The sequence below is a fragment of the Pseudonocardia sp. genome, from assembly GCF_050246655.1.
Taxonomy (GTDB): domain Bacteria; phylum Actinomycetota; class Actinomycetes; order Mycobacteriales; family Pseudonocardiaceae; genus Pseudonocardia.
The window spans coordinates 1-56,351 of the sequence record NZ_JBFWVQ010000023.1 but is presented as its reverse complement, the minus strand read 5'-3'; the positions used below and the strand labels follow the sequence as shown (position 1 = coordinate 56,351).

Below are 56,351 nucleotides of genomic sequence, written 5' to 3'. Positions count from 1 at the left end.
CTCCAGGGGCCGGAACTGCCCGGTGCCGGCGGTGGCGAACGAGCAGTGGCTGTAGTCGCCGATGTTGCCCGCACCCGCCGCGGACAGGGCCTCGTGGACGGCGCTGATCGCGGGCCCGGTCGGGATGAAGGTGACGATCTTGTCCAGCGCAGGTTCGGGCGTGCCCACCAGCGGGCCCGTGACCTCCAGCCCGATCGCCCCGGCCAGCGCGTCCGAGACACCCGGGTCGGCGGCGTCCGCGTTCGTGTGCGCGGTGTAGAGCGCCGTCCCCGCCCGGACGAGGCGGTGCACGAGCGCACCCTTCGGGGTGTCGGCGCCGACCCCGTGCACCCCGCGCAGCAGCAGCGGGTGGTGGCTGAGCAGCAGCTGGGCGCCCGCTTCGATCGCCTCGTCGACGGTCTGGGGGACGGCGTCGACGGCGACGAGGACGGTCTCGACCGGCTCGGCCGGATCGCCGCAGACGAGCCCGACGGCGTCCCAGTCCGCGGCGAGCGCCGGAGGGTAGGCGACCTCGAGCGCGGCGATGACGTCGGCGACACGCGGGCTCACCGGGCCTCCCCCGTCGAGAACGACACTGCGCTGATCGACAAGCCCTCCGAGCCTGCTGAACGTCGTTCTCGACGGTCGAGGGCGGCCCCCAGAGCCGCGGCGAGTACGGCCACCTGCTCCGGGGCCCGCACCGCCACCCGGACGTGGTCCGGCCCCAGGCCGGGGAACGTCTCGCCGCGGCGGACGGCGATCCCCGCTCCCTGCAGCGCCGCACGCACCGGCGAACCCGATCCCGGTGGCAACCGCAGCAGGAGGAACGGCGCGACACCGGGCAGCACCGTCACCCCCGGAACGGCCGCGAGTGCCGCGGCCTGTGCGGCCCGCCACCGCTGCAGCCGGGTGGCCGCCGCGGCTCCCTCGGCCACCGCCGCCGGCGAGCAGCAGGCGGTGACGGCCTCCAGCGCGATGGTCGACACCGGCCAGTGCGGCCGCGGACGGGCCAGGCGGGCAAGCAGCTCCGGCGCCCCCAGGGCGTAGCCGGCGCGCAGCCCCGCCAGCGCCCACGTCTTGGTGAGGCTGCGGAACACGAGCAGCCCCGGGACGTCCGCCGCACCCGCGAGCGACCCGGGCTCGCCGGGCAGCGCGTCCGCGAACGCCTCGTCGACGAGCAGGACGCGGCCCGGACGGGCCAGCTCCCTCAGTGCCGTCGCCGGGTGCAACACACCGGTGGGGTTGGTCGGGTTGCCGATGACGACGAGGTCGGCCTCGTCCGGTACGGCCGCCGGGTCCAGCCGGTGGCCGTCCGCCTCGGCGGTGAGCACCCGCACCACCGGCACGTCACCGGTGCGCAGCGCCAGCTCGGGCTCGGTGAACCCCGGGTGCACGACGGCGGCCAGCCGCGGCCGCAGCGCGGGCAGCAACGCGAACCCCTCCGCGCTCCCGGCGAGGACCAGCACCTCGTCGCGGCGGCGGCCGTGGCGGTCGGCGACGGCGGCACGGGCACGCTCGTCGCGCGCTGCCGACGGGTAGCGGGCGAGGTCGTCGAGGGTCGTGGCGAGCCGCGCCCGCAGCCAGGCCGGGGGCGCCTCGCCCTGCACGTTCACCGCGAAGTCCAGCTGCCCGGGAGCCGCGTCGACGTCGCCGTGATGGCGCAGGTCGTGGGCCGGATCCCCACCCTCAGGGCAGGGCGATCCGCAGGAGGCCGTGGCGCCGCCCGTCGGGCCGTGCTCGCCGTCCGGTCGGGCCCCTCGTCGCTGGCCCGGGTGGTCGTGCCGCACACCGACGCCGCCGAGGTGCCCGTGATCCATGCGCAGAACCCTACGGTCCGCCCGGGAGCGGTACGGCAGGCCCGGCGCGGATAGGTAACACTTCCCTCATGGCTCCCCCGGCCGAACTTCATGTGTGCTTCGTCTGCACCGGCAACATCTGCCGGTCGCCGATCGCGGAGAAGGTCCTCGACGCCGAGCTGGTGCAGGCGGGTCTCGACGGCCGCGTGCGCGTGACCAGCGCCGGAACCGGCGGATGGCACGTCGGGAACCCTGCGGATCCCCGCACGGCGGCGCTGCTGCGCGCGCACGGCTACCCGGACACCCACACCGCCCGCCAGCTCGACGCCGAGCTGCTCGCGGCCGACCTCATCGTCGCGCTCGACAACGAGCACCGCCGGATCCTGCAGGGCAAGGTGCCGGAGCCCGAGCGGGTGCGGCTGCTGCGCTCGTTCGACCCGTCCGCGCCGCCGGGCGCGGACGTCCCGGACCCCTACTACGGCGCGGACGACGGGTTCGTCCTGGTGCTGGGGATGGTGCGCGCGGCGATGCCGGGGCTGGTGGCCTGGATCCGCGACGAGCTCGGCTGACGGGCGACGGCCCGTGCGGGTGCGGCGCTGCGCTGCGCACACCTCGCAGGGCAGACACACCCCTCGCAGAGGCTGCAGCTCTGCGAACCGCACCCAACCCCTGCGAAGCACCCGCGCAGGGCCTGCGCGGCGCATCGGATCCCTGCGACGACCCCGACCACGGCCTGCGAAGCGCACCCGAACCCCGCGACCACCCGGCCCACCTGCCGCGCGACGCACCCCACCCCGCCGCCCGCCCCGACCCCCGCGCCAGCCCCCACCCCGGCGCGGCCTCGCAGGGCGATCACACCTCTCGCAGACGCTGCAGCCCCTGCGAACCGCACCCGAACCCTGCGAAGCGCCCGCCCAGGGCCTGCGAAGTGCACCTGAGGCCTGCGAGGCGTATCGGAACCCTGCGAAGCACCCGCCCACAGCCTGCGAAGCACAGCCGAACCCTGCGACGACCCCCGCCACCCGGCGCAGCCGGGCCCGCCGGAGCGGTGACCCCCGACCCGGCGCAGCCGGGCCGCGCCCGGCCCCCACCCGAGCCCACCCGGTCACCCCTCGGCGAGGCCGTGCACCTGCCAGCCGAGGTCGGCGAACCCCGCCGCCGTGGCCACCTTCGCCGACCCGAGGTTCGCAGGGTCGTGCAGGTAGGTGGGTACCGCACCCTCGTCCAGGACGCGCCGCGCGGCCTGCGCGACGAGCCGCCGGGCGAGGCCCCTGCCCCGTGCCCTGTCGGTGGTGACGACGGCCAGCTCCCGGCCGTACGCGTCGTGGCGCTTGATCCCGACCCCGGCGAGGTGCTCGCCACTGCCGGGATCGCGGGCCACCAGCACCTCGCCACCGAAGGGGCGCAGCCACGCCGGCACGGAAGGGTCAGCGGCCGCGACCCACTCGCCCGCCTCAGGCAGAGGCGCGGGCGCGATGCTCCACCGGAACACCCCGCTGAACCAGCGCCCGGCGAGCCCGGCGGCAGCGGGGACGCCGCGGCGGTCGCCCGCCGCCAGCGCGGCCGCGACGGCCGCCTCGGTGCCCGGGGGCACCGACAGCACGCCCGACTCCGGGGACGAGACCCCGATCAGCGGGTACACCCGCCCGTCCCAGCCGGGCGCCACACGCGCCGCCGACCCCACGACCGTGAGCCCCGGCCCGTCGCCGGGCCAGCGCCCGAGCCATGCCGCGAGATGGGCGGTCAGACGGCCGCGGAGGCGGGCGTCGAGGTGGGCACTCCCGGGAGCCGGGGACCGGTCACCAGCCACGCAGGGGCATCCCCGAGCTGCCGTCGCGGTCAACCTTCACCCCGAGCACCTGGTGGAGCTGGATGTTGTTGCGCTCGAACCCGACGCGGCTCGCCGCCATGTAGAGCCGCCACACGCGCGCCCGGCCCTCGCCCACCTCGGCGACCGCGGCCTCCCAGTTGTCCTCGAGGTTCGATCCCCAGTCCCGCAGCGTCATCGCGTAGTGCTCGCGCAGGTTCTCCTCGTGGCGCACCTCGAAGCCGTGGTCGTTCATCACCGACACGAGGTGCCCGACGGTGTGCAGCTGGCCGTCCGGGAACACGTAGCGGTTGATGAACGGGTCGGTGCGGCGGCTGTGCGGCGTGTGCGGCTGCGTGATGCAGTGGTTGAGCAGCCGCCCGCCCTCCACCAGCCGCCCGGCCAGCGACGAGAAGTACCCCGGCAACGCCTCGGCGCCCAGGTGCTCGGTGAGCCCGATCGAGCTGATGGCGTCGAACTCGTGCTCGGGGGCGTCGCGGTAGTCGAGGTGTCGGACCTCGGCAAGGCCGTCCAGCCCGCGGCGGGTGATCTCGGCCTGCGCCCACTCGGCCTGGTTGCGCGACAGCGTGACGCCCAGCGCCTTCACCCCGTGCTCGGCCGCGGCGTGCATGACCATGCCGCCCCAGCCGCAGCCGACGTCGAGCAGCCGCATCCCCGACCGGAGCCCGAGCTTGTTCGTCACCAGCTCGAACTTGGTGGCCTGCGCCTCCTCGAGGGTGGCGTCCGCCGTCGGGTAGCAGGCGCAGGTGTAGGCCATCGACGGGCCCAGCACCCACCCGTAGAAGCGGTTCGAGACGTCGTAGTGGTGCGAGATCACCTTCGCGTCGCGCCGCTTCGAGTGCAGCCGCCCCGGTGGGCGGAACTCGAGCTCCGGCGGCGGCTGGTGGTGGCGCACCCACAGCGGCAGCATCCGCCGCGCGATCCGGACCTTCTCCGCCGTCGTCATCGGCGCCATCGTGAGCCCGGCGACCGCGACGAGCAGCGCGTGGAGGTCGCCCTCGACCTCCAGCTCTCCCGTCACGTACGCCCTGGCCATGCCGAGGGTGCCCGGTGCCGTCGCGAGGCGCGCCAGCGCTCGCGGCGAGACGATCCGTAGTGCGACCGACGCCGTGTCCGGTCCCGACTTGCTGCCGTCGTAGCCGATCACACGCACCGGGACGTCCGGCCCCAGCACGCTGCCGAGGATCTCCGCCACCCGCATGTCGTCACCGCCCCTGAGATAAGACGCGCGCCGCCCTGCGCTACGTACTGTCGTCACCTGTCGGGCTCCGGGACGGGCTCCGCTCCTCGCTCGCTGACGCTCACTGCGATGCTCACCCGCCCTTCGCCTCCGCACCCATGGTCGGCTCCGGGACGGACTCCGCTCCTCGCTCGCTGACGCTCACTGCGATGCTCACCCGCCCTTCGCCTCCGCACCCATGGTCGGCTCCGGGCCGGGCTCCGCTCCTCGCTCGCTGACGCTCACTGCGATGCTCACCCGCCCTTCGCCTCCGCCACCTTCCGATAGAGATCGGGAAGGACCCCCCGCGGGTCGTACCGCTCCTTGAGAGCACGGTAGGCCGTCCCGTTGTAGCGTCGCCAGAACTCGTCCTCGCTGTAGTGCACGGTCGAGTACAGCGACTTGTGCCCGCCCAGCTGCGCGACGAGCTGCTCGACGCGCCGGTTGTGCGCGTCGGGCCGCCCCGGTTCCTGCGGCACGGCGGACCAGAACCCGGCATTGACGTAGAGCTCGCCGGGGGTCATCGGGTAGAGCGGCCACGACCGGGCGGGGCCGATGACCGCTCCGCTGCCGTCGCGCGGTTCCCGCAGCTTCAGCGGGCACAGCCAGACCGGCGCGATGCCCACGTCGGTGTGGAACGCCTCCAGGAACTCGGGCAACCGCGCGACCGGGATCTCGACGTCCTGCACCACCGGCTCCTCCGGCGGGAGGCCGCCGAGCCTGCGCAGCCGGTCGCTCACGCCCTGGCGGCGGTCCCACGCGACGAGCCTGCGGTAGACGTCCGAGCGCCGCCACCGCCGCGGCCACAGCGCCCGCACCACGGGCTGCTGCACGCCGAAGGCGCGCGAGCACCAGAACCAGTCCGTGTCCCAGCGCCAGATGTAGTCGCGGACGGTCAGGTGGTCCACCGCGCGCCGCCGCAGCGAGCGGTAGAACACCTGCTGCCCGGTGTAGTCGCTGACGGGCGTGAGGGGCTCGTCGACGAACTCACCCAGCGTCAGGTAGTGCTCGCCCGCGGAGAAGACGACGCCGTCCACGAAGTCGTACGGCCCGGCGCACGCCTCGACGATCGCCGCGGTGACGTCCGCGGCGGTGTCGTGGCGGCGGTGGGTGAGCCGGACGTAGGGCTTCACCGGCTGCAGGTCGATCACCAGCCGCAGTGCGTAGCCGAGGGTGCCGTACGAGTTGGGGAACCCGGCGTAGAGGTCGGCGTGCTCGCCGTCCGGGGTGGCCGTGACGACGTCGCCGCCCCCGGTCAGCACGTCCATCTCCCGGACGGACTCGTGCGGCAGCCCGTGCCGGAACGAGCTGGACTCGATCCCCAGACCGGTAACCGCCCCACCGAGCGTGATGGTCTTGAGCTGCGGGACGACCAGCGGCATCAGCCCGTGCGGGAGCGTGGCGTCCACGAGGTCCTCGTAGGTGGTCATCCCCTGCACGACGGCGGTGCGGGTCACCGGATCGACCTCGAGGACCCCGGTCAGCCCGCTCGTGTCCAGCTCGACCGCCGGGGTGCGGCCGAAGCGGAAGAGGTTCGACGAGGGCTTGCGCAGCCGAACGGAGCTCCCGGGCGGGACGGCCCGGTAGCCCGCCACCAGCGCCTCGACCGCGGCGGCATGCGCGGCGTGGGAGGTGATCGACGCGGTCACCGAAGCGACGGTAGTTCGCGGATCGCCGTCTGGAAAGGCGTATGGGATCAGGTCGTTCCGGGCTCGGTACGGGACCCGGCGGCGGCGCCGTCGGAGTGATCGTCGAGGCGGGTCCACGTGGTGTGGCGGGCCCGGCGCCCGGTGACGACGCCGAGGTACCCGCCGGGCGCGGTCTCGAAGCGCACCTGCGGCGCCCCGGTCACCAGATCGACCACCGCACGGACGGCGCGCTGCGGGGCGATGACGTCGTCACGCCCGGCGACGACGAGCACCGGCACGTTCACCCCGGCCAGCGGGATCGCGCGCCCGCTGAGCACGAGGCGCCCGTCCGCGAGGTCGTTGTTGCGCAGCAGCGGGGCCACGAGCGGCACGGCCGAGACGTCGACGGGGCTGCCGATCGCGGTGACGGTGCGCACCGGCAGTGGCGCCCTGCCGTCCACGGCGGCGGCGACGGCGAGCAGGCAGAAGATCCCGGCGAGCGACCAGCCGACGAGGTGCACGTCGGCGCTGCGCACCATGTTACCGGCTGGTATGTGACACTTCTCGCATGGAGCGCGACATCTTCGACGCCGAGCACGACGCCTTCCGCGATCTCGCCCGCACGTTCGTCGCCAAGGAGATCACCCCCTTCCACGAGCAGTGGGAGGTCGACGGTCAGGTGAGCCGCGAGGTGTGGCTGGCCGCGGGCCGGGCCGGGCTGCTCGGCACGGACGTGCCCGAGGAGTACGGCGGCGGCGGGGTCGACGACTTCCGCTACAACGCCGTGCTCGTCGAGGAGCTGGTGACGGCCGGGGCGAGCGGCGTGGGCTTCCCGCTGCAGAACGACGTCGTCGCGCCCTACCTGCTGCGGCTGGCCACGCCGGAGCAGAAGCGGCGGTGGCTGCCGGGGTTCTGCTCCGGGGAGATCATCACCGCGATCGCGATGACGGAGCCCGGCGCCGGGTCGGACCTGCAGGGCGTCCAGACCACGGCCCGCCGCGACGGGGACGGGTGGATCCTCAACGGGTCGAAGACGTTCATCACCAACGGCATCCTCGCCGACCTGGTCATCGCCGTGGCGCGCACGGACCCGGACGCGGGCAGCCGCGGGTTCAGCCTGCTCGTCGTCGAGCGCGGGATGGCGGGGTTCGCGCGCGGCAGGCGCCTGGCCAAGGTGGGACTCAAGGCGCAGGACACCGCCGAGCTGTCGTTCACCGACGTGCGGGTGCCCGGGGAGAACGTGCTCGGCGAGATCGGCCTGGGACTCCCCTACCTCATGCAGAACCTCGCCCAGGAGCGGCTCTCGATCGCGGTCGGTGCGGCGGCGGGGGCGGCGCGGGCCGTCGAGCTCACGCTGGACTACGTCCGGCAGCGCTCCGCGTTCGGCCGCCCGATCGGGGCGTTCCAGAACACCCGTTTCGAGCTCGCGGAGATGGACACCGAGGTCGGCGTCACCCGGTGTTTCGTGGACCGCTGCCTGGCGGCGCACGTCGCGGGCACGCTCTCGGGTACCGATGCCGCGAAGGCCAAGTGGTGGGCCACAGACGTGCAGAAGCGCGTGGTGGACCGGTGCGTCCAGTTGCACGGCGGCTACGGCTACATGCTCGAGTACCCGATCGCCCGGGCGTTCGTGGACTCGCGCGTGCAGTCGATCTACGGCGGCACGAACGAGATCATGAAGGAAATCATCGGCCGCAGCCTCCTCGGTTGACGGGCGGTGAACACGGTAGAAACCGGGGGTGGCTTTCCGACTGACTCCCCATGAACGCGGCTTCTACCCGCTGTTCACCCGCGCCGCCGAGAACATCGCCTCCGCCGCCGACCTGCTCGCCAAGCTCGTCGCCGCGGAGCCCGCGGCGCGGATCGCGCTGGCCCGCCAGGTCAAGGAGTCGGAGAACGCGGGCGACACCCTGACCCACGAGATCATGGTCAAGCTGAACTCGACGTTCGTCACCCCGTTCGACCGCGAGGACATCTACCGCCTCGCGTCCTCGCTCGACGACGTGCTCGACCTCATCGAGGAGGCCGCGGACCGCATCGTGCTCTACCGCCTCGGTGCACTCCCGCCCGGCGTGGCCGAGCAGGTGTCGGTGCTCCAGCAGGCAGCCGGCGCGACCGCCGAGGCGATGCCGCGCCTGGAGAAGCCCACGAAGCTGCAGGAGTACTGGATCCACGTCAACTCGCTTGAGGACGACGCCGACGCCGTCTACCGCTCCCTGCTCGGCGACCTGCTCGCCCCGCCGGACGACGCCGCGCCCACCGACATCCTCGACGTCCTCAAGCTCAAGGAGGTCGTCGAGACCCTCGAGGAGGCCGCGGACGCGTTCGAGACCGTCGCCAACACCGTCGAGAGCATCGCGGTGAAGGAAGCCTGAGGTGGAGCTCATCGCGGTGATCACCGTGATCCTCGTCGCGCTCGGGTTCGACTACACCAACGGCTTCCACGACGCCGCCAACGCCATCGCCACCTCGGTGTCCACGCGCGCGCTCGCCCCGCGCACCGCGCTCGTGATGGCGGCCGTGCTCAACCTGGCCGGGGCGTTCCTCGGCACCGAGGTGGCGCAGACCGTGGGCAGCGGCATCATCGAGGCCCCGAGCGGGCTGCCCGGCCTCACGATCGTGCTCGCCGCGCTGATCGGCGCGATCGTGTGGAACCTGGTCACCTGGTGGTTCGGGATGCCCTCGTCCTCGTCGCACGCGCTGATCGGCGGCCTGGTGGGCGCGGCGCTCGCGTCGGCGGGCACCGTGAAGTGGGACGGGGTCGTGTCGAAGGTCATCATCCCCATGGTGCTCTCGCCGGTCGTCGGGTTCCTGCTCGCGGGGATGCTCATGACCGCGGTCCTGTGGCTCTTCCGGCACGGGCACCCCACCCGGCTCGGCCGCGGCTTCCGCCACGCCCAGACGGTCTCGGCCGCCGCGATGGCGCTCGGCCACGGCCTGCAGGACGCCCAGAAGACGATGGGCGTCATCGTGCTGGCCCTGGTCGTGGGCGGGTTCCACCAGGGCACGGACATCCCGTGGTGGGTCATCGTGCTCGCCGCGGGGGCGCTGTCCCTCGGGACGTACGCCGGCGGCTGGCGGATCATGCGCACGCTCGGGCGCCGGATCATCGACCTGGACCCGCCGCGCGGGTTCACCGCCGAGTCCACGGCCTCCGCGGTGCTCTACACCACCGCGTTCGTCTTCGCCGCACCCATCTCGACCACCCAGACGATCACGTCGTCGATCCTCGGCGTGGGTGCCACGAAGCGGGCCTCCGCGGTGCGGTGGGGGGTGGCCGGCAACATCGTCGTCGCGTGGGTGCTCACCATCCCGATGGCGGCCACCGTGGCGGCGCTCGCGTGGCTGCTGCTGCACAGCCTCACCGCGTGAGGGCCCCCGCGCAGGCACGATCCACCGCGTCCACCGCCGTCAGGGTGCGCGACGGATCGAGCCGCACCGGGTCCATGAGCGTCGCACCCGGTGCGACCGCGGCCCGGCCCTGCGCGTCGAGGTCGCCGATCGCGGCGGCGACCTCGGCCATCGCGGCGCGCAGATCGGGATCCACGGCCCCCGGGTGGAGGTAGAACTCCCACGTCGTGGCCAGCGCCAGCGCGACGCGTACCGGTGGTACCGGCATGCCCGCGTAGACGTCCGCCTCGTGGCGCACCAGCGGGGACGTGGCGGCGTGGTGCTCGCAGGCGGCCCCGTCCGAGGGGGCCGCGGCGGACGCCGGATCGCCGCCGCATCCCGCGAGCAGCATCAGCGCGACCGGCGATACCAGCAGGGCCGCGAGCCGCAGCCTCACGCGACCACGCTCGCCACGACCCGCGCCCGCTCCACCTCGACGTCGAAGTCCGCGGGCGGGTAGCGCGGGTCCAGGTCGACGAGGACCTCGTGCAGCAGCGTCGCGATCGCCCAGTTCCGGTACCACTTGCGGTCCGCCGGGATCACGTACCAGGGGGCGGCGTCGGTGTCGGTCCGGCGCAGGGCCTCGGCGTAGGCCTCGCGGTACGCAGGCCACTTCGCGCGCACGTCGACGTCACCGGGGTGGTACTTCCAGTGCTTGGTGGGGTCGTCCAGGCGGGCCAGCAGGCGCTCCTGCTGCTCGCCCGGGGAGATGTGCAGCATGCACTTGACCACGGTGACGCCTGCCGCGGTGAGCTCGGCCTCGAACGCCACCAGCTCCTCGTAGCGCGGACGCCACACGTTCTCCGGCACCAGGGCGTCCACCCGCACGACCAGCACGTCCTCGTAGTGGGAGCGGTCGAACACGCCGATGTACCCGGCCCGGGGGACGGCGCGGCGGATCCGCGCCAGGTAGTGCTCGGCGCGCTCGGCCTCGGTGGGCTTCTTGAACGACGTGATCGCCAGGCCCTGCGGGTTCACGAGGCCGGCGACGTGCTCGACGACGCCGCCCTTGCCGGAGGTGTCCATGCCCTGCAGCACCAGCAGGACGGAACGCGAGCCCTCGGCGTAGAGCCGCTCCTGCAGCCCCGCCAGCCGCGGCCCCAGCTCGGCCAGCTCCTCGCCCGCCGCGCCGCGGTCCTTCGGCCCCACCGGCTGATCCCGTGGATCGACCCCGGCGGGGCCCGCGGCGGTGACCCGGAAGGCGGCACGAACGGACCTGCTCATGATCTGCGAGCGTAGTCCGCGCACGGTCTGTCGCCCCGTGCTGGGATGGCCGCATGGACCGCCTGCTGCCCGTCCCCGCCGCGCTCGACGACGCGGCCGCTGACGCCCTCGCCGCGCAGTACGCCTACCCCGCCGGGCTCACCGCACCGTACGTGCGGGTCAACTTCGTCTCCAGCGTGGACGGCGCCGTGACCGTGGACGGGCGCTCCGGTGGCCTCGGCTCCGCAGCGGACCGGCGGGTGTTCGGGGTCCTGCGCGAGCTGTGCGACGTCGTCCTGGTCGGCGCGGGGACCGCGCGGGCCGAGGACTACCGCGGGGCCCGCAAGCCCGGCCGGGGGCGCGACACGCCCCCGCCCATCGCGGTCGTCACCGGCTCGGCGGGGGTGAACCCGAAGAGCCGCCTGCTCACCGACACCGCGGTCCCCCCGATCGTGCTCACCCTGCGCACCGCCCCCGCCACGCGGCTGGAGGCGCTCGCCGACGCGGGCGCGGAGGTCGTCCCCCTGGACCGGCTCACCCCGGACGCGCTGCTCGCCGAGCTGGGCCGCCGCGGCCTGTACCGGGTGCTCTGCGAGGGTGGCCCGACGCTGCACGGCCAGCTGCATGCCGCCGACGCCGTCGACGAGCTGTGCCTCACCCTCTCCCCGCTGCTCGCCGGGGGCGACAGCGGCCGGATCGCGCACGGGCCGGCAGGCGCGACGCCGCGGCCGATGACCCTCGTGCACGCGCTGCACGAGGACGGGACGCTGCTGCTGCGGTACGCGCGCGCCGCCGGGCGGTGATCGCCGTGCCCGTGACCTGAGGTGCACCGGTACACGTCAGGTCACGGAAACGGTGATCACCGCTCCCCTGACCCGGGCCATACCGGGGACCGGGCAGAGTGGCCGCCGATGCGCCCGGCACGTCGACCCCTCGCCCGGGCGGCGACGACGTTCGTCGCCGTCCTGCTGGCGTGCGCTGTCGGTGCTGGCGGCACCGCCTGCACGGTGGGCCCGTCCGAGCGGCCACCGGTCGCGGTGCGCGGCGACGGGATCGCGGTACCCCTGCCGCCCGCGGTTCCCATCCCGGCGCCCGGTGCGCCGACCCTGCCGGTGCCCGACCCGCAGCAACCGGTCGCCGAGTTCCTGGACTGCACCGACGAGGTCCTCGCCGTCGCCGGGATCCCCGTGCCCACGGACCGCGCCCTGCGCGCGGACTGCACCGAGCTGACGGTGCCCTCGGATCCTGAGCAGCCCCAGCTCGGCCGCACCCGGGTCGGCCTCGTCCGCGTCGGGCTCGCCGACGCTCCCGAGGATCGCCCACCGCTGCTCGTCCTGGGCGACAGCGCCACGGACCCGTCGGCGGGCCATGCGGTCACCGTGGCCGCACAGGTGCCGCTGCCGGTGCTGCAGGCGTTCACCCTCGTCGGGCTGGACCGCCGCGGCGTCGGGTCGGACGCCCTGGACTGCGCCTCCGCCGACGCGCGCGCCGCGCTCGTCGACGCCGACGCCATCGACGAGGCTTCCCTCGCCGAGCTGCTCGAACAGGCCCGCCAGGTCGTCCAGGACTGCCACGTGCTGCTCTCCGGGGGCGCCAGCGGCTTCCGCTCCGCCAGCACCGCGTCCGACATCGCCGAGGTCCGTGCGGCCCTCGGGGTGCAACGGCTGTCCGCGGTCGGTGTGGGCGACGGGGCAGGCGCGCTCGCCCGCTGGGCCGCGAGCGATCCCGCCGCCGTCGGCAGGCTGGTGCTCGACGGTCCCCAGGACCCGACCCTCGACGAACCCGCCCGTTCCGAGGCGCGCGCGAAGGCCGCCGAGGCCACGTTCGACGCGTTCGCCCTCGCCTGCACGTCGGCTCCCGGGTGCCCGCTCGGCGTGAGCCCGCGCGCCACCGTGACCGCGTTGGTCGAACGCCTGCGCACCGCGGAGCTCCGGGCGCCCGACCTGCGTGTACTCACCGCGGGTGGGACGCTCACCGCCGTCATGGCCGGGCTGTCCGAGCCGCGGACCTGGCCCACCCTCGCCGCCGCGCTCGGTGCCGCGAACGCGGGCGACGCCGTGCCGCTTCTGGACCTCCTCGACCCGGTCGCGGGCCTCGGCGGACGCTTCGACGCCACCCTCGCCACGGCCTGCAACGACGCGGGCCGCCGCCTCGCCCCGGGCGAGATCGCCACGCTCGCCGACGGGTGGCGGCAGGACTATCCGCTGTTCGGCACGACGCTGGCGCTGCGGCTGCTCGCCTGCGGGCCGTGGCCCACCGTCGCCGATCCCCCGGCCGTGCCGGTCGGACCGCTGCCGCCGGTGCTGGTGCTCGGCACCGTCCACGACCCGCGTGGCCCGGCCGAGGGGTCGCGACGCGTCGCCGAGACGCTGCCCTCGGGCCGCTTCCTGTCGTGGCAGGGATCCGGTACCGGCGCCTGGCCGCGCACCCCGTGCGTCAACGACGCCGTCGGGCGCCTGCTCGTGGACGGCGTGGCGCCGGAGGGGGGCCTGGAGCACAGCCTGCTGTGCCCCCCGTGACGTGCCCCCCGTGATGTGCCCGCCGTCAGACCGTCTTGCCGAGCGTGTCGGCCCGCGACCTGCTGGGCTGCACCCGCTTGGGCTCGCCCTTCATCTTCGGATACTCCGGGGGGTAGGGCAGGTCGCCGCGCCCGTCCGCGTCGTACCACTCGAGCACCGTCTCCAGGCCGCACACCGCGTCGTCCAACCCCGCGTGCGCGTCCCCGTGCCCGTCGAGCAGGCCCGGCACCGTGCGGACGTCGAAGTCCTCGGGCTCGACGTCGGGCAGCGCCTCCCAGGTCACGGGCATCGAGACGGTGGCCCGGGGCCGTCCGCGCACGGACCACGCGGAGGCGATCGTGCGGTCGCGAGCCGCCTGGTTGTAGTCGAGGAACACGCGTTCGCCGCGCTCCTCCTTCCACCACGCGACGGTGGCCCGCTCGGGGATCCGGTCCGCGACCCGGCGCCCGATCGCGATCACCGCGTGCCGGACGTCGACGAACGACCACTCCGGACGGATCCGGACGGCCACGTGGATGCCGCGGCCCCCGGACGTCTTGGGCCATCCGACGAGCCCGGCCTCGTCCAGCACCTCGCGCAGCACCCCGGCCACCGCCACGGCGTCGGTGAACCCGGTGCCGGGCTGCGGGTCGAGATCGATGCGCAGCTCGTCGGGATGGTCGGTGTCGGCGCGGCGCACCGGCCAGGGGTGGAAGTCGAAGGTGCCGAGGTTGGCCGCCCACACCACCGTCGCCGGTTCGGTCGGGCAGAACGAGTCGGCGGTACGTCCGCTGGGGAACGTCACCCGGGCCGTCTCGGCGTACGGCGGCGCACCTTTGGGCATCCGCTTGACGTAGAACGCCTCGCCGGCTACGCCGTCCGGGTAGCGTTTGAGGTTCGTCGGGCGCAGGTGCAGCACACGTTCCAGGACGTCCGCGACACGCACGTAGTAGCCCACGACCTCGCGTTTCGTGATCCCGCGCTCCGGAAAGTAGATCTTGTCGGGGCTGGTCAGCCGCACCTCACGGTCCCCGTGCGGACCGGGAACGGTGAGCAGTTCGACCTCGGCGCGCGCCACGCCCGCGCACGCTACCGGCTACCCTGCCCGCATGCGCGACCCCGACGCGAACCGGCCCCCGTGGCCGCGCGCCGTGCCGCCGCGCTCCCCGCAGTTCGACGACGAGCTGCTCGGCCTCGACCCGGACGACCCGGAGGCCCAGGCGTTCGCCGCCCACCTGGACCGCATGCAGCGCCAGGGGCCTGCGTTCACCGTCGAGGGCTACCTGGACGGGGTGCGGGACTTCGCGGAGTCCGCCAACCGCGCCGAGGGCGGCAGGCGCCTTGCCGCGGTCGTCCTCGTGCTGTTGCTGCTCACGGTCGTCGCGTACCTCATGGGCGATGCCCTGCTGTTCGTCCTCACCGCGTGGCTGTAATGAGCCCGTTCGGAAGGATCATGGACCGGCTGCGGGGTCGCACGCATAGTCTGGCGGGCATGGATCCGGTCACCGACAGCCAGCCCAAGGTCGTCAAGTCCGACGAGGAGTGGCGGGCCCAGCTCACCCCCGCCGAGTACCAGGTGCTGCGCCGGGCCGGCACCGAGCGGCCCTTCACCGGCGAGTACACGGACAACAAGCAGGTGGGCGTCTACTCCTGCCGCGCCTGCGGGACGGAGCTGTTCCGCAGCGACGCCAAGTTCGAGTCGCACTGCGGGTGGCCGTCGTTCTTCACCCCGCTCGCGGGCGACGCCGTGATCGAGCGCGCCGACACCACGCTGGGCATGCGCCGCGTCGAGGTGCTGTGCGCGAACTGCCACAGCCACCTGGGGCACGTCTTCGAGGGCGAGGGCTACGCGACGCCGACGGACCTGCGGTACTGCATCAACTCGGTCTCGCTGCGGTTCGAACCCGCCGAGTAGGAGCTACGGCAGCGTCGCGACGAGGTCGGCCACCTCCACGCGGGGTCCGGTGAAGAACGGCACCTCCTCGCGGACGTGGCGACGGGCCTCGGTGGCCCGCAGGTCGCGCATGAGGTCGACGATCCGGTGCAGCTCGTCGGCCTCGAACGCGAGGATCCACTCGTAGTCGCCGAGCGCGAACGCCGCCACCGTGTTCGCCCGCACGTCCGGGTAGCCCCGGGCGGCCTTGCCGTGCTCGGCGAGGATCGTGCGGCGTTCCTCGTCCGGCAGCAGGTACCAGTCGTAGGAGCGCACGAAGGGGTAGACACACACGTAGCGGCGCGGCTCCTCCCCCGCCAGGAACGCGGGGATGTGGCTCTTGTTGAACTCGGCGGGCCGGTGCAGCGCCACCTGGCTCCAGACGGGCGTACTGGCCCGCCCGAGCGCCGTCTCCCGCCGCAGGTCGGCGTACGCGGCCTGCACGGCCTCGACGGTCTCCGCGTGCCACCAGATCAGGTAGTCCGCGTCGGCGCGCATCCCCGCCAGGTCGTACACGCCGCGGACGACCACACCCTTGCCGGCGAGCGCCTCCACGAACGCGGCCGCCTCCTGGGCGGGTGCGGAGCGCTCGTCACCGAGCCGCCCGGGCCCGACGCGGAACACCGACCACATCGTGTAGCGGATCGTGTCGTTCAGGGCGGCGTAGTCCAGGCGGGCCATGCCACCATGCTGCCATCCCGCCGCGCCCGCGCCGGTACCCCTCCACCGGCGTGGGCGCGGCGACCCGCGGTCAGGACCCTGTCACGCCTCTTCGGCCATCGCGAGGATGTCGTCGCGCGACATCGTGCCGACGAGGTCGGGGTGCACCTGCTGCACGTGCTCCTCGACCCGCCCGACGAGCGTGTCGTCGTCGCTCGCGTCCACGGTCGACCCGCACTCGCAGTGGATCACCTTGGCCATGAGAGTCCCCCTCCGCCCGCGTCTGCACCGCTGCAACGCGGCGGCCAGAATAGGGACGCCGCCCTGTCCGGACCTTGCGAAGACATTGGGGTGCCCTGGTGCAGTTCAACCCGACCGACCGGGTCTACCTCTGCGGGCGCCTCGTCGTCCTGCTCGGCGGGGAGCGCCTGGAGGGACGGTTGCCGGGGCGGCAGGGGCAGATCGTGTTCGCCGCCCTCGCCCGCCACCGCGGCCGGGGCCTCTCCCGCGAGGAGCTCGCCCGCGCGCTGTGGGGTGACGCGCCGCCGGACGCCGCGGACTCGGCCCTCTCCGCGCTGCTCTCCCGGCTGCGCCGGGCCGTCGGTCCGCACCGGCTCGACGGCCGCGCCCACCTTCGGCTGGACCTGCCGCGCGACACCTGGATCGACCTCGACGCCGCCGACGACGCCCTGCACCGCGCCGAGTCCGCCGTCGCGCGCGGGGCGTTCGCCGAGGCGTGGTCGCCGGCGCGGGTCGCGGTGCACGTGGCGGCACGGGGGTTCCTGACGGGGGCGGCGGGTCGCTGGGTGGAACGCGAACGCGGCACGGTGGCGCGCATGCGCCTGCGCGCGCTGGAGGTCTACGCCGAGGCGTGCCTGGCGCTGCGCGGCACCGAGCTCGCGACGGCCGAGCGGGCCGCGCGGACGCTGGTCGACCTCGCGCCCTACCGGGAGAGCGGGCACCGGCTGCTCATGCGCGCCCTGGTCGCCCGCGGCAACCCGGCGGAGGCGCTGATGGCCTACGAGGAGCTGCGCCGGCTGCTGCGCACCGACCTCGGCGTCGGGCCCGGGGTGGTCACACGGCGGCTGCACGCGGAGATCCTCACGGGGCGGTGACCCCGCCGGCCGCGGCCGTTGTGGTGAGCGAGTGCGCCACCCGCTGGGCGGCCCGCCGTGCCGTCCCGACACAGGCGGGCACCCCCACGCCGTGCAGCGCCGCCCCCGCGACCGCGATCCCGTCGGGGAGGCCGTCCTCGACGGCCCGCACGCGATCCAGGTGTCCCGACGCGTACTGCGGCAGCCCGCCGCCCCAGCGCTGCACGACCACGTCCACGGGCGCGGCCGTGATCCCGGCGAGCTCGACGAGGTCGGCACGGGCGCGGGCGACGAGCGTGGCGTCGTCGGCCTGCAGGGTCGCGACCTCCCCGAACCGGCCGAGGGAGGCCCGGATCCGCAGGATCCCGTCCGCGGTCGCGAGATGCGCCCACTTGCGGCACGAGTGCGTCACGGCCTTCACCGACAGCCGCTCGTCCGACGCCACGAGGATCCCCGAGGTGGTGGGGAGCGTCGCGGCGTCCGCCGCCCGGTAGGCCAGCGCCACCACCGCGGACGACGCCAGCTCGATCGTGCCGGCCGCGCACGCGGCGCCGGGAGCGACGACGGTGAGCAGCCGCGCCGCCGCCGGGGCGGGCACCGCCAGTACGACCGCGTCCACGTCCAGCGCCTCGGGCGCGGTCGTGGGACCGAGGGTGAGCCGCCAGCCGGTCGCGGTACGGGCGAGCTCGCGGACCGTGGTGCCGAGCCGGATCTCCGCCGCACACGCCGCGGTGAGCGCGTCCACCAGCTCGCGGTAGCCGCCGGGGAAGGCGCCGAACACGGGCTGCGGCGACGGCGCCCCGCCTGCCGGCGAGACCACCCCTGCCGAGGCCGTCCGAGCGGCGCGTTCGTCCAGCTGGACGGGCTGTTCGCCGGCGGGGGCCTGCGAGGAGGCGTGCTGGGCCGCCAGGACGGAGTCGACCGCCGCGGTCAGCGACGACGCCCCCGCGTCCAGCGCGAGGGCGAGCTGCGGGATCGTGGCGCGCAACCCCAGCGCGTCCACCCGGCCCGCGTAGACGCCCCCGAGCAGCGGGTCGGCGAGGCGGTCGACCGGCTGGTCGCCCAGGCGGGAGCGCAGCAGGGTCCCCAGCACGACGTCCTCGCCCGCTCCCCAGCGCAGCGGCCGGTGCCGCTCCGCGACGATGCGGGCGAGCCCGACGGGGCTCAGCACCTCGTCGAGCCGGGCCGCGGAACCCGGCACGCCCATCAGGGTGGCGGTCGGCAACGCCGCGGTGCGCCCGCCCGCCCGGACGGTCGGGGCGGCGGCCGTCGGGTGCACGAAGCCGAGCCCGAGCTCCGCGGCGAGCTCGGTCAGCTCCGGGCGGCGCACGAGGAAGGCCTCGGCACCGACGTCGAACGGCCTGCCGGCGAGCTCCACGGTGCGCAGCACACCGCCGAGCCGATCCGCGCGCTCGAGCAGCGTGATCCGGGCATCGGGCAGCAACGTGCGCAGCCGGTGGGCGGCCGAGAGGCCGGAGATCCCACCGCCGACGACGGCGATACGGGCGTTCACGGCTCCAGGCTGTGCACGAGCTCGACGACCCGGGTGATCACGTCCGGGTCCGTGTCCGGCAGCACGCCGTGGCCGAGGTTGAACACGTGGCCGGGAGCCGCGCGCCCCTCGGCGACGATGCGGCACACCTCGTCCTCGATCGACGCGACGTCCGCGAACAGGACGGCCGGATCGAGGTTGCCCTGCACGGGATGGCGGCGGCCGGTGCGACGGGCCGCCTCGTCCAGCGGGACCCGCCAGTCCACTCCGATGACGTCCGTGCCGGCCTCGGCCATCGCGCCGAGCAGCTCGCCGGTGCCGACGCCGAAGTGGATGCGGGGCACGCCGGCGTCCGCCATCGCGGTGAGCACGCGCGCGGAGTGCGGGAACACGTACCGGCGGTAGTCCCGCTCGGAGAGCGCCCCGGCCCAGGAGTCGAAGAGCTGCACGGCGTCCACGCCGGCGTCGACCTGGGCCTGCAGGAAGGTGATCGTGATGCCGGCCAGCCGGTCCAGCAGGGCGTGCCAGACGTCCGGAGCCGTGCGCATGAGCGCCTTCGTGCGCTCGTGGTTGCGGCTGGGACCGCCCTCGACCAGGTAGGACGCCAGCGTGAACGGCGCGCCCGCGAACCCGATCAGCGGCGTGTCGCCCAGCTCGCGCAGCAGCAGCCCGATCGCGTCGGTGACGCGGGCGACCTGCTCGACCCGCAGCTCGGGCAGCCGCGCCACGTCCTCGGCGCTGCGCACCGGGCGGCTCACCACCGGCCCGGTGCCGGCGACGATGTCCACGCCCACCCCCGCGGCGTGCAGCGGGACGACGATGTCGGAGAACAGGATCGCGGCGTCCACGCCGTGGCGGCGCACCGGCTGCATCGTGATCTCGCAGATCAGCTCGGGCGTGACGCAGGCCTGGAGCATGCCCGTGTCGGCGCGCAGCGCCCGGTACTCCGGCAGCGACCTCCCGGCCTGGCGCATGAGCCAGATCGGGATCCGGGACGGCCGCCTGCCCGCGGCGGCGGCGAGGAACGGAGCGTCGCGCAGGTCGCGGCGGGTGGGCGGAAGCACGGTGGTGGCCATCTCGCCGTCCAGTGTCCCATGCCGCACGGCGGCGGGCCCCGGCGGGCGACCCCCGCCGGAGTGGTCCTCGGCGCGCCTGGCCTGGCGATCCGGCGGCGCGACCTAGAGTCCCGGCTCGTGTCCGAGCCGGGTGGGAGGGAGAGCGGGTCCGTCCCGTCGGAGTTCCGGCGCGCGGTGGAGTCGCTGGAGTCGGTACGCCCGCGCCCGGAGCTGCGGATCACGGCCGTCGACGCCCCGCCCCGGCTGGCCCGGTACACGTGGGCCTTCGGGGTCGAGGCGGACGCGCTCGCGGTGCGCCCGGGCGAGGCCCTGGACGACCTCGACGAGCCCGACACCTCCGGGCGGCTGATCCTCCTGCACGACCCGGCGGGCCGGGAGGCGTGGCAGGGCACGTTCCGGCTCGTGTGCTTCGTCCAGGCCCGGCTGGAACCCGAGCAGCTCGGCGACGAGCTCTTCCCGGTGGTCGGGTGGTCCTGGCTCACCGAGGCCCTGGAGCTGCACGGCGCCTCCCATACGGCACTCGGCGGAACGGTCACGCAGACATCTTCGGTCCGTTTCGGCGAAACACGTAACGCCGGACGGCCCAATCACGATGACGACGTCGAACTGCGTGCGTCGTGGACACCAGCGGGTTGCGACCTCCGCTCCCACGCCGAGGCGTTCTGCTCGCTGGTCGCCAGCGCGGCGGGACTGCCGCCGGCGGGGACGGTTCCGTTGATGGAGCGATCTGCGCAGTGACGAGGGAGAACGCTCCCCGTGACCGCCCTCGTCACCCGAACAGGCGCCATGATCCTCTGAACCGCTGTAACTTTCACCCGGGCAAGTTCGATTCGATACACGACGTTAGACCGCTTGGGGGGTACCCTTTCCTCCACGACACCTCCTCGGGCGGCCGGACGTCACAACCCGGCTCTCGAGGATCTGGGTGCCGGTCGGGGGGCAACGACCGACTCCAGGGAGGTACTGGAAGATGGTGGTAGTGAGCCAGGGCGCACCCGTGCGTGGTCCGACAGGCGGAACCGCACATGCGCCCGGGATGATCCCGCACCCGCGGGAGGAGCTCTTCTCCGTGCTCGTCGTCGACGATCACCCGCTGCTGCGGGAGGCGATCGCCGGGCGGATGCGGGGCATGGGCGCCGGAACGGTCTACGAGGCCGCGTCCGTCGCGGAGGCACGGGCCAGGGCGCATGCCAACGGTCCCTGCGACCTCGCGATCCTGGACCTCGGCCTACCCGACGGGAGCGGTCTGGACCTGGTGACGGAACTGCGCTCGATGGGCTGGTCGCGCCTGGTGGTGCTGGCCTCGTCGGACGACCCGTACGCGGTCCGTTCGGCGTTCCAGGCCGGTGCGCAGGCCTACCTGCTGAAGTCGGCCTCACCCGCCGTGGTGACCGACGGCGTGAAGCGCGTCCTGGACGGCGGCGTCTACGCCGACCCGACGGTGGCGCCGCTGCTCGCCACGGGTACCCGCGTCCCCGGCACGGACAACACGCCGCGTGAGCTCTCCGGCCGCGAGGTCGAGGTGCTCCAGCTGGTGGCCGACGGGCAGTCCAACAAGGAGATCGGCGAGGCGTTGAGCCTGTCCGCGCTGACCGTGAAGAGCCACCTGTCCCGGATCGGGCGCAAGCTCGGCACCGGCGACCGCGCGCAGATGGTGGCGCTCGCGATGCGTGCCGGGGTCATCCGCTGAGCGGACCTTCACGACCCGCACCGGAGGCCCCGTCTGCTCCGGGTGCGGCATCCCCCGTACGACCCTTGTTGAGGCCGACCGATGGGCTCCCCACCGTAGTCGTCGACCGGGCCGGTCTCGACACCGTGGCCGCCGCGTTCGCGGGCGGCCACGGGCCCGTGGCGGTGGACGCCGAGCGGGCATCGGGTTTCCGCTACTCCCAACGTGCCTACCTGGTGCAGCTGCGCCGGGCGGGCGCCGGGACGGCGCTGGTGGACCCGGTCCCGCTCGGGGGCGATCTGTCCGCCTTGGCCACGGCACTGGCCGGGCCGGAGTGGGTGCTGCATGCGGCGTCGCAGGACCTGCCCTGCCTGGCCGAGGTGGGCCTCGCACCCGGGACGCTGTTCGACACCGAGCTGGCCGGGCGCCTCGCGGGGTTCCCGCGGGTCGGGCTCGGCCCGCTCGTCGAGCAGCTCCTCGGGTTGCGGCTGGAGAAGGGGCACGGTGCGGCGGACTGGTCGCGCCGTCCCCTTCCCGAGGACTGGCTCGTCTACGCCGCCCTGGACGTCGAGGTGCTCGTCGAGCTGCGTGACGTGCTCGCGGGCGTCCTGGCCGAACAGGGGAAGCTGGAGTGGGCCCGCCAGGAGTTCGACGTGGTCCGCACCGCGGGCCCGCCCGCACCCCGGGCCGAGCCGTGGCGGCGCACGTCGGGCATCCACAGGGTGCGCAAGCCGCGCCCGCTCGCGGCCGTCCGCGCGCTGTGGGAGGCCCGCAACTCCCTCGCCGCCGAGCGCGACATCGCGCCCGGTCGGGTGCTCCCCGACGCCGCCATCGTCGAGGCCGCGGTCGCCACGCCCGCCACGCCGGAGGCCCTCGCGGCCATGCCGACGTTCCGCGGGCGGGCCCAGCGGCGGCTCACCCGCTACTGGTTCGACGCGCTCGCCGCGTCGTACGCGCTCGACAACGCCGACCTGCCGCGGGCCACGCCGCCCAGCGACGGGCCGCCACCGGTCGCACGCTGGGCGGACCGCAACCCGGACGCCGCGGCCCGCCTCGCCGCCGCCCGCGCCGCGGTCGCGACGGTGAGCGAGCAGTGGAACATCCCCGTGGAGAACCTGCTCCTTCCGGACCTGCTGCGCAGGCTGTGCTGGTCGCCGCCCGCGGACGGCGACGTCCTCGGCTACCTGCGGGCCGGCGGGGCCCGGGCGTGGCAGATCGAGCTCCTCGGCGAGCTGCTGGAGAAGGCGGCCGAGGCGCGCGCCTGACCGGGTGCCCCCGTCGAGAACGACGTTACGCTGATCAACAACCCCTGTTGATCAGCACAGTGTCGTTCTCGACGGGGGCCCGGCACGGTCAGCCGGGTGGCGTCGGCGGCCGGTCCGCGTCGTAGAGCCACTCGCGCGCCACGCCGTCGAGATCCTCACCGGAGATCCGCTCGGCGAGCGCGAGGAAGTCCTCGACCGTGCCGTTGGCGCCGCGGCGCTCCGTCGGCCACGCGCGCAGGATCGCGAAGAAGTCCTCGTCGCCCACCGCGGTGCGGATGGCCTGCACGGCCATCCCTCCGCGGACGTAGACGGCGCCGTCGAAGAGGTCCTCCATCCCGGGATCACCCGGCGGGACCGCCCAGAAGTCGTCACCCGCCGGTCGCACGTCGTAGATCTCGCGCGCGACGTCGACCGCCGGGGTGCCGCCCGTGCGCTCGTCGTAGAGCCACTCCGCGTACGTGGCGAACCCCTCGTTGAGCCAGATGTCGCGCCACCGCGCGATCGCGACGCTGTCGCCGAACCACTGGTGCGCGAGCTCGTGGACGACGACGGAGCCGCCCTCGCTGCTGTCGAGGAAGCTCTCGGCGTAGACGGGCCGGGTCTGGTTCTCCAGGGCGAAGCCCTCGGTCGGCGCCGCGACCCCGCCGAGCTGACCGAACGGGTACGGCCCGAAGATCTCCGCGAGGTTCTCCACGACCTCCGGCGTGCGGGCCAGCAGGGAGATCACCCGCCGCGACGCGTCCGCGGGGTAGGCCGCCACGTACGGGCCGAGGGGCGTGTCGCGCCGGTCCAGCTCGTACTGGCCGATCACGACGAACGCGAGGTAGGGCGCCATCGGCTCGTCGGCCCGCCAGCGCCACCGGTCCCGGCCGTCGGGGGTGGGCTCCGGCCCGCCGAGCAGCGCTCCGTTGGAGATCGCCTCGACGCCCTCCGGCACCGACACGCTGACGGCGACGGTGGCCTTGTCCGAGGGATGGTCGTTGGCCGGGAACCACCACGACGCCCCCTCCGGCTGGCCCACGCCTGCCGCGCCGTCCGAGGCCCGCGTCCACGGCGCCGCGACGCCGCCGGGGGACGGGATCTCCGAGGGCACCCCGCCGTAGGTGACGACGACCTGCATCGTCGCCCCCTTCGCGACCGGGACGGCCGGGGTGATGTGCAGCTCCCCGTCGCCCTGGGTGAACGCGGCGGGCGCCCCGTCGACCTCGACAGCGGACGCGGGCAGTCGCAGGTCCAGGCTGAAGCCGCGCAACGCCTCCGTCGCGACCGCGCTGACGGTGGTGCGGCCGTCGAGCCGGTCCGTGCGGGGCGCGTAGGTGAGGTCGATGTCGTAGCCGAGGACGTCGTAGCCCGCGTTGCCCGCCCGCGGGTAGTACGGGTCCCCGAGACCGTCCGCGGCCACGACCGGATCGGCGGGAACGTCCTCACCCGGCCCCTCGCCGGTCGTGGGTGCAGGCCGCGGGGCGACGAGCGCCGCCACGACGACGGCACCGCCCACCAGCAGCAGCACGAGCGTGGCGACCAGGATCGAGCGGCGCATCAGTCGGGTCCTCCCCCGGGCAGTCGGACGGTGACGGCGAGGCCGCCTCCGGGCACGGGCTCGGCGCGCACGCGTCCACCGTGTGCGGACACGATCGCGCGGACGATCGACAGGCCCAGACCCGACCCCGGAACCTGGCCCGTGCGCTCCACCGGGCCGCGGCGGAACGGGTCGAACAGCTCGTCGACGGTGTCGGCGGAGATCTCCGGCCCGCTGGAGGCCACGCACAGCTCCGCGGCGCCGTCCGCGACGCCCGTCCACACCTCCACCCAGCCCGACGCGACGTTGTGGCGGACCCCGTTCTCCAGCAGGTTCGCCGCCACGCGCTCCAGCAGCACCGCGTCGCCGCGGACGGGGGCGGGCGCGAGGTGCTCGTGCAAGCGCAGCCCGCGCCGCGCGGCCTCGGCCTCCGCGACCGCCAGTGCCGGGGCGACGGCCTGCGCGAGATCGACGGGGTCGCGCGCCACGGCGTCCAGGGCCTCGGTGCGCGCCAGCAGGAGCAGGCCCGCCACCAGGTCGTCGGCGCGCCGGGTCGCGTCGCGCAGGACCTCGGCCATGCGGCGCAGCTCGGCGGGGTCGGCGTCCGGGTCGGCGAGCGTGACGTCCACCTCGGTGCGCATCACCGCGAGGGGGGTGCGCAGCTCGTGACCGGCGTTCGCGACGAACCGGCGCTGCGCGTCGAACGCGGCCTGCAGCCGGTCCAGCATCGCGTCGAACCCGGCGGCGAGCTCGGCGACCTCGCCCCGGGCCGCCCACGTCGCGGGCAGCCCGATGCGGGTGTCCAGCGACTCCGCCGACAGCCGCCGCGCGGTGGCGGTGACCTCCCGGAGCGGCCCCAGCACCCGCCCCACGAGCCACCACGACAGGAGCGCCGCCGCGATCACCACGAGCGGAAAGGCGATCAGGCCCACCCGCAGCACCTCGCCCCGCGCTGCGGCCCCGACGGCCTCGCTGACCTGCTCCGCGGGCAGCTCCTCGCCCCCCACGCGCACCGTCGCACCCGGCGGCAGGGCAGGGACCGCCCGCGCGACCCCGTCCACCAGCAGCCAGCCCAGCCACAGGAGCAGCGCGCTCACGCCGGCCACGAGCGCCGTGCTGAGCACGGTGAGCCGGGGGCGCAGGCCGGTCGGCCGCACGGGAGGGTCTCCGCTCCGACGGCCCGGGTCAGCCCGCCGCCGGCACCCGGTAGCCCGAGCCGACGACCGTCTCGACCACCGCCGGGTCCCCGAGCTTCTTGCGCAGCGTCATGACGGTGACCCGCACCGTCGTCGTGAACGGGTCCGCGTTCTCGTCCCACACCCGTTCCAGCAGCTCCTCGCTGCTCACCACGGCCCCGCCCGCGCCCATCAGCACCTCCAGCACGCCGAACTCCTTGCGCGTCAGCTCGACCGGCCGGTTGTTGCGGTGCACGGTGCGCCGCGCCGGGTCCAGCGACACGTCCCCCGCCACCAGCAGCGGCGGGACGGCGGGGGTGGCGCGCCGCGCCAGCGCCCGGCAGCGGGCCACCAGCTCGGGGAAGTCGAAGGGCTTGGCGAGGTAGTCGTCGGCCCCGCGGGACAGGCCGTCCACCTTGTCGGCGAGGGTGCCGCTCGCGGTGAGCATCAGCACCCGGGTGGTGGCGCCGGAGTTGACGATCTCGGAGCACAGCCGGTCCCCCGGCATGCCCGGCAGGTCGCGGTCCAGCACCACCACGTCGTAGCGGGTGACGGAGACCTTCTCGTGGCCGGTGTCGCCGTCGTAGGCGACGTCCACGGCCATCCCCGCCCGGCGCAGCCCGCGGGCGACCGCGTCCGCGAGGGGCCGCTCGTCCTCGACGATCAGCACGCGCATCAGCCGTTCTGCTCCCCCGTGTCGGCCTCGACGGTGTCGGCGGGGTCGTCGGCGGGGTCGTGCGTGGCGACCGCAGACCCGTCCGCGGGGTCGTGCGCGCCGTCGTTCGATGGCTCGCCCTCCGCAACCACCCCGGGCAGCGCCGCGGCCCACTCGGTGACGCGGCGGGCCACGTCCTGCACGGTGAGCCCGACGGCGGCGAGCACGTCCTGGCGCGACCCGTGCTCCAGGAACTCCTGCGGCAGCGCCAGGTCGCGCTGGGCCACGTCGCACTCGGCGCGACGCAGCACGTCCGCCAGCGCCGAACCGAACCCGCCGTGGCGTCCGGCGTCCGCGACGGTGACGACGAGATCGTGCGCCCGCGCCATCGCGACGAGCACCTCCGGCACCGGCAGCACCCACCGCGGGTCGACCACCGTGACCCCGATGCCCTGCGCCGCGAGCCGCCCGGCCGCGGCGACCCCGAGCTCGCCGAACGCGCCGACGCACACCAGCAGCACCCGCGGACGCTCGTCCGCGGCGGGCTCGTGCAGCACGTCCACACCGTCGACCCGGCGGACCGCCGGCACCGACTCGATCACCGCGCCCTTCGGGAAGCGGACGGCGGTGGGCCCGTCGGCCACCTCGACGGCCTCGTTCAGCTCCTCCCGCAGCGTCCCCGCGTCGCGGGGCGCCGCCACCCGGATGCCCGGGACCACCCCGAGGATCGAGAGGTCCCACATGCCGTTGTGCGAGGGCCCGTCGTTGCCGGTGACCCCGGACCGGTCCAGCACCAGGGTGACGGCCTGGCGGTGCAGCGCCACGTCCATCAGCAGCTGGTCGAACGCCCGGTTGAGGAACGTCGAGTACACCGCGACCACGGGGTGCATCCCGCCGCGGGCGAGCCCCGCGGCACTGGTGAGCGCATGCTGCTCGGCGATGCCGACGTCGATGCAGCGTTGCGGGAAGGCCTTCTGGAACGGGGCGAGGCCGGTGGGGCCGAGCATCGCCGCGGTGATCGCGACGACGTCCGGACGCCGCCCGCCGAGCGCCACCATCTCCTCGGCGAACACCGACGTCCAGCCGACCGTCTTCGGGCCGGTGGGGCGCCCGGTCGCCGGGTCGAACGCGGGCGGGCTGTGCATCTGCTCGGCCTCGTCGTTCTCCGCGGGCGGGTAGCCGCGGCCCTTCTGCGTGACGGCGTGCACGATCACGGGCCCTTCGAAGCCCTTGGCCCGCCGCAGTGCCGCCTCGACGGCCGCGACGTCGTGCCCGTCGACCGGTCCGAAGTACTTGATCCCGAGATCGGCGAACAGCTCCTGCGGCGTGAGCGCGTCCTTGATCCCGGCCTTGAGCGCGTGCAGGCCGGCATAGATCGGCCGCCCGACGACCGGGGTGCGGTTCAGCGTGACCTTGCCGGCCTCGAGCACCCGCTCGTAGCCGGGCTGCAGCCGCAGCGCCGAGAGCCGCTCGGCCAGGCCGCCGATCGTGGGGCAGTAGGAGCGGCCGTTGTCGTTGACGACGACCACGACGTCGCGGTCCTTGGCCGCGGCGATGTTGTTGAGCGCCTCCCACGCCATGCCGCCGGTAAGCGCGCCGTCCCCGATCACGGCGACGACGTGGCGGTCCTGCCCGGTCAGCGCGTAGGCGCGGGCGATGCCGTCTGCCCAGGACAGCGACGTGGACGCGTGGCTGTTCTCCACGTGGTCGTGCTCGCTCTCGGCCCGGCTGGGGTAGCCCGAGAGGCCGCCGGTCTTCTTCAGCTGCTCCCAGCCGTCCTGGCGGCCGGTGAGGAGCTTGTGGACGTAGGCCTGGTGGCCGGTGTCCCAGATCAGGGTGTCCTGCGGGGAGTCGAACACCCGGTGCAGGGCGATCGTCAGCTCGACGACGCCGAGGTTCGGGCCGAGGTGGCCGCCCGTGCGGGCGACGGACGTGACGAGCATCCGCCGGATCTCCGCGGCCAGCTCGGCGAGCTGACGCGGTCCGAGCCGCCGCAGGTCGGCCGGGCCCCGGATGGTGCCCAACACGTCCCCCGTGCCGACCGGTCCCTGCCCGAGCTCCGTCACCTGGCCGAGTCTACGGACACCGGCCCGGGCGAGGCCGGGCTACGGGGTGGCGCGGCGGGCGGTCGGGATGTGCGACGGCTGGGTCGCCGGGTGGGTCCGCGGGAGCATCGTCGGGAGGGTCGAGGCCATCCGCACCCGGTTGCGGCCGTCGCGCTTCGCGGCGTAGACGGCGGTGTCCGCGGCCGCGATCAGCTGCTGGACGCTGCCGCCCTCGTCGGGGTAGAGCGCGCCACCGACCGACACCGTGAGGTGGCGGATGGAGCACGGCCCGTCCGGCGTGGCGACCGAGATCATGAGGGACGCGATGCGGCGACGGATGCGTTCGGCGATCGCCGCGACGTCGGCGTTCGCGTCCCCGCCGTGCGGCAGGTCCGGCAGCAGGACGACGAACTCCTCGCCGCCGAAGCGGCCCACGAGGTCGTGGTCGCGCACCTCCGCGCGCAGCGCGGCGCCGACGGCCGCCAGCACGTCGTCGCCCGCGAGGTGGCCGTAGACGTCGTTGACGGCCTTGAAGTGGTCGAGGTCGAGCACCAGCACGCCTGCCGCGAAGCCGCCGCGCTCGCAGCGGCGCAGCTCCCGCACGGCGAGCGCGTGCCAGGCGGCCGCGGTGCGCAGGCCCGTCTTGCCGTCCGTGCGCACGGCCTCCTCGAGCTGGCGGACGAGCACCGCCCGGTGCAGCACCAGGAGCGGCGGGAGCACGAGCACGACGAGCCACGGGTTGGCCGTGAGGGCGACGGCCGTGAGCGCGCCGAGGCAGAGCGTGGCGATCTCGAGCGCGTTGTCGTCCCAGTGCCCGAGCACGTCCGACAGCCGCGCGTGGGCGCCGGCGAGGGCGATCGCCGCGGCCACGAGCGCGATGTTGGCGACGGCGTAGGCGAAGACCGCCACGCCGAGGGCGGCGAGGCCGTGGGCGTTGGCCGGGAAGCCCGCCAGCCCGCCGGCCGCGCCCACGACGGCCTGGGCGGCGAAGGCGGCCAGCACGACGGTGGCGGTCGTGTAGACATGCCGGTAGAGGGGCACGCGCGACGGCTTCCACACCCGCAGCCACAGGTGCACGTAGACCACGATCACGACGACCGCGGGCAGCACGCCCGGCAGCATCACGGCGGCGGCGAACGTCCAGACCGAACTGAGGTCGAAGTAGGTGGTGTCGGCGACCCTGCGGCGGATGCGCTCGATGCCCGTCGCCACCTCGACGTGCACGACGCTCAGGAGGACCAGGCAGGCGGCGAGCAGGACGTCCCGTGCCGTGACGGGACCGGCGGTGGCGGAGCCCGCGGCGGCGACGGCCACGACGAGTCCGACGGCGACCGTCTCGACGACCAGGACCAGGGCGAGGAGCCTGCGAGGCAGCTGCCACAGCGCCCACCTGGCGCCCGGCACGAGCCGGAGTGCGGCCTCGTCCACCTCGAAGCCCCTTCCGCCTGATCGGGGGACCGTGTCGAGGCTAGTAATGTCGTGCACCGCTGTCAGCCGTCGCGTGATCATCCGAGCGGGTGGAGTTGCGACATCAACTATCACTCTGTGTGCATGACATACGCGTCGTTTGTTCGGTCCACCTCCCCCGATCGCGCGGAGCGCCAGGCCAGCGCAGTGTTGCATCCGTTCTTGCAGACCGACCGCGGACCGGCCGGGTCGGGGACGCGCGGCAGCAGCGGCTAGTCCGGGACGTGCGCGCCGTGCCCGGCGGCACGCAGCGCCGCCCGCAGCGCGTCGCGGTGGCCGTCCTGCTCGGCGGCGTCGACGCTGCGCGCCGCGGTGGCGAAGTCGAAGGCGCTCATCTTCCAGGCCGGGAACACGTGCACGTGCAGGTGCGGCACCTCGAACCCGGCGACCATCAGCCCGACGCGCGGCGGGTCCCACACCTCTTTCACCGCCCGGCCGACGACGTGGGCGACGCCGGTGAGATGTGCCACGAGCGCGGGGTCCGCGTCGACCCAGTGGTCGACCTCGGCGCGCGGCACCACCAGCGTGTGTCCGGGCCCGAGGGGGTTGATCGACAGGAAGGCGACGGCGGTGTCGTCGGTCCACACGAACCGACCCGGGATCTCGCCGTCGATGATCTTGGTGAACAGCGTGGGCACGGCGGCGACCCTAGCCCGCGGGACCGGCGCAGGTCAGCCCCGGCCGCCGCCGGGGCCGACCGCGGGACCGGGTGGGCCGGCGGGGCACGCGGTAGCGTTGCCCGCTCCGACCGACTCCTGGAGGACCCCATGCCGCCCTGGCCCGGGCACGCCTACCCGCTCGGCGCCACCTACGACGGCGCCGGAACCAACTTCGCGATCTTCTCCGAGGCCGCCGAGCGCGTCGAGCTGTGCCTGTTCGACTCTGCCGACGGCACCGGCGCGGAGGAACGGATCGCGCTCACCGAGGTCGACGGCTTCGTCTGGCACGGCTACCTCGCCGGCATCGAGCCCGGCCAGCGCTACGGCTACCGCGTGCACGGGCCCTACGACCCGGCCGCGGGGCTGCGCTGCAACCCGCACAAGCTGCTGATCGACCCGTACGCGAAGGCACTGGACGGCCCCGTGCGCTGGGACGAGGCGGTGTTCGGCTACCCGTTCGCCGATCCCGAGGTGCGCAGCGACGCGGACTCCGCACCCTTCGTGCCGAAGTCCGTGGTGGTGAACCCCTTCTTCGACTGGGGCTTCGACCGCGCCCCGAAGACGCCCTACCACGAGTCGGTGATCTACGAGGCCCACGTCAAGGGCCTCACGATCACCCACCCGGAGATCCCGGCGAAGCTGCGTGGCACCTACACCGGCCTCGCCCACCCGGTGATGATCGAGCACTTCCAGGCCCTCGGCGTCACCGCCGTCGAGCTGATGCCGGTGCACGAGTTCGTCGTGGACCACCACCTGCAGGACAAGGGCCTCACCAACTACTGGGGCTACAACACCATCGCGTTCCTCGCCCCGCACCACGCCTACGCCGTGCCCGGCGCCCGTCCCGGCGCGCAGGTGCAGGAGTTCAAGGCGATGGTGCGGGCGCTGCACGAAGCGGGCATCGAGGTGATCCTCGACGTCGTCTACAACCACACGGCTGAGGGCAGCGACCGCGGGCCCACCCTGTCCATGCGGGGCATCGACAACCACGCCTACTACCGGCTCGTGGACGACGACCCGCGCTACTACATGGACTACACCGGCACCGGGAACTCGCTCAACGTCCGCAACCCCCACACCCTGCAGCTGATCATGGACTCGCTGCGGTACTGGGTCACCGAGATGCACGTGGACGGGTTCCGCTTCGACCTCGCCGCCACCCTCGCCCGCGAGTTCTACGACGTGGACCGGCTGGCGGCGTTCTTCGACATCGTCCAGCAGGACCCGGTGATCAGCCAGGCCAAGCTCATCGCCGAGCCGTGGGACGTCGGCCCCGGCGGCTACCAGGTCGGGAACTTCCCGCCCCTGTGGACGGAGTGGAACGGCAAGTACCGCGACACCGTCCGCGACTTCTGGCGCGGCGAGCCCGGCACCCTCGGCGAGTTCGCCTCCCGGCTCACCGGCTCGTCGGACCTCTACCAGCACGACGGCCGCCGCCCGTACGCGTCGATCAACTTCGTCACCGCGCACGACGGCTTCACCCTCGCCGATCTCGTCTCCTACAACGACAAGCACAACGACGCCAACGGCGAGGACGGCCGGGACGGCGAGAGCCACAACCGCTCCTGGAACTGCGGGGTGGAGGGCCCCACCGACGACGAGGCCGTGCTGGCGCTGCGGTCCCGCCAGCAGCGCAACTTCCTCGCCACGCTGCTGGTGAGCCAGGGCGTGCCGATGCTCGCCCACGGCGACGAGCTGGGCCGCACCCAGCACGGCAACAACAACGTCTACTGCCAGGACAACGAGACCGCCTGGGTGGACTGGACGTTCGCGGAGAAGCACTCCGACCTGGTCGAGTTCACCGGCGGGCTCGCGGCGCTGCGGGCCGCCCACCCGGCGTTCCGGCGCCGCCGGTTCTTCGCCGGTCGCCCGATCGGGCGTCGCCGCGGCGTGCTCGCCGACATCGCATGGTTCACCCCGTCCGGTGAGGAGATGACCGAGCAGGACTGGGACTCCGGGTTCGGCAAGTGCGTCACCGTGTTCCTGAACGGGGACGGCCTCTCGGACGTGGACGCGCGCGGCGAGCGGGTCGTCGACGACTCGTTCCTGCTGGTGTTCAACGCCCACTACGAGGACATCGACGTCACGCTGCCGCCGCAGGACTACGGCAGCAGCTGGGCCGTCGTCGTGGACACGGCGGCCGGCCACATCGTCGTGCTGTCGAACGCGCCGGGGATCATCGCCGCCGATCCCCCGACCGTGGCCGGGGGATCGGTGCACCGGGTGACGGCGCGGTCGCTGCTGGTCCTGCAGCGCGAGCCGTGACGCCGGCCCCTGGTCAGCCGGTCAGCTCTCGCAGCTGATCCGGGTGTCGGCGCGGTTGCGCGACGGGCAGCGGTCCGTGCCGGGGCCGCCGTCGAGGACGGTCGGGAAGTGGAAGCTGTTGTTCGCGAGGTTGTCGTTGCCCGCCTCGCCGCGCACCGTGGTGTTCGGCGCGGTGACGGCCGCGGCGTCGTTGCCGGCGCCGAGTCGCACGTCGTAGCGCACCTGCGAGCCGGCGGGCGCGCCGAGCCCGATGGTGTCGTCGAAGTCGCCGGCGTTCACGACGACCTGGGTGATGCCGGTCTTGGCGCAGCGCGCCTGACCGGTGCCGTTCTCGTTGGCGCAGCCCGACCCGGCCACGGGGCGGATGCCCCCGCCCGTGACGTCGCGGATGAAGATGCTGGTCGCGTCCTCGGAGATCCGGTAGGTGTTCTGCGACCCCGGCGACGCGGTGACGACGAGGATGTTCCCGGACTTCGTGACGGTGCTCGGGCCGATCGCGAACGCCGGGGAGGCGGTCGCGGCGAGCGCGCCGGTGGCCGCGGCGGCGAGGACGACGGCGGTCAGGGCGCGGCGGGCGAGGGGGAACATCGGGGCCTCCGGAGGGGTCTGTGGGGCTGTGGGGGCTGTTGGGGGCTGTCGGGGATGTCGACGGGCGGGACACCACGGCCGTTCGACGCCCGGGCCTTACGGACCCGTGACGCCCGCCCGTCGCCTCGCTAGGGCCGCGCCTCGAACACCCGGTTGAACGGGGTCTCGGTCGCGCGCCGGAAGCGGCCGAACCCGGCCTCGGCGAGCAGCTCGCGCCAGGTCGCCTCGGGCACCTGGTTGCCCAGCGCCTGGCCGCCCTGCGCCAGAGCCGCCGGCGTGCAGATGAACGGCGAGGCCGAGTAGAAGATCCGGCCGACCGGGTTGACGTTGTCCGCGAGCGACTCCCCCGCCATCGGCTCGACGATCATCCACGTGCCGTCGGGGGCCAGGCGCTCGCGGATGTGGCGGGCCGCGCCGACCGGGTCGCCCATGTCGTGCAGGGCGTCGAAGACGCAGACCAGGCCGTAGCCGTTCCCGCCGGGTGCCGCGGGCAGGTCGGCGGCGCCCGCGACCTCGAACCGCACCCGGTCGGCGAGCCCGGCCTCCGCGGCACGCTTGCGCGCCTGCGCGATCGACGCCTCGTGGTAGTCGTAGCCGATCACCATCGAGCGCGGGTACGCCTGCGCGAGCAGGATCGTCGAGGCCCCGTGGCCGCAGCCGACGTCGGCGACGTCGGCGCCGTCGGTGAGGACGCGGTCCACGCCGTCGAGCGCGGGGATCCAGCTGGTCACGAGGTTGGCGGCGTAGCCGGGGCGGAAGAGGCGCTCGGTGCCGTCGAACAGGTCGGGGTGGTGCTCGTGCCAGCCGAACCCCGTCCCGGAGCGGAACCGGCGCCCGACCTCCTCCTCGTCCTTCCACAGCGCGGCCGCGATGGTCATCGCGCCGACCAGGCAGCCGGGATCCGAGTCGTCGGCGAGCAGGATCGTCTGCTCCGGGTCGAGCCAGTAGGTGCCGGCCTCGGGGTCGCCGCAGCAGTACCCCGACACGTACTGCGCGCGGCACCACTCCTCCACCAGCCGCGGGTCGCAGCCGGTCGCGGCGGCCAGCCCCGCGCCGTCCACGGGGCCGTGTTCGGCGAGGGCGCGGTAGAGGCCGAGCCGGTCGCCCAGGACGACGGTGGCGGCGTGCAGCGCCGCGCCGAAGTCGACGGCGAACTGGCCGGTGAGCTGCTCGAGACGAGCGGTGTCGACGGTCATGGGTGCTCCTAGAGTCGGGGATGCGAAACGCCCGGCAGCGTGCGCGGGCGCGCCTGCAGAAGCGCTGCAGCTGGGGCGCAGTCGGCTGCAGGGGATCTGCAAGCGCGGGCGAGCACCCTGTGCCCATGACCGCACCCACCGCCGCACCCACCGCCCCACTCACCAGCACCGTCGACCGCTTCCTCGACGCCGTCGCCGCGGGCGCCGTGACCGCGGACCTCTACGCCGACGACGTCGTGCTCGACGCCGTCGTCCCCGACTGGCGCTTCGCCGTCGCCGGCCCGGCCGCCGTCGCTGCCGAGTACGCCCGCTGGTTCGCCGACCCCGCCCGGATCGAGGAGCTGCGCAGGCTGCGCACCGCGACCGGGGAGGTCGTCGAGTACACGCTCTGCTGGACCGAGCAGGGCGTCCCGCACGCCGCCCGGCACGTGCACGTCCTCGACCTCGGTGCGGACGGGCGGATCGTGGCGGACCACGTGTGGTGCGGCGGCCGCTGGCCCGCCGCGCTGCTTGCCGAGATGGAGGGTGAGCGAGCATCGACCGAGCGCCAGCGAGGGAGGAGCGGAACGAGCCCAGAATCGAGCATCGACACAGAGATGGAGGCCGCCCGCGATGCTCACTGACGTGATCGAGACGGTCGCACTCACGCCCCGCCCGGTGGCCTCCTCCGTGGCGGAGCTGCTCGCCGACGCCACGGCGCGGGAGCCGTTCTTCGTCTCCGACTCCAAGTCCGGCTCGGCGTTCGAGCGCGTCGTCATCGGCGGCGAGCCGCACGTCGTCAAGTACGTGCACGTGGACCGGGACTGGACGATGCGGTTCAACGGCGACGTCGGCTGCCACCCGGTGCAGGTGTGGGCGGCCGGGCTGATGGACGCCCTGCCGGAGCGGATCGACCACGCCACCGTCGGCGTCGCGGCCGGTCTGGGCCGCAACGGCTGGGGCGGGGCGATCCTCATGCGCGACGTCGCGAGCGAGCTCGTCCCGCCCGGCGACGAGCCGCTGACCGCCGCGGCCCACGCGACCTACCTCGACGACCTCGCGGCGCTCTCCGCCCGGATGCTGGGCTGGCGCGACGACGTCGGGCTGGTGCCGCTCACGGCCCGTTGGGGCTGGTTCAGCGACGCCTCCCTCGCGGTGGAGCGAGAGCGCGGCTGGCCCGACGCCGTCCCCCAGATCGCGGCGAAGGGCTGGGCCGAGTTCGCGGACCGCGCGCCGCGGGCCGTGCGCGAGGTCGTCAACGCGCTGCGCCGAGACCTCTCGCCGCTGGTCACGGCCGTGTCCGCGACCCCGATGACGTTCGTGCACGGGGACTGGAAGCTGGGCAACGTCGGCACGGCGCGCGACGGCCGCACGATCCTCATCGACTGGACCTACCCCGGCGAGGCGCCGCCCTGCTACGAGCTGGGCTGGTACCTGGCGCTCAACAGCGCGCGGCTGCCGGGCTCCAAGGAGGACGCGATCACCGGGTTCGAGGCCGCGCTGCGCCGCCACGGCGTGGACACCACGTCCTGGTACGCGACCCAGTCGGCGCTCTGCCTGCTCGGGACGCTGGTGATCTTCGGCTGGGAGAAGGGGCTGGGTGGCGACGCCGAGCTCGGCTGGTGGTGCGACCGGGCGCTGGAGGGTGCCGCCCGGCTCTGAGCGGTGATCGCCGTTTCCGTGACCTGGCGTGCACCCGTGCAGCCCATGTCACGCAACCGGTGATCACCGCTCGTCAGCGCCTGCCGAGGGCGGCGAACCGGGCCGCGACGGCACGCTGCAGCGACTCGGCATCCGGCCCGGCGACGGCCACCAGAGCCGCCGCCCGCCGGTCGGCCAGTGCCCACCACCGCGGCTCGCCCAGCGCGGCCGCGGCCTCCGCCGTCACCCACCAGGCCTCCAGCCCGGCCACCCGGTCGAGCGCGGCCAGCGCGGCCGCGACGGCATCCCGGTCGACCGGGGCGCCCTGCGCCGCCCGCGCCCGCGCCACGACGACCGCGGCCAGTGCCCGGTAGCGCGCCGCCCCCCGGCCCGTCGCGTCGGTCAGCACCCCGGCAGCGGCCTCCTCGGCCGCGACGGCGTCCCCTCCTGCCAACGCGAGGCGCGCGGTGAGCAGCACGAACCGGTGGCGCTGCCGCCACGCCATCGAGCCCTGCCAGTCCGCGATCCAGCCCAGCCGGTCCAGCTCGGCGGCCGCACCGTCGAGGTCGCCCGCGCCGAGCCGGCCGTCGACGAGGTCGAGCCCGCCCGCCCCGCGCGGCTCGTCACGGGTCGGGCCCGGCGCCAGTGCCACCGCGACCGCGTTGCAGTCCCGCGCCCGGTCCTCCCGACCCAGCCCGCGCAGCAGCCACCCCCGCAGGTTGGCCGCGATCCCGACGAACCGGGCGAGCTGCTCGCCCTGCCCCTCGATGAGCGCGTCGAACCGGTCGACGACGGCGAGCGCGGCAGCGGGCTCGCCACGCAGCCCGTGGGCGTACGCGGCCGCGAACAGGACGTGCCCGGCGGCGAACGGGTGGTCGAGGTCGTCGATCAGCGTCCGCTCGGCGAGCGCCAACGCCTCGTCGGCGCGGCCCTGGTGGCCACGCAGCGACGCGAGCCAGGCCCGCGCCAGGCCGCGAACGGGCGCCGGCCCGGTGTCGGCGGCGGCGGTGAGCAGGCCGTCCGCCGCGGCGAGGTCGCCGCGGGTGTGGCGCAGCCTGCCGATGAGCAGCGCGCAGCTCGCCCGGATCACGGCCCCGTCGGCTCCGTCGGCTCCGTCGGCGCGCTCCCTGCCGGCCTCGGCGAAGCGCAGCGCGGCGCCGTAGTCGCGGCGGTAGTAGGCGATCCAGCCGGCCAGCTCCAGGTCCGCCGCCCAGGTCCGGGCCACGAGCGCGCGCTCGGCGTCCGCGGCCGCAGCCGGCAGGTCCAGGCGCAGCAGCAGGACCCGGGCCCGCGCAGCCCGCGCCGCCGGGCCGTCGGCGAGGTTCACGGCGGCGTCGCAGTGGGCGAGTGCGCTGGTCAGGTCGTGGCGGGCGACGGCGAGCGCGGCGGCCGCGATCAGCGCGTCCGCTGCCCGCTCGGTGTCCCCGCCGAGCCGGGCGTGGTGGGCCACGGCCAGCGGGTCCGCGCCCGGCCGTCCGGCCAGCAGGCGGGCCGCCTCGCGGTGGGTGAACGCCCGCCGGGCCGCCGTGGTGGAGTCGGCGAGCGCCTCCCGGACGAGGTCGTGGGCGAAGGCCGGCACGGCGCCGTGGTCGTCGACGAGCCCGGCGGCTGCCCCCTCCTCCAGGTGCGTGAGCAGCTCGCGCACCCCGAGGCCGAGGACCGCGGCGAGCAGGTCGACGTCGATGTCCCGGCCGAGGACGGCCGCGACCCGCAGCGTGGTCGCGGCCGGGCCGAGCGCGGTGGCGCGCGCGTCGACCGAGGCCCGGATGGTGTCGGGCAGGTCGTCCGGGTCGGCGGCGGCGAGCGCCGAGAGGAACAGCGGGTTGCCGCCGCTGCGGGCGTGCAGCCCGGCGGCCCGCTCGGCCCCGACCAGCTCCGCGACCGCGGGCGCGTCCAGCGGCCCCAGCTCCAGCCCGCCCGGTCCGGTGGCCGCTCCCCGGTGGGTGGTCACCACGAGCAGCCGCGAGCCGCGCCGGACCGCGAACCCGAGCCAGGCCTCGGTGGCCGGGTCCGCCCGGGCGACGTCGTCCACGACCAGGACGACGGGGCGCGTCCCGCCGGCCCGGGCGAGCACCCGCAGGAGCGCCGCGAACAGCAGCGCCTGGCCGGTCGCGGGGTTCGCGAACGCGGCCGGGGAGGCGCCCGCGCCCGCCGGGAGCGGGTCCGCCGAGGCCAGCAGCGGCCCGACGAGGGCGGCGTCGGTGCCGAGGATCTCGGCGGATGACCCGGCGGTCCCCGCCGCGCCACCCACCGCGCCGCCGCCATCACGCAGGTGGGCGTCGAGCGCATCCAGCACCGGCTGCAGCGGCAGCATCACCCCGGGCTCCGCGCACCGCCCGACCAACACCGTCGCCCGGTCCCCGAGGCCCGCCGCCCACCGGGTGACCAGGGCGGTCTTGCCGATCCCGGCCTCGCCGACCACCTCGACCAGCCCGGCCCCACCGTGCGTGACCGCGACCAGCCGGGCGTCCAGGTCGGCGAGCTCCGCAGCCCGGCCGACGAACCGCACCGGGCCGGCCGGCCGGGTCTGCGGCACCGGCGCGGCCGGCTCACCTCGCAGGATCTCCTCGTGCAGCCGCCGGGTCTCCTCGGCCGGATCGGCGCCGAGGTCCTCGGCCAGCCGCGACCGGGCGCGCTCGTAGGCGGCCAGCGCCGCCCCCGGCCGGCCGGCCGCGACCTGCGCGCGCAGCAGGACACGCAGCGCCACCTCGTCGTACGGGTCGGCGTCCAGCACGGCCTGTGCCCCGGCGACGGCGTCCGCCGGATCACCCATCGCCAGCGCCGCCCGCGCGGCCAGGAGCCGTGCGCGGGCGACCTGACGTGCCACCGCCACCCGGTCCGCCACGGCCCACGGGGCATCCGGCTCGTCCGCGAGCAGGTCGCCGCGCACCAGCGCCAGCGCCGCCCGCGCCGCCGCCCGCGCCGCGGCCGGACGTCCCGTGGCCAGCCGCTCCTGCGCCTCGGCGACCCGCTCGTCCAGCTCGGTGACGTCCAGCCAGTCCGTGTGCAGCGACCAGCCCCCGTCGTCGCGGCCGAGCCGGTCCGGCCCGAACACCGCCCGCAGCCTGCTGACCAGCACCCCGACCTGCTCCAGCGGCCGTGCGGGCGGCTCGTCGCCCCAGAGCGCCTCGACCACCCGGCCGGCCGGCACGGGCGCGCCGCGGCCCAGCGCGAGCACCTTCACCAGGGTGCGTGCCTTCCGGCTGCCGATCTCGGTCGGGCGCAGGCCCTCGACCTCCAGGCCGCCCAGCAGTCGCGTCCGCATGTCCTCCTCCCGGCCCGGATCCTCGCAGGGCCGCCGCCCGGCGGACAGGGCGGTCACTCGCGGAGATCACCGTGGACACGCCGCACACGCACCGTCACCGGCGCGGGGCGGTCCACTACGGTGCGCCCGTCCCGCCCAGCCGGTGGGGTCGGGGGGCGCGAGTCGGGGCCGTCATCGACACCCGGAGCCCGGTCCGGCCCGGCTTCGAGACGCCCCGAGGAGCCTGCCCGAGTGAACGTCGCTTCGATCCGCGGCCTGGATCTGGTCCGGCTAGCGTGGACCCGGATCCGCTCCTGGAGCGCCCGGACCAGCTCGGCCGCGAGGAGGCACCTGGTGAACCCCGCCCCGCCGGGCCCGTCCGGCATCCCCTCGTCCACCTACCGGGTGCAGCTGTCGGGGGACACGACGTTCGACGACGCCGCGGCGCTCGTCCCGTACCTGGACGCGCTCGGGGCCGGCGCGCTGTACGCCTCGCCGATGCTCGAGTCCGGCGCGGGCTCCAACCACGGCTACGACGTCGTCGACCCGACGACGGTCTCCGCCGAGCGCGGCGGGGACGCCGGCAGGCGCCGGATGGTCGCCGCGGTACGCGCGGCCGGCATGACGATGCTCGCCGACATCGTCCCCAACCACGTCGGCGTGGACGTCCCCGCGGCCAACCCGTGGTGGTGGGACGTCCTGCGGTACGGGCGCGCCTCCCGCTACGCCGGGCACTTCGACGTGGACTGGGCCGCCGGGCCGATCCTGCTGCCGATCCTCAGCGCCGACGAGGAGGCTGACGAGGAGAAGGCGCTCGCCGAGCTGACGCTGTCCGGTGACGAGCTGCGCTACTACGAGCGCGCGTTCCCCGTCGCCCCCGGCACCGGCGGGGGTACGCCCCGGGAGGTGCACGAGCGCCAGCACTATCGGCTCGTGTCCTGGAAGCGGGGCGCCGCCGAGCTCACCTACCGCCGCTTCTTCGACGTCTCGACGCTCGCCGCCGTGCGGGTGGAGGACCCGCGGGTGTTCGCCGACACCCACCGGGAGATCCTGCGCTGGGTCGCGGCAGGCGAGGTGGACGGCCTGCGCGTCGACCACCCGGACGGCCTGTCCGACCCGGGGGCGTACGTGCGGCGGCTGCGCGAAGTGCTCGGCCCGGACCGCTGGCTGCTCGTGGAGAAGATCCTGGGTGTCGGCGAGGAGCTGCCCGCGTCCTGGCCGGTGGACGGCACGTCGGGCTACGAGGCGCTGCGCGAGATCGGCGGACTGTTCGTCGACCCGGACGGGGCGGGCCTGCTGACCCAGCTCGCAGCGGAGCACACGGGACGCAAGGAGTCGGCGCACGCCGCGGAGTACGCGGGACGCCGGGAGGTGGCGGGGACGATCCTCGCCGCGGAGGTACGGCGGATCGCGGCGCTCGCCCCATCGCCGGAGCGGGCCGGCCCCGACCCCGCCGCGGACCCGCCCCCGGCGGAGGAGGACGTCCGCGACGCCGTCGCCGAGCTGCTCTGCGGCTTCCCCGTGTACCGCAGCTACCTGCCCGAGGGCCGCGCGGCGCTCGACACCGCGGTGTCCGCCGCCCGCTGCCGCCGTCCCGATCTCGCGGACGTCCTCGCCGCGATCCACGCGGCGATGCTCGCCGATCCCCGGGGCGAGCTGGCCACCCGCGTGCAGCAGACCTCGGGCATGGTCATGGCGAAGGGTGTCGAGGACACCGCCTTCTACCGCTGGAACCGGTTCGTCGCGCTGAACGAGGTCGGCGGCGACCCGGCCCGCTTCGGGGTCTCCCCCGCCGAGTTCCACCAGGCCCAGGCGGTGCGTGCCGAGTCATGGCCCGCGACGATGACGACGCTGTCCACCCACGACACCAAGCGCTCCGAGGACGTCCGCGCCCGCCTCGCGGTGCTCGCGGAGGTCCCGGGCGAGTGGGCGCGGCTGCTGCGCCGGTGGGCGGCGCGCCACCCGCTGCCCGACCGCTCGCTGGAGCTCCTGGCCTGGCAGAACCTCGTCGGGGCGTGGCCGATCCCGGCCGACCGGATGGCCGCCTACCTGACCAAGGCCGCCAAGGAGGCCAAGCTCGTCACCAGCCACGTCGACGCCGTCGCGGAGGTGGACGAGGCGATCGCGGCCTGGCCGGCAGAGGTGCTCGGCGACGCGGAGCTCGTGGCGGAGATCGAGGAGCTCGTCGGGCGCATCGCCGGCCCGGGCCGGGTGAACTCGCTGGGTCAGAAGCTGCTCCAGCTGGCGGGCCCCGGGGTGCCGGACGTCTACCAGGGCACGGAACTCTTCGAGTACTCGCTCGTCGACCCGGACAACCGCCGCCCGGTGGACTGGGCGCTGCGGCGGCGCCTCCTGGCCCGGCTCGACGACGGCTGGCAGCCGGACGTCGATGCGGCGATCGAACCCGAGGGGGCCGCGAAACTGCTGGTCACGGCCACCGTCCTGCGCACGCGCCGGCACCGGCCGGAGATCTTCGCCGGCTACCGCTCCGTCCCGGCGCAGGGCCCCGCGGCGGCGCACGCCGTGGCGTTTCGGCGCTCGCCGTCGCTCGTGGCGGTGGCGACGCGGCTGCCCGTCGGCCTCGCGGAGCGCGGCGGCTGGGGCGACACCGTGCTGCCCCTTCCCGGTGCCGCGAGCGACTGGTACGACGTCGTCACGGATCGGCCGGTCCTCGGGTGGACGCCCCGGCTGGCCGACGTGCTGGACCGCTACCCCGTCGCGCTGCTGGTCCGCCCGGCCTGAGGGCCGGACGGGCCGGTTCGAGACGGACGACGCCCCCACGCCTGGAAGAACGTGGCGTAGAGGGTGTGGGTCGCCGGGTCGGCGAGGTGGCGGGCCAGCCGGCCGGCCGCCGCGTCCAGCACGTCCGGGGCGAGCCTTCCGCCTGCGAGGATCCGGTCGCGGTGCAGCTCGACGAACCGCGGCAGCAGCCCGTGGTAGGCCTCCCCCGGCCGGAACACCCGGGTGTGCGCGGCGACCTCGACGTCCACCAGGCCGGCGTCGCGCAGCAGCTGCGGCAGCCGCCGCCCGATCCGCACGTCGCCGCTCCATGCCCCGGCGGTGGCGTCGAGCAGCAGGTCCCAGTCGGGATGCCCGGGCACGCACGTCCACGAGATCCAGTCGACGTCCTGCACGGCGACGGTTCCGCCCGGCCGGGCGAGCCGGGCCATCTCGGCGACGACGGCCGCCGGGTCGGGCACGTTGACCAGCACCAGGCGCTCGTGCACGTGATCGAACGCTGCGGAGGGCAGGCCGGTGGCTCGGGCGTCCGCCGCCACCAGCTCGACCCCGGCGTGCGCGCGCTCGCGCAGCGACCGCACGGCCATGTCGAGGAACCGCGGCTCGCGGTCCACACCGACCACACGCCCGTCCGCGCCGACCCGCTCGGCCAGCACGTCGAGGATCCCCAGCGGCCCGCAGCCCAGGTCCAGCACGTGCCATCCGGGGCCGACGCCGATGTGGTCCAGCAGGGTCTCGGCCTCCGCGCGGTGCATCGCGCACTGGGCGACCAGCCGGATCCGCTCGCCGTCGTCGGCGCCGAGCGAGTAGTCGGCAGGCGCGCTCACCGGTCACCGCCTCGCTGGTCGGGTGGTGGGAAGTCCGCGTGCCGGTGCACGAGCCGCCACCGGCCGTCGACCCGGCGCAGCACGTGGGTGACCCGCAGCGTCATCGGGCGCTGCTCCCCGCCGTCGACGCTCACCAGGCCGTGCTCGGTGCCGACGGTGTAGGCGAGGTCGCCGCTGTGGCCGACCACGTCGTGGCGCGGGACGAGCGCGCCACCGGAGAACCGGGCGCCGACCCACCGGAAGGTCGTGGTCACCGCGTGGTGGCCACGCTCGATCGGGCCCCAGGCGCCGAACAGGGTGGCGTCCGGCGAGTCGGCCCACAGCGCGGCGTACGGCGCCGGGTCGCCCGCGCCCATCGCGGCGAGGGCCGCGGCGAGCTCCTCCAAGGCCTGCGTGAGATCGGCCGGGACGGTCGTGGTCGAGCTGGTCATGCGGTGGTCCCCCTCGAGATCGACGGATCGCCGGGCCGGGCCCGGCGGACGGTGTGCGCCCCCGGCGGTGGCGGGCGCCGCGGCGGCGAGGATGCGCACCACGCCCGCCGGGTCGGTGATCATCGCGTCGTGACCGGTGGCGAGCACCTCCCGTCGCCACGGCGGGGCGGCCGCCGCGGCGAAACGGGCGAACGCGTCGGCCCCGGGCTTGTCCGTGCAGTGGACGTACGTGCGCGGCAGGTCGGGTACGGGCAGGTCCGGCAGCGGATCGGCCAGTGCCCGCAGCGGGTACGGGGTCAGCCGCGGCGCCATCCAGGCCCGGTCCGCGGGATCCCGCACGCCCCAGCCGTCCAGCGCGGCCTCCGGGTCCAGCACGACCTGGCCCGCGCCGTCGACCAGGGACCGGAAGTGGTCGGCCCGGGCGGGCGGCAGCAGGTCGAGCACGCTCTGACCGGGCTGCGGCACGAACGCGTCGAGGTACACCAGTGCGGCGATCCGGCCGGCCGCGCGTTGGGCCACCCCAGTGACGACAGCGCCGCCCGAGCTGTGCCCGACCAGCACGGCGTCGCGGACGTCCGCGCGCTCCAGCAGCGTGACGACGTCCTCGACGTGGGTGCCGAGCCCGGTCCCGGGGCCGCCCAGGTGGGCGCGCTCCCCCACGCCGGTCAGGGTCGGGATGTGCACCTCGTGTCCCGCGGCCCGCAGCGGCGTCGCGACACGACGCCAGCACCAGCCGCCGTGCCAACCGCCGTGGACCAGCACGAACGTGCTCATGCCGGCCGCGCCTCCAGCACCGACACTCCCGCGCTCGTCGCCGCCACGCGGGTGAGCGCGAACCCCGCCGCACCGAGCAGGGTGCGGAACTCGGCCTCGGTGCGTTCCCGCCCGCCGAGGAGCACCAGCATGAGCAGGTCCATCCGGGTCGTCGCCGGGTCCTGCGCGGCGCGCTCGGGCAGGACCGCCTCCACGATCACCAGGCGCCCGTGGGCGGGCATGGCCGCGCGGCAGGCGCGCAGGATCCGGCTCGCGTCCGCGTCGTCCCAGTCGTGCAGCACGCGGGAGAGCACGTGCGCGTCCCCCGGCGGCACGGCGGCGAAGAAGTCCCCCGCCTCGACGGTCCAGGCGCCCGGCCCGGTCTGCGCGCACACGGTCGGGCGGTCGAAGAGCACCCCCTCGGTCCCCGGCGTGGCGGCGGCGAGGATCGTCGCGAGCAGGACGCCCGCCCCGCCGCCGACGTCGACGATCCGGGGGATCCCGGTGAAGTCGTAGGCCTCGACAACGGCGTCAGCCTCCCGCCGCGAGCGGTCGAGCATCGAGGCGTGGAAGCGCGTCTCGGCCTGCGGGTCGGCGGAGAGCCGGGCGAAGAACGGCTCGCCGTGCACCCGCTCGAACGGCACCCCGCCACCGCGCACGGCGTCCGCCACCCCCGATGCCGCCGCGTAGTAGAGCCGCCCCCTGGCGAGGACGGAACCCCGCTGCGACCCGTAGCGGGCGCTGCGCATCAGCTCACCGGTGTCGGTGAGGCCGAACCGGCCGCCGCGGTGCTCGCGCAGCACACCGTCGGCGGCCAGGCCGCGCAACAGGCGGTGCAGCACCGTCGGATCGGCTCGCAGCTCGGCGGCGAGGTCGTCGGCGGTGCGCGGGCCGTCCGCGAGCGCGTCGGCGATCCCGAGCTCGGCGGCGGCCACGAGCAGCTGCGTGCTCAGGAACCCGTCGGCGAGCCGCGCCAGCCGCTGGTGCGGGCTCTCTGCGCGCTCTGCGAGCGGTGACACGAAACGTGCTGTGGTCTGCATGGCGTCCCCCTCCTGCACGCCCACACGCGTCGGCACCCACACTGGTTCACCCGCTCGTCGCCTGCACCCGCAAATTGCGCAGCAGCCGCGGCCCGGCAGGATGCCCGCCATGGCTGACTTCGAGGTGTGGGCGCCGGAGCGGGAACGGGTCCGGGTGCACGTCGACGGCGCGACGCACGAGCTGGGCCGCGGCCCCGGCGGCTGGTGGCGGGCGAGCATCGGCGACGCCGGGCCGGGCTCGCGGTACGCCTACGTCCTCGACGAGGACCCCACACCGCTGCCGGACCCGCGCTCACGCTGGCAGCCCGACGGTGTGCACCAGGCCTCGCAGCTCTATGACGACTCCGCGTTCTCGTGGAGCGACAGCACCTGGACGGGTCGCCTGCTGCCCGGCAGCGTCGTCTACGAGCTGCACATCGGCACGTTCACCCCGGCCGGGACGTTCGACGCGGCGATCGACAAGCTCGACCACCTCGCGGGGCTGGGCGTTGACCTGGTCGAGGTGCTGCCGCTCAACGCCGTCGACGGGCCGCGCAACTGGGGCTACGACGGCGTCGGCTGGTACGCCGTCACCCACAACTACGGCGGCCCGGACGGGTTCAAGCGCTTCGTCGACGCCTGCCACGGCCGCGGCATGGGCGTCCTGCTCGACGTCGTCTACAACCACCTCGGCCCCTCGGGGGCCTACCTGGACCGCTTCGGCCCGTACTTCGCGGGCAGCAACATCTGGGGCCCGTCGCTGAACCTGGACGGCCCGCACTCCGACACCGTGCGCCGCTTCGTCGTGGAGAACGCGCTGATGTGGCTGCGCGACTTCCACGTGGACGGCCTGCGCCTCGACGCCGTCCACGCGCTGCGCGACACCCGAGCCACGCACCTGCTGGAGGAGCTCGCCGTCGAGGTGGAGACGCTCTCCACCCACCTGGGCCGGCCGCTGTCGCTGATCGCGGAGTCCGATCTCAACGACCCCCGGATGGTGACGGCCCGCGAGGGCGGCGGCTACGGCCTGCACGCCCAGTGGTGCGACGACGTCCACCACAGCCTGCACACCGCGCTCACCGGGGAGTCGCAGGGCTACTACGGCGACTTCGCCCGCGCCGGGCTCACCGGCCTCGCGCACGTCCTCTGCCGGGCGTTCCTGCACGAGGGCGGCTGGTCGAGCTTCCGCAGGCGCAGCCACGGCGCGCCCGTCGACACCCGCCGCGTCCCCGGGCACCGGTTCCTGGCCTATCTGCAGAACCACGACCAGATCGGCAACCGCGCCACGGGCGACCGCCTCTCCGCCACCCTCTCCTCCGGCCTGCTCGCCTGCGGGGCGGCGCTCGTGCTGTGCTCCCCGTTCACACCGATGATCTTCATGGGCGAGGAGTGGGGCGCGCGCACGCCGTGGCGGTTCTTCTCCTCGTTCCCCGACCCCGCGCTGCGCGAGGCCGTGCGCACGGGGCGGATCGCCGAGTTCGTCGAGCACGGCTGGGGGGAAGCCGCGGTGCCCGACCCGAACGCCGAGCAGACCTTCCTCGACTCCAAGCTGGACTGGGACGAGCCGCGCCGCGAGCCGCACCGCTGGATCCTCGGGACCTACCGGGAGCTCGTCGCGCTGCGGAAGGCGAACCCGCAGCTGTCGGCGCCGTGGCTGGAGGACGTCGAGGTCGAGGTGGACGAGGCGGCGCGCACGATCGTGCTGCACCGCGGCTCGCTTCGGCTCGCCGTGAACCTCGGCGGCGCCGCCGCGACACTCACGATGGACGCGCCGGTGACCGGTGTGCTGCTGGCCTCCGAGCAGCCCAAGTCCGAGGGCCGCGAGCTCACGCTCGCCCCGGAGTCGTTCGCGGTCGTCGCGCTGTGACGCGGCTGTGACCCCACCGACCCCGCCGACCCCACCGACCCCACCGACCCCACCGACCCCGCCGCGGGACCAGCCCGCCCGTACGGGCGCCCTCACCGGCCTCATCGGGGCGGGCGCCGGCGGACGCATGTTCGTCGACCACACCGGGCTCGCGGTGGCACTGCACCGGCCGGTCCGCAGGATCGTCGCCGCGCACCCGGACGTCGCGAGCGTGCTGCTCGCGGTCGGGGCCACCCTGGTCGGAACGTGCGATGCCGCCCGGCTGGACGGCCCCGGGGCCGACGGCCTCGCCGACCTGGGCCCGGCCGGGCGGCCCGACCCGGACATGGTCGCCGCCCTGCGCCCCGACGCGATCGTCACCGCCGTGCGGGGCAGGGCGTACGTCCTCGCGGGCCGCGACCTGCTCGCGGCGCTGCGCCGGACCGCACCCGTCATCGGCCTGGACCCCACCCGGCGCCGGGCCGCCACCGCGGACGTGCGCGCGCTCATCGGCCCGGTGTCCGTGGAGCGCCCGACACCGCCGCGCCCGCGGCCGTCCGTCCCGCCGCGCGGGGCCCGGCCGGTGCCCCCACCGGCCGCCCGGCCGGACCTCGGGTAGCCGGCGGCGCGGGTGCCGCTCCCACCCGAACGGCCGACGACCCGTCTCCCGCTCTGGTAGGCGGGCCCGCCGGACCCCTAGCCTGCACCTACCACGAGCCGCAAGGAGGCAAGCGTGGGTCGGGAGAGCGCGACGCTGATCGCGGCGCGGGTGGCGTTCGGGGAACGTCGCTGGTCGCACGCCCACGACGGCTTCCGCGCAGCGCAGGCCGAGGGCAGCCTCACCGGGCCGGACCTGTCGGCGCTGGCCGACTGTGCCTGGTGGCTCGGGCAGGCCGACGAGTCGATCGCCGTGGGCGAGGCCGCCCACCGGGCACTGCTGGCCGAGGGGGACGTCCGCGCCGCCGCCTGGTCCGCGATCGGGGTCGCGGTCAACTTCCTGCTGCGCGGTGACGCGGAGATGGGCGGCGGCTGGATCGGCCGGGCGAACCGGCTGCTCGCGGACGGGCCCGAGTGTGTCGAGCAGGGCTACCTCGCCTACCTGCTGGAGGTCGAGGGCGGTCTGGACTCGCCGGACCTGGAGCCCGTCGTCGAGGCCGCGCGGCGGGTTCGCGATCTCGGGAAGCGATTCGGCAACGCGACCCTCGTCGCGGCGAGCCTGCTCGGCGAGGGGCGGGCTCGGCTGCGTCAGGCCCGCGTCGCCGAGGGGTTGGCCGTCCTCGACGAGGCCATGGTCGCCCTGCTCTCCGACGACGTCGCCCCGGACTGGGCAGGCGACATCTACTGCAACCTGATGGCCGCCTACTACGAGCTCGGCGACCTGCGCCGGGCCCGGCAGCTGGTGACCGTGACCGAGAAGTGGCTGGCCACCGTGCCGCCCGCGGTGCTGTTCACCGGGATCTGCCGGGTGCATCGCGCGCAGCTGCTGCGGGCCGCGGGCGCGTGGCCCGACGCCGAGCGGGAGGCCGAGCGGGTCTGTGCCGAGCTGGAGGGGATCGCCTACCTCGCCGCGGGCGAGGGCCGCTACGAGCTGGGCGAGCTGCACCGGTTGCGCGGCGACCTGGACGCCGCCGAGGCGGAGTTCGTGCGGGCGCACCGGCTCGGCCGCGATCCGCAACCGGGGTTCGCCCTGCTGACCCTGGCGCGCCGCCGCCCGGAGTCGGCGGCGGCGTCCGTGCGGGCGGCCCTGCTCGCCGAGACCACGGACCGGCTCGCCCAGGCCCGGCTGCTCGGCCCGGCGACCGAGATCCTGCTGGCGTGCGAGGAGGTCACCGAGGCCGCCGAAGCGGCGGGCGAGCTCGCGGAGATCGCCGAGGACTTCACGAGCCCCGGCTTCGCCGCCGCCGCGGACCAGGCCCGGGGTGCGGTGGCGCTCGCCGCGGACCGGCCGGCGCAGGCCCTGCCCCTGCTCCGCGCGGCGTGCCGGGCCTGGCATCGGCTCGACGCCCCCTACGACGCCGCCCGTGCGCGGGTGCTGCTCGCCTGCGCCTACCGCGACCTCGGCGACGCGGACGGCGCGGAGCTGGAACTGGCCGCTGCCGCGGACGTGTTCGACCGCCTCGGCGCGTCTCCCGACGCCGCCGCCGTCGCCGTCCTGCGCGGGCGACCGCTGCTGCCCAGCGGGCTGACCGGCCGGGAGGCCGAGGTGCTCGGCCACGTCGCAGCGGGCAGCACGAACCGGGAGATCGCCGCCGCGCTCACCATCAGCGAGAAGACCGTGGCCAGGCACCTGTCCAACATCTTCGTCAAGCTCGGGGTCACGACCCGCACCGCGGCGGCTGCCGCGGCGCACCGGCTCGGGTTGACCGCCTCTGGGTAGGACGACCCATCCCGGCCCCACCGAGCTGCACGGTTCGCCCGATGCCGGCACCCGTGGGCTCCGCCTACCGTCGGCCACCCGATCACCGAGGAGGCCGGAGATGACCACCGTGCTGGACGAGGCGGCGACCGAGCGGTTCGCGGGCGAGCTGCTCACCACCTACACCGCGGGCGTCACGACACTGATGATCGACCTCGCGCACCGGACGGGACTGCTGGACACCCTTGCGGCGGGCCCGGGCGACAGCACCGAGCTCGCCGAGCGGGCCGGGCTGGTCGAGCGCTACGTCCGGGAGTGCCTCGGTGCCCTCGCCACCGCGGGGATCGTCGGCTACGACCCGCGGACGCGCCGCTACGACCTGCCCGCCCCGCACGCCGCCTGCCTCACCGGCCCCGGCTCGGCGAACCTCGCGCCCGTCGCGGCCGTCACGGGGCTCCTGGGCCGCCACGTCCCGGCCGTCGCGGAGTGCTTCCGCGCCGGGGGCGGCGTGCCGTACGAGGCGTTCCGGCCCGAGTTCACCGCCGTCATGGACGGCCTGTCCCGCGGCCTGCTGGACGGGCAGCTGATCGACGGGATCCTGCCGCTGGCCGGGGACCTGGCCGAGCGGCTCGCGGCGGGGGCGCGCGTCGCCGACGTCGGCTGCGGCACGGGACACTCGACGAACCTGCTGGCCAGGGCGTTCCCGCGGTCCAGGTTCACCGGCTACGACCTCGCCGCCGACGCGATCGACGCCGCCCGCGCGGAGGCGGACCGCTGGGGGCTCTCCAACGTCACCTACGAGGTGGCCGACATCGCGCGGCTGCCGCAGGAGCGCCCGTTCGCCGCGGTCTTCGCCTTCGACGCCGTGCACGACCAGGTCGACCCTGCGGGCGTGCTGGCGCGCATCCGCGGCGCGCTCACCGCGGACGGGGTGTTCGTGATGATGGACGTCCGGGCCGCGTCCGCGCTGGAGGACAACGTCGGCAACCCGCTCGCGCCGTGGCTGTACGGGGTGAGCACCCTGCACTGCATGACCGTGTCCCTCGCCCACGGCGGTGCCGGACTCGGCACGGTGTGGGGCGAGCAGCTCGCCGTGCGGATGCTCGGCGAAGCGGGCTTCGGCCACGTCGAGGTGTTCGACGTGCCGGACGATCCGCTCGACTCGCTCTACGTGGCGCGGATCGGGTCGCCGATCGGGGCCCGGTCGTGACCGGCCCGGACGGGGCCGCCGAGGTCGCGGCCGTCTCGGACCGGCTCGGGGTGCGGCTGCTCGTCGTGCCCCCCGACGAGCCGCCGATGCGGTTCGGGACCTGCGCCTGGACCGACACCGGCGACGCGGCGACACCCGGCGCGCTCTCGATGACCTGGATCGAGACGGGCGGCGACGCCGACGCGGCGGAGGTCGAGGACCGCGGGGCGGAGGTGGTCGCCGACCTCGCCGCCGCCCCGGGGTTCCTCGCGTTCCTCGGGACGACGGTGGGCGCGCGCGGCCACACGGTGACGGCGTGGACCTCCGTCGCCGCCGCGGAGGCCGCCGTCGGGAGCAGCGCGGCGCACCGGGCGGCGCTGCACCGCTTCCGGCACGGTGCGCTGGGCAGGCGCGGGTTCACCAGCCTCTGGGTGCCGCACCGGCTCAACCCGCAGTACGCCCGCTGCCCGCGCTGCGACGCGCCGGTGCGCGTCCCGGCAGGTGCGGCCGTGGCGCGATGCGCGTGCGGGGGCGCGGCGGAACCCGCCGCCTACCTCTGAACGCGCCCCTGAACGTGGCTCAGAGCAGGCCGAGGGCCTTCACGGCCTCGCGCTCCTCCTCCAGCTCCGCGACGGTGAGCCGGATGCGCTCGCGGGCGAAGCCGTCGAGCTCCAGGCCCTGCACGATCTCCCATTGCCCGTCCCGCGACACGACCGGGAACGACGAGATCAGGCCCGCCGGCACGCCGTAGGAGCCGTCCGACGGGATCCCCGCCGACGTCCAGGTGCCCTCCGGGGTGCCGTTGACCCAGTCGAAGACGTGGTCGATCGCCGCGTTCGCGGCCGACGCCGCCGAGGACGCGCCGCGCACCTCGATGATCTCGGCGCCGCGCTTCGCCACCCGCGGGATGAACTCCTCGCGCAGCCAGATCTCCTCGACCAGCTCGGCGGCGGGCTTGCCGCCGATCTCGGCGTGGCCGATGTGCGGGTACTGGGTGGCCGAGTGGTTGCCCCAGATGACCACCTTGGTGATCTCGGTGAGGGGGACGCCGAGCTTGCGGGCGAGCTGGGCGATCGCGCGGTTGTGGTCCAGGCGCGTCATCGCGTTGAACCGCTCCGCGGGCACGTCCGGCGCCGCCGCCTGCGCGATGAGCGCGTTGGTGTTGGCGGGGTTGCCGACCACCAGCACCCGGATGTCGTCGGCGGCGTGGTCGTTGATCGCACGGCCCTGCGGGGCGAAGATGCCGCCGTTCGCCTCGAGCAGGTCGCCGCGCTCCATCCCCTTCGTGCGCGGGCGGGCCCCGACCAGCAGTGCCACGTTCGCGCCGTCGAAGGCCACGTTCGCGTCGTCGGTGATGTCGACCCCGGCGAGCAGCGGGAACGCGCAGTCCTCCAGCTCCAGCGCGACCCCCTCGGCGGCGCGGACCGCCTGCGGGATCTCCAGGAGCTTCAGGCGCAGCGGGGTGTCCGGCCCCAGCAGCTGTCCCGAGGCGATCCGGAACAGCAGCGCGTAGCCGATCTGTCCGGCGGCGCCGGTGACGGTGACGGTGACGGGGCTGGTGGCGGCTGAGCTGGCGGCAGAGGCAGGCACGGCAGCAGGCTAGCGCCTCGAATCGTGCCCGCGCCGCGACGGGGATCACGCCTGGCCCGCACCGACCTCTCCCCGCGACCGTGCACAGGAACGGGTCGCCGTGCACAGGTTCCACGGTCTGCACGGCTCGATGTGCACGTCTCGATGTGCACGGTGCCGGGAGCGCGACGATCCGGCAGGCCCGGGTGGCGAACCTCGCTGACCGGACGGGCAGGTCGCGCGGGTGGCGACCGGTCGCCGCTAGCGTCGGGTGTATGACCACCGCCCCCGACCCCGGCGCCGTCGCCACCGCGGACCGCGTCCTCGCCCCGGACCTCGCCCGCGGCGGGATGCTGCTGCTCATCGCGCTGGCGAACGTGCACGTCTACGTGTACGGCCTGCCCGCCGGGCCGCGCAGCTACCCGCGCGACCTGTCCGGGGTGGACGCGGTGGTCGCCGCCGGGCAGCTGATGCTGGTCGACGGGCGGGCGTATCCGCTGTTCGCACTGCTGTTCGGCTACGGGATCTGGCAGCTCGCGGCCCGCAGGGCGGCCGTCGGGCTGCCGCCGGAGGCGGTCGTCCACCTCGTGCGTCGCCGCGGGTGGTGGATGCTGCTCATCGGGTTCCTGCACGCGCTGCTGCTGTGGGCCGGGGACATCGTCGGCGCATACGGGCTCACCGCGGTGCTGCTCGCGGGCCTGCTGGTGGCGGGCTCGGACCGCGCGCTGATGGTCACCGCCGTCATCGGCACCGCCGTGAGCGGGCTGGCCCTGACGGGGGCGGCGCTGCCACCCCCGCCGGGCACGAACGCGGCGCTGCCGTCGATGGCGGTCGAGTCGGCGCCGGTCGCTGCGGCCTACCGGCTCGCCGAGTGGTTCGCGATCGGGCTGGTCCTCTCGGTGCTCATCGTGTTCGGCGCCGTGGCGATCGGCGCGCTGGCCGCGCGGCGCCGGATCCTCGACGAGCCCCAGCGCCACCGGACCCTGCTGGTGCGGGTCGCCGCGGGCGGTATCGCGATCGGGGTGCTCGGCGGGCTGCCGCTCGCCCTGATGGTCGCCGCCGGCCGCGACCCCGGGCTCGAGTGGTTGCTGCTCGCCGGGGCCCTGCACGGGCTGTCCGGGTACGCGGGCGCGATCGGGTACGCGGCGGTGTTCGGCCTCGTCGCCATCCACCTCGCCGCCCGGAGCGCGCGAACGGCACGTCCCGAACCCGCCTGGGCCCGGGCGCTGCAGGCGTGCGGGCAACGCTCGCTGTCCTGCTACCTCGCCCAGTCCGTCGCGTTCGTGGTGCTGCTCCCGGCCTGGACGCTCGGCCTGGGCGAGGGACTGCCACTGTGGACGGCGGCACTCGTCGGGGCCGGGGTGTGGCTGGTGATCCTGCTGATCGCCGACGCATCCGCGCGCCACGGGATCCGCGGGCCCGCGGAGGTCCTGCTCCGCCGGCTCACCTACGGTCCGGCGCGGCCTTGACAGGACCCGGCCCGGCGCGGGGTACTACCCGCGATCACGGGGAGGTGCCGATGGCCGTCGGGGAGCGGGTCCTGCGGGTCGGGTCAGCTCTCCCGGATCCGCCGTTCGAGATCCCGGGCCCGCCGGCCAGCGGCCTGGACGTCGACTGGATGCGGGCCGTGGCCGCCGAGCTGGGCGCGCGGTACCAACTCGTCGGCTACGACGGCGACGACTTCGAGGGGATCTTCGCGCGCCTCGGCGAGCGGTACGACGCCGTCGCCTCCGGCGCGACCGTCACCGACCATCGGCGCACCCTCGCCCGCTGGTGCCGGCCCTACCTGCGCTCCGGCCAGAGCCTCGTCGTGAACACCGACCGCACCCCCGACGTGCACGCCACCGGCGACCTCGCCGGCCTCGTGCTGGGCGTGCAGGAGGGCAACACCTCCGAGCCCGTGGCGCGGCGCCTGCACGCCGAGGGCGGGGTCGCGGGCGTGCGCGTCTACCCCTACGAGGGCATCCTCGACGCGCTCGACGACCTGGACGCCGGCCGCATCGGCGGGTTCATGAAGCTCGAACCGGTGATGCGCCGGCTGACTGAAGAGCGCCCGTCGCTCGCGGTCGTGCAGACCGGCATCACCACCGAGCTGATCGCGGTTGCGGTCGCGTCCGGGGACGCCGCGCTGGCCGCCGAGCTCGACCGGGCCCAGGACGCGCTGCGGGCCCGCGGCACGCTCGCCGAGCTGGGTGCGCGCTGGCTCGCCGACAGCGACCCGGCGGCGACGGCGGTGTGCCCGTGATGCGCGTGATCCGTCTCTTCACCGGCCCCGACGGGCTGTCGCACGTCGAGGAGGGCGTCATCGCGACGGCCCCGGCCGGGCGGGACTGGGCGACCGGCTGGCTGGACGCCGGGCCCGTCCGGTTCGCCGAGAGCCCGCCCGGGTCGGCCCTGGACTGGCACGACGCACCGCACCGGCAGTACGTCGTCACGCTGTCCGGGACGTTGGAGTTCACCACCCGCGACGGCGAGACGTTCGTGCTGTCCCCCGGCGACGTGCTGCTCGCCGAGGACACCCGCGGCAGCGGTCACCGCTGGCGGCTCGTCGACGACCAGCCGTGGCGGCGGCTCTATGTGCAGCTACCCGGCCCGCCCGCGCAGGTCAGCGGGCCCGCCGCCGGGAGCTGATCACGCCGGTGTCGAACCCGGCGAGGTGCAGCCCGCCGTGGAAGCGGGCGTGCTCCACCTTCAGACACCGGTCCATGACGACCTCCAGCCCGGCCGCCTGCGCCCGCCGGGCGACCTCCTCGTCGCGCAGGCCGAACTGCAGCCAGAACGTGCGCGGGAGCTCCGGGAGCGCGAGCACCTCGTCCAGCACGGAGGGCAGGTCCTGCTGGCGGCGGAACACGTCCACCAGGTCTGGCGTGCCAGGGGTGTCGGCCAGCGACTTGTACACCGGCCTGCCGAGGATCTCGGTGGCGTTCGGGTTGACGAACCACACCTCGTAGTCGCTGCTCGACAGCAGGTAGGTGGCGACGAAGTTGCTCGCCCGCGCCGGGTTGGGTGAGGCGCCGACCATCGCGACGGTCCGCGTGGCGCGCAGGATCTGCTGGCGTCGGGTCGCCGGCGGGTTCTCCCAGGTCACGGCCGTCATCACGCTGCTCCTCGCTCGCTGGCGCTCACTGCGATGCTCCCACTGTCCCCACGGTCGGTTCCGGACTCGCTCCGCGCCTCCCTCGCCGGAGCTCGGTCCCCGTCCTTACGCGGCTGCGGGGATCGCTCCGCGATCTCCGCAGCCGCGACATGCGTTGGGCTCACTCGCCCTGCACCTCCGCCTTCGCCGCGGCTGCCAGGGCCTGGTCCAGGTCCCACAGGATGTCCTCGGGATCCTCCAGGCCGACGCTGATCCGCACGAGGTCCGGCGGGACGCCGCCGTCGCGCAGCTGCTCGTCGGTGAGCTGCTGGTGGGTGGTGGATCCGGGGTGGATCACGAGCGTGCGGGCGTCACCGATGTTGGCGAGGTGGCTGCACAGCTGGACCGACTCGATGAACCGCCGCCCCGCCTCGCGGCCGCCGACGACGCCGAAGGCGAACACCGCACCCGGGCCGAGCGGCAGGTAGCGCCTCGCCCGCTCGTGATCGGGGTGGCCGGGCAGGCCTGCCCACCGCACGTACGACACGCGTGGATCGGCGTCGAGCCACTCCGCGACCACGCGCGCGTTCGCGACGTGCGCCTCCATCCGCTGCGGCAGCGTCTCCACGCCCTGGATCAGCAGGAACGCCGAGTGCGGCGAGAGCGTTGCGCCGATGTCGCGCAGCTGCTCGGCGCGCAGCTTGGTGAGGAAGCCGAACTCCTGGAAGTTGCCCCACCAGTTCAGCCCGCCGTAGGACGGGATGGGGGCCGTCATCTGCGGGAAGTTGCCGTTGCCCCAGTCGAAGCGGCCCGACTCCACGACGATCCCGCCCAGCGTGGTGCCGTGCCCACCGAGGAACTTCGTCGCGGAGTGGATCACGATGTCCGCCCCGTGCTCGATCGGCCGGCACAGGTACGGCGTGGCGACGGTGGCGTCCACCATCAGCGGCAGACCCGCCGCGTGGGCCACCTCGGCGAGCCCGGCGAGGTCCGCCACCTCCCCCGACGGGTTCGCGACGACTTCGGCGAAGATCACCTTGGTACGCGGGGTGATCGCTGCGGCGAAGTCGGCGGGCTTGCCACCCGGGACGAACGTCGTCTCCACCCCGAAGCGGCGCAGCGTGACATCCAGCTGCGTGATCGTGCCGCCGTAGAGCCCCGCGGCGGCGACGATGTGGTCACCCGCCTCGCACAGCGTGGCGAACGTGAGGAACTCGGCGGCCTGCCCGCTCGCCGTGGCCACCGCCCCGATACCGCCCTCCAGGGACGCGACCCGCTCCTCCAGCACCGCGACCGTCGGGTTCGCGATGCGGCTGTAGATCAGCCCGTACTTCTGCAGCGCGAACAGGCTCGCGGCGTCCGTGGTGTCCTCGAAGACGAAGC

52 protein-coding genes (1 of these 52 running past the window's edge) are annotated in these 56,351 nt (G+C 74.9%); 24 read left to right on the top strand and 28 right to left on the bottom strand.

Annotated features, from left to right (window positions below):
* On the bottom strand, positions 1-549 hold the start of the coding sequence (locus AB7J25_RS10750) for a Nif3-like dinuclear metal center hexameric protein (RefSeq protein WP_428507713.1). 603 nt of this gene lie to the left of the window's left edge; only the first 549 of its 1,152 coding nucleotides appear in the window; its start codon is at positions 547-549; its stop codon lies off the left edge, out of view.
* On the bottom strand, positions 546-1,796 hold the full coding sequence (gene cobC / locus AB7J25_RS10745) for an Rv2231c family pyridoxal phosphate-dependent protein CobC (RefSeq protein WP_428507711.1): 1,251 nt from the start codon (positions 1,794-1,796) through the stop codon (positions 546-548). Before cobC ends, AB7J25_RS10750 begins: the two co-directional genes overlap by 4 nt.
* 68 nt (positions 1,797-1,864) lie before the next feature.
* Between cobC and AB7J25_RS10740 the strand changes: the two genes are divergently transcribed.
* The gene (locus tag AB7J25_RS10740; RefSeq protein WP_428507709.1) at positions 1,865-2,344 is read left to right on the top strand and encodes a low molecular weight protein-tyrosine-phosphatase; all 480 of its coding nucleotides are present in this window, start codon (positions 1,865-1,867) and stop codon (positions 2,342-2,344) included.
* A 536-nt stretch (positions 2,345-2,880) separates the two neighbouring features.
* Here the strand turns inward: AB7J25_RS10740 and AB7J25_RS10735 are convergent.
* From AB7J25_RS10735 to AB7J25_RS10720, 4 genes are all read right to left on the bottom strand, one after another.
* Positions 2,881-3,585, bottom strand: coding sequence for a GNAT family N-acetyltransferase (locus tag AB7J25_RS10735; protein WP_428507707.1), 705 nt, complete (start codon positions 3,583-3,585; stop codon positions 2,881-2,883).
* Positions 3,575-4,804, bottom strand: a complete 1,230-nt coding sequence (locus AB7J25_RS10730) for a class I SAM-dependent methyltransferase (RefSeq protein WP_428507705.1) — start codon at positions 4,802-4,804, stop codon at positions 3,575-3,577. Before AB7J25_RS10730 ends, AB7J25_RS10735 begins: the two co-directional genes overlap by 11 nt.
* A 272-nt stretch (positions 4,805-5,076) precedes the next feature.
* Positions 5,077-6,471, bottom strand: coding sequence for an FAD-binding oxidoreductase (locus AB7J25_RS10725; protein WP_428507704.1), 1,395 nt, complete (start codon positions 6,469-6,471; stop codon positions 5,077-5,079).
* Between the two features lie 47 nt (positions 6,472-6,518).
* Positions 6,519-6,989 (bottom strand): hypothetical protein, encoded by a 471-nt coding sequence (locus AB7J25_RS10720; RefSeq protein ID WP_428507702.1) that lies wholly within the window; start codon positions 6,987-6,989, stop codon positions 6,519-6,521.
* 29 nt (positions 6,990-7,018) lie between these two features.
* On the opposite strand from AB7J25_RS10720, the gene AB7J25_RS10715 reads away from it, so the two are divergent.
* The 3 genes from AB7J25_RS10715 to AB7J25_RS10705 are packed head-to-tail and all read left to right on the top strand — an operon-like array spanning position 7,019 to position 9,822.
* Positions 7,019-8,161, top strand: a complete 1,143-nt coding sequence (locus AB7J25_RS10715; protein ID WP_428507700.1) for an acyl-CoA dehydrogenase family protein — start codon at positions 7,019-7,021, stop codon at positions 8,159-8,161.
* 28 nt (positions 8,162-8,189) lie between these two features.
* Positions 8,190-8,825: a DUF47 domain-containing protein gene (locus AB7J25_RS10710; protein ID WP_428507698.1), complete on the top strand. Its 636-nt coding sequence runs from the start codon at positions 8,190-8,192 to the stop codon at positions 8,823-8,825.
* A 1-nt stretch (position 8,826) separates the two neighbouring features.
* On the top strand, positions 8,827-9,822 hold the full coding sequence (locus AB7J25_RS10705) for an anion permease (RefSeq protein WP_428507696.1): 996 nt from the start codon (positions 8,827-8,829) through the stop codon (positions 9,820-9,822).
* Here the strand turns inward: AB7J25_RS10705 and AB7J25_RS10700 are convergent.
* Together AB7J25_RS10700 and AB7J25_RS10695 are read right to left on the bottom strand one after the other, a co-directional pair.
* Positions 9,812-10,237, bottom strand: a complete 426-nt coding sequence (locus tag AB7J25_RS10700; RefSeq protein ID WP_428507694.1) for a hypothetical protein — start codon at positions 10,235-10,237, stop codon at positions 9,812-9,814. The genes AB7J25_RS10705 and AB7J25_RS10700 overlap by 11 nt on opposite strands.
* The gene (locus AB7J25_RS10695; protein ID WP_428507692.1) at positions 10,234-11,064 is read right to left on the bottom strand and encodes a PPK2 family polyphosphate kinase; all 831 of its coding nucleotides are present in this window, start codon (positions 11,062-11,064) and stop codon (positions 10,234-10,236) included. Before AB7J25_RS10695 ends, AB7J25_RS10700 begins: the two co-directional genes overlap by 4 nt.
* 53 nt (positions 11,065-11,117) lie before the next feature.
* Here AB7J25_RS10695 and AB7J25_RS10690 point away from each other — a divergent pair, with 53 nt between their 5' ends.
* Positions 11,118-11,846, top strand: a complete 729-nt coding sequence (locus AB7J25_RS10690) for a pyrimidine reductase family protein (protein ID WP_428507690.1) — start codon at positions 11,118-11,120, stop codon at positions 11,844-11,846.
* A 108-nt stretch (positions 11,847-11,954) separates the two neighbouring features.
* Positions 11,955-13,562: an alpha/beta fold hydrolase gene (locus tag AB7J25_RS10685; protein ID WP_428507688.1), complete on the top strand. Its 1,608-nt coding sequence runs from the start codon at positions 11,955-11,957 to the stop codon at positions 13,560-13,562.
* A gap of 25 nt (positions 13,563-13,587) precedes the next feature.
* On the opposite strand, the gene ligD is transcribed toward AB7J25_RS10685, so the two are convergent.
* On the bottom strand, positions 13,588-14,619 hold the full coding sequence (gene ligD / locus AB7J25_RS10680) for a non-homologous end-joining DNA ligase (RefSeq protein ID WP_428507686.1): 1,032 nt from the start codon (positions 14,617-14,619) through the stop codon (positions 13,588-13,590).
* Positions 14,620-14,650: 31 nt separating this feature from the next.
* Here ligD and AB7J25_RS10675 point away from each other — a divergent pair, with 31 nt between their 5' ends.
* A complete protein-coding gene (locus AB7J25_RS10675) occupies positions 14,651-14,974 on the top strand; it encodes a hypothetical protein (protein ID WP_428507684.1) in 324 nt (107 codons plus the stop codon).
* Between the two features lie 59 nt (positions 14,975-15,033).
* The gene (gene msrB / locus AB7J25_RS10670; RefSeq protein WP_428507682.1) at positions 15,034-15,456 is read left to right on the top strand and encodes a peptide-methionine (R)-S-oxide reductase MsrB; all 423 of its coding nucleotides are present in this window, start codon (positions 15,034-15,036) and stop codon (positions 15,454-15,456) included.
* A 3-nt stretch (positions 15,457-15,459) separates the two neighbouring features.
* On the opposite strand, the gene hemQ is transcribed toward msrB, so the two are convergent.
* Positions 15,460-16,155 carry a hydrogen peroxide-dependent heme synthase gene (gene hemQ / locus AB7J25_RS10665; RefSeq protein WP_428507680.1) on the bottom strand — a complete coding sequence of 232 codons (696 nt, stop codon included), beginning with the start codon at positions 16,153-16,155 and terminating at the stop codon, positions 15,460-15,462.
* An 81-nt stretch (positions 16,156-16,236) separates the two neighbouring features.
* Entirely contained in the window at positions 16,237-16,395 is a 159-nt protein-coding gene (locus tag AB7J25_RS10660) for a hypothetical protein (protein WP_428507678.1), read from the bottom strand.
* Positions 16,396-16,493: 98 nt separating this feature from the next.
* Between AB7J25_RS10660 and AB7J25_RS10655 the strand changes: the two genes are divergently transcribed.
* A complete protein-coding gene (locus AB7J25_RS10655; RefSeq protein ID WP_428507676.1) occupies positions 16,494-17,249 on the top strand; it encodes an AfsR/SARP family transcriptional regulator in 756 nt (251 codons plus the stop codon).
* Here AB7J25_RS10655 and hemG read toward each other — a convergent pair.
* Positions 17,236-18,741 (bottom strand): protoporphyrinogen oxidase, encoded by a 1,506-nt coding sequence (gene hemG, locus AB7J25_RS10650; protein WP_428507674.1) that lies wholly within the window; start codon positions 18,739-18,741, stop codon positions 17,236-17,238. The genes AB7J25_RS10655 and hemG overlap by 14 nt on opposite strands.
* Entirely contained in the window at positions 18,738-19,796 is a 1,059-nt protein-coding gene (gene hemE, locus AB7J25_RS10645) for a uroporphyrinogen decarboxylase (RefSeq protein WP_428507672.1), read from the bottom strand. The genes hemG and hemE overlap by 4 nt, the downstream gene beginning before the upstream one ends.
* 117 nt (positions 19,797-19,913) lie before the next feature.
* On the opposite strand from hemE, the gene AB7J25_RS10640 reads away from it, so the two are divergent.
* The 3 genes from AB7J25_RS10640 (at position 19,914) to AB7J25_RS10630 (ending at position 22,730) form a co-directional block, all read left to right on the top strand.
* Positions 19,914-20,534: a DUF3000 domain-containing protein gene (locus tag AB7J25_RS10640; protein WP_428507670.1), complete on the top strand. Its 621-nt coding sequence runs from the start codon at positions 19,914-19,916 to the stop codon at positions 20,532-20,534.
* Between the two features lie 298 nt (positions 20,535-20,832).
* Entirely contained in the window at positions 20,833-21,486 is a 654-nt protein-coding gene (locus tag AB7J25_RS10635) for a LuxR C-terminal-related transcriptional regulator (protein ID WP_428507668.1), read from the top strand.
* A 65-nt stretch (positions 21,487-21,551) separates the two neighbouring features.
* On the top strand, positions 21,552-22,730 hold the full coding sequence (locus AB7J25_RS10630) for an HRDC domain-containing protein (protein WP_428507666.1): 1,179 nt from the start codon (positions 21,552-21,554) through the stop codon (positions 22,728-22,730).
* Between the two features lie 88 nt (positions 22,731-22,818).
* Here the strand turns inward: AB7J25_RS10630 and AB7J25_RS10625 are convergent, their stop codons facing one another.
* From AB7J25_RS10625 to AB7J25_RS10600, 6 genes are all read right to left on the bottom strand, one after another.
* Positions 22,819-24,270, bottom strand: coding sequence for a M1 family metallopeptidase (locus AB7J25_RS10625; protein WP_428507664.1), 1,452 nt, complete (start codon positions 24,268-24,270; stop codon positions 22,819-22,821).
* A complete protein-coding gene (locus AB7J25_RS10620; protein ID WP_428507662.1) occupies positions 24,270-25,406 on the bottom strand; it encodes a sensor histidine kinase in 1,137 nt (378 codons plus the stop codon). The genes AB7J25_RS10625 and AB7J25_RS10620 overlap by 1 nt, the downstream gene beginning before the upstream one ends.
* Positions 25,407-25,434: 28 nt before the next feature.
* A complete protein-coding gene (locus AB7J25_RS10615) occupies positions 25,435-26,100 on the bottom strand; it encodes a response regulator transcription factor (protein ID WP_428507660.1) in 666 nt (221 codons plus the stop codon).
* On the bottom strand, positions 26,100-28,106 hold the full coding sequence (gene dxs / locus AB7J25_RS10610) for a 1-deoxy-D-xylulose-5-phosphate synthase (RefSeq protein WP_428507723.1): 2,007 nt from the start codon (positions 28,104-28,106) through the stop codon (positions 26,100-26,102). The genes AB7J25_RS10615 and dxs overlap by 1 nt, the downstream gene beginning before the upstream one ends.
* A 78-nt stretch (positions 28,107-28,184) precedes the next feature.
* On the bottom strand, positions 28,185-29,552 hold the full coding sequence (locus tag AB7J25_RS10605) for a GGDEF domain-containing protein (RefSeq protein ID WP_428507658.1): 1,368 nt from the start codon (positions 29,550-29,552) through the stop codon (positions 28,185-28,187).
* A 251-nt stretch (positions 29,553-29,803) separates the two neighbouring features.
* The gene (locus tag AB7J25_RS10600; protein WP_428507656.1) at positions 29,804-30,229 is read right to left on the bottom strand and encodes an HIT family protein; all 426 of its coding nucleotides are present in this window, start codon (positions 30,227-30,229) and stop codon (positions 29,804-29,806) included.
* 129 nt (positions 30,230-30,358) lie between these two features.
* On the opposite strand from AB7J25_RS10600, the gene glgX reads away from it, so the two are divergent.
* Entirely contained in the window at positions 30,359-32,515 is a 2,157-nt protein-coding gene (gene glgX, locus AB7J25_RS10595; RefSeq protein ID WP_428507654.1) for a glycogen debranching protein GlgX, read from the top strand.
* 21 nt (positions 32,516-32,536) lie between these two features.
* Here glgX and AB7J25_RS10590 read toward each other — a convergent pair whose 3' ends face one another.
* Both AB7J25_RS10590 and AB7J25_RS10585 read right to left on the bottom strand, forming a co-directional pair.
* Positions 32,537-33,103 (bottom strand): hypothetical protein, encoded by a 567-nt coding sequence (locus AB7J25_RS10590; protein ID WP_428507653.1) that lies wholly within the window; start codon positions 33,101-33,103, stop codon positions 32,537-32,539.
* Positions 33,104-33,231: 128 nt separating this feature from the next.
* Positions 33,232-34,299: a class I SAM-dependent methyltransferase gene (locus AB7J25_RS10585; protein WP_428507651.1), complete on the bottom strand. Its 1,068-nt coding sequence runs from the start codon at positions 34,297-34,299 to the stop codon at positions 33,232-33,234.
* Between the two features lie 125 nt (positions 34,300-34,424).
* Here AB7J25_RS10585 and AB7J25_RS10580 point away from each other — a divergent pair, with 125 nt between their 5' ends.
* Together AB7J25_RS10580 and AB7J25_RS10575 are read left to right on the top strand one after the other, a co-directional pair.
* Positions 34,425-34,922 carry a hypothetical protein gene (locus AB7J25_RS10580; RefSeq protein ID WP_428507649.1) on the top strand — a complete coding sequence of 166 codons (498 nt, stop codon included), beginning with the start codon at positions 34,425-34,427 and terminating at the stop codon, positions 34,920-34,922.
* A complete protein-coding gene (locus AB7J25_RS10575; protein WP_428507647.1) occupies positions 34,912-35,940 on the top strand; it encodes a phosphotransferase family protein in 1,029 nt (342 codons plus the stop codon). Before AB7J25_RS10580 ends, AB7J25_RS10575 begins: the two co-directional genes overlap by 11 nt.
* 73 nt (positions 35,941-36,013) lie before the next feature.
* On the opposite strand, the gene AB7J25_RS10570 is transcribed toward AB7J25_RS10575, so the two are convergent.
* Entirely contained in the window at positions 36,014-39,184 is a 3,171-nt protein-coding gene (locus tag AB7J25_RS10570) for an ATP-binding protein (RefSeq protein WP_428507645.1), read from the bottom strand.
* A 333-nt stretch (positions 39,185-39,517) separates the two neighbouring features.
* Here AB7J25_RS10570 and treY point away from each other — a divergent pair, with 333 nt between their 5' ends.
* Positions 39,518-41,905: a malto-oligosyltrehalose synthase gene (treY, locus tag AB7J25_RS10565; RefSeq protein WP_428507643.1), complete on the top strand. Its 2,388-nt coding sequence runs from the start codon at positions 39,518-39,520 to the stop codon at positions 41,903-41,905.
* Here treY and AB7J25_RS10560 read toward each other — a convergent pair.
* From AB7J25_RS10560 to AB7J25_RS10550, 3 genes are read right to left on the bottom strand one after another with little or no spacing between them, the layout of a single operon-like run.
* A complete protein-coding gene (locus AB7J25_RS10560; protein ID WP_428507641.1) occupies positions 41,872-42,729 on the bottom strand; it encodes a methyltransferase domain-containing protein in 858 nt (285 codons plus the stop codon). The two genes, treY and AB7J25_RS10560, sit on opposite strands and share 34 nt — an antisense overlap.
* The gene (locus AB7J25_RS10555) at positions 42,726-43,934 is read right to left on the bottom strand and encodes an alpha/beta fold hydrolase (protein WP_428507639.1); all 1,209 of its coding nucleotides are present in this window, start codon (positions 43,932-43,934) and stop codon (positions 42,726-42,728) included. The genes AB7J25_RS10560 and AB7J25_RS10555 overlap by 4 nt, the downstream gene beginning before the upstream one ends.
* Complete coding sequence (locus tag AB7J25_RS10550; protein ID WP_428507637.1) at positions 43,931-44,953, bottom strand: methyltransferase; 1,023 nt, start codon at positions 44,951-44,953, stop codon at positions 43,931-43,933. The genes AB7J25_RS10555 and AB7J25_RS10550 overlap by 4 nt, the downstream gene beginning before the upstream one ends.
* Before the next feature lie 109 nt (positions 44,954-45,062).
* Between AB7J25_RS10550 and treZ the strand changes: the two genes are divergently transcribed.
* The 5 genes from treZ to AB7J25_RS10525 all read left to right on the top strand — a co-directional run bounded on the left by treZ (position 45,063) and on the right by AB7J25_RS10525 (position 50,883).
* A complete protein-coding gene (gene treZ, locus AB7J25_RS10545) occupies positions 45,063-46,799 on the top strand; it encodes a malto-oligosyltrehalose trehalohydrolase (RefSeq protein ID WP_428507635.1) in 1,737 nt (578 codons plus the stop codon).
* A 127-nt stretch (positions 46,800-46,926) separates the two neighbouring features.
* The gene (locus AB7J25_RS10540) at positions 46,927-47,397 is read left to right on the top strand and encodes a hypothetical protein (protein ID WP_428507633.1); all 471 of its coding nucleotides are present in this window, start codon (positions 46,927-46,929) and stop codon (positions 47,395-47,397) included.
* Between the two features lie 114 nt (positions 47,398-47,511).
* Positions 47,512-49,155 (top strand): LuxR C-terminal-related transcriptional regulator, encoded by a 1,644-nt coding sequence (locus AB7J25_RS10535; protein WP_428507632.1) that lies wholly within the window; start codon positions 47,512-47,514, stop codon positions 49,153-49,155.
* Between the two features lie 100 nt (positions 49,156-49,255).
* Complete coding sequence (locus AB7J25_RS10530; RefSeq protein WP_428507630.1) at positions 49,256-50,344, top strand: class I SAM-dependent methyltransferase; 1,089 nt, start codon at positions 49,256-49,258, stop codon at positions 50,342-50,344.
* The gene (locus AB7J25_RS10525) at positions 50,341-50,883 is read left to right on the top strand and encodes a hypothetical protein (protein WP_428507628.1); all 543 of its coding nucleotides are present in this window, start codon (positions 50,341-50,343) and stop codon (positions 50,881-50,883) included. The genes AB7J25_RS10530 and AB7J25_RS10525 overlap by 4 nt, the downstream gene beginning before the upstream one ends.
* 19 nt (positions 50,884-50,902) lie before the next feature.
* Here the strand turns inward: AB7J25_RS10525 and AB7J25_RS10520 are convergent, their stop codons facing one another.
* Positions 50,903-51,913 (bottom strand): malate dehydrogenase, encoded by a 1,011-nt coding sequence (locus tag AB7J25_RS10520; RefSeq protein ID WP_428507626.1) that lies wholly within the window; start codon positions 51,911-51,913, stop codon positions 50,903-50,905.
* A 254-nt stretch (positions 51,914-52,167) separates the two neighbouring features.
* On the opposite strand from AB7J25_RS10520, the gene AB7J25_RS10515 reads away from it, so the two are divergent.
* The 3 genes from AB7J25_RS10515 to AB7J25_RS10505 are packed head-to-tail and all read left to right on the top strand — an operon-like array spanning position 52,168 to position 54,523.
* On the top strand, positions 52,168-53,361 hold the full coding sequence (locus AB7J25_RS10515; RefSeq protein ID WP_428507624.1) for a DUF418 domain-containing protein: 1,194 nt from the start codon (positions 52,168-52,170) through the stop codon (positions 53,359-53,361).
* 50 nt (positions 53,362-53,411) lie between these two features.
* Positions 53,412-54,137 (top strand): ABC transporter substrate-binding protein, encoded by a 726-nt coding sequence (locus AB7J25_RS10510; RefSeq protein ID WP_428507622.1) that lies wholly within the window; start codon positions 53,412-53,414, stop codon positions 54,135-54,137.
* On the top strand, positions 54,137-54,523 hold the full coding sequence (locus tag AB7J25_RS10505) for a cupin domain-containing protein (RefSeq protein ID WP_428507620.1): 387 nt from the start codon (positions 54,137-54,139) through the stop codon (positions 54,521-54,523). Before AB7J25_RS10510 ends, AB7J25_RS10505 begins: the two co-directional genes overlap by 1 nt.
* On the opposite strand, the gene AB7J25_RS10500 is transcribed toward AB7J25_RS10505, so the two are convergent.
* Complete coding sequence (locus tag AB7J25_RS10500) at positions 54,498-54,989, bottom strand: CoA-binding protein (RefSeq protein WP_428507618.1); 492 nt, start codon at positions 54,987-54,989, stop codon at positions 54,498-54,500. The genes AB7J25_RS10505 and AB7J25_RS10500 overlap by 26 nt on opposite strands.
* Positions 54,990-55,149: 160 nt before the next feature.
* Positions 55,150-56,351, bottom strand: a 1,202-nt coding sequence (locus AB7J25_RS10495) for an O-acetylhomoserine aminocarboxypropyltransferase/cysteine synthase family protein (RefSeq protein ID WP_428507616.1), incomplete at its 5' end; no start/stop codon positions are given.

Coding starts and splice junctions, on each gene's coding strand:
- cobC (WP_428507711.1), bottom strand. CDS start 1,796: ATGGATCACGGGCACCTCGGCGGCGTCGGTGTGCGGCACGACCACCCG.
- AB7J25_RS10740 (WP_428507709.1), top strand. CDS start 1,865: ATGGCTCCCCCGGCCGAACTTCATGTGTGCTTCGTCTGCACCGGCAAC.
- AB7J25_RS10730 (WP_428507705.1), bottom strand. CDS start 4,804: ATGCGGGTGGCGGAGATCCTCGGCAGCGTGCTGGGGCCGGACGTCCCG.
- AB7J25_RS10720 (WP_428507702.1), bottom strand. CDS start 6,989: ATGGTGCGCAGCGCCGACGTGCACCTCGTCGGCTGGTCGCTCGCCGGG.
- AB7J25_RS10715 (WP_428507700.1), top strand. CDS start 7,019: ATGGAGCGCGACATCTTCGACGCCGAGCACGACGCCTTCCGCGATCTC.
- AB7J25_RS10695 (WP_428507692.1), bottom strand. CDS start 11,064: ATGAGCAGGTCCGTTCGTGCCGCCTTCCGGGTCACCGCCGCGGGCCCC.
- AB7J25_RS10690 (WP_428507690.1), top strand. CDS start 11,118: ATGGACCGCCTGCTGCCCGTCCCCGCCGCGCTCGACGACGCGGCCGCT.
- AB7J25_RS10685 (WP_428507688.1), top strand. CDS start 11,955: ATGCGCCCGGCACGTCGACCCCTCGCCCGGGCGGCGACGACGTTCGTC.
- AB7J25_RS10675 (WP_428507684.1), top strand. CDS start 14,651: ATGCGCGACCCCGACGCGAACCGGCCCCCGTGGCCGCGCGCCGTGCCG.
- msrB (WP_428507682.1), top strand. CDS start 15,034: ATGGATCCGGTCACCGACAGCCAGCCCAAGGTCGTCAAGTCCGACGAG.
- hemQ (WP_428507680.1), bottom strand. CDS start 16,155: ATGGCCCGCCTGGACTACGCCGCCCTGAACGACACGATCCGCTACACG.
- AB7J25_RS10660 (WP_428507678.1), bottom strand. CDS start 16,395: ATGGCCAAGGTGATCCACTGCGAGTGCGGGTCGACCGTGGACGCGAGC.
- hemE (WP_428507672.1), bottom strand. CDS start 19,796: ATGGCCACCACCGTGCTTCCGCCCACCCGCCGCGACCTGCGCGACGCT.
- AB7J25_RS10635 (WP_428507668.1), top strand. CDS start 20,833: ATGATCCCGCACCCGCGGGAGGAGCTCTTCTCCGTGCTCGTCGTCGAC.
- AB7J25_RS10625 (WP_428507664.1), bottom strand. CDS start 24,270: ATGCGCCGCTCGATCCTGGTCGCCACGCTCGTGCTGCTGCTGGTGGGC.
- AB7J25_RS10615 (WP_428507660.1), bottom strand. CDS start 26,100: ATGCGCGTGCTGATCGTCGAGGACGAGCGGCCCCTCGCGGACGCGGTC.
- glgX (WP_428507654.1), top strand. CDS start 30,359: ATGCCGCCCTGGCCCGGGCACGCCTACCCGCTCGGCGCCACCTACGAC.
- AB7J25_RS10590 (WP_428507653.1), bottom strand. CDS start 33,103: ATGTTCCCCCTCGCCCGCCGCGCCCTGACCGCCGTCGTCCTCGCCGCC.
- AB7J25_RS10585 (WP_428507651.1), bottom strand. CDS start 34,299: ATGACCGTCGACACCGCTCGTCTCGAGCAGCTCACCGGCCAGTTCGCC.
- AB7J25_RS10580 (WP_428507649.1), top strand. CDS start 34,425: ATGACCGCACCCACCGCCGCACCCACCGCCCCACTCACCAGCACCGTC.
- AB7J25_RS10575 (WP_428507647.1), top strand. CDS start 34,912: ATGCTCACTGACGTGATCGAGACGGTCGCACTCACGCCCCGCCCGGTG.
- AB7J25_RS10570 (WP_428507645.1), bottom strand. CDS start 39,184: ATGCGGACGCGACTGCTGGGCGGCCTGGAGGTCGAGGGCCTGCGCCCG.
- AB7J25_RS10555 (WP_428507639.1), bottom strand. CDS start 43,934: ATGAGCACGTTCGTGCTGGTCCACGGCGGTTGGCACGGCGGCTGGTGC.
- AB7J25_RS10550 (WP_428507637.1), bottom strand. CDS start 44,953: ATGCAGACCACAGCACGTTTCGTGTCACCGCTCGCAGAGCGCGCAGAG.
- treZ (WP_428507635.1), top strand. CDS start 45,063: ATGGCTGACTTCGAGGTGTGGGCGCCGGAGCGGGAACGGGTCCGGGTG.
- AB7J25_RS10540 (WP_428507633.1), top strand. CDS start 46,927: ATGTTCGTCGACCACACCGGGCTCGCGGTGGCACTGCACCGGCCGGTC.
- AB7J25_RS10530 (WP_428507630.1), top strand. CDS start 49,256: ATGACCACCGTGCTGGACGAGGCGGCGACCGAGCGGTTCGCGGGCGAG.
- AB7J25_RS10515 (WP_428507624.1), top strand. CDS start 52,168: ATGACCACCGCCCCCGACCCCGGCGCCGTCGCCACCGCGGACCGCGTC.
- AB7J25_RS10510 (WP_428507622.1), top strand. CDS start 53,412: ATGGCCGTCGGGGAGCGGGTCCTGCGGGTCGGGTCAGCTCTCCCGGAT.
- AB7J25_RS10505 (WP_428507620.1), top strand. CDS start 54,137: ATGCGCGTGATCCGTCTCTTCACCGGCCCCGACGGGCTGTCGCACGTC.
- AB7J25_RS10500 (WP_428507618.1), bottom strand. CDS start 54,989: ATGACGGCCGTGACCTGGGAGAACCCGCCGGCGACCCGACGCCAGCAG.